45 protein-coding genes, 1 tRNA gene and 1 pseudogene (1 of these 47 running past the window's edge) are annotated in these 57,671 nt (G+C 65.6%); 27 read left to right on the top strand and 20 right to left on the bottom strand.

Annotated elements, in window-relative coordinates:
* The 5 genes from AB0M74_RS31460 to AB0M74_RS31440 all read left to right on the top strand — a co-directional run.
* Nucleotides 1-692, top strand: partial view of a LuxR C-terminal-related transcriptional regulator gene (locus AB0M74_RS31460; protein ID WP_366529938.1) — the end only. 2,095 nt of this gene lie to the left of the window's left edge; 692 of the gene's 2,787 nt are visible here — the last part of the coding sequence; its start codon lies off the left edge, out of view; its stop codon occupies nucleotides 690-692.
* Nucleotides 693-713: 21 nt separating this feature from the next.
* Nucleotides 714-1,373 carry a class I SAM-dependent methyltransferase gene (locus tag AB0M74_RS31455; protein ID WP_366529937.1) on the top strand — a complete coding sequence of 220 codons (660 nt, stop codon included), beginning with the start codon at nucleotides 714-716 and terminating at the stop codon, nucleotides 1,371-1,373.
* Between the two features lie 125 nt (nucleotides 1,374-1,498).
* Nucleotides 1,499-1,780 (top strand): hypothetical protein, encoded by a 282-nt coding sequence (locus tag AB0M74_RS31450; RefSeq protein WP_366529936.1) that lies wholly within the window; start codon nucleotides 1,499-1,501, stop codon nucleotides 1,778-1,780.
* Between the two features lie 80 nt (nucleotides 1,781-1,860).
* Nucleotides 1,861-2,427 (top strand): hypothetical protein, encoded by a 567-nt coding sequence (locus AB0M74_RS31445; protein WP_366529935.1) that lies wholly within the window; start codon nucleotides 1,861-1,863, stop codon nucleotides 2,425-2,427.
* A 190-nt stretch (nucleotides 2,428-2,617) separates the two neighbouring features.
* Complete coding sequence (locus AB0M74_RS31440) at nucleotides 2,618-3,058, top strand: VOC family protein (protein ID WP_366529934.1); 441 nt, start codon at nucleotides 2,618-2,620, stop codon at nucleotides 3,056-3,058.
* Nucleotides 3,059-3,307: 249 nt separating this feature from the next.
* Here the strand turns inward: AB0M74_RS31440 and AB0M74_RS31435 are convergent, their stop codons facing one another.
* The 3 genes from AB0M74_RS31435 to sigJ all read right to left on the bottom strand — a co-directional run bounded on the left by AB0M74_RS31435 (nucleotide 3,308) and on the right by sigJ (nucleotide 6,085).
* Nucleotides 3,308-3,538: a DUF6400 family protein gene (locus tag AB0M74_RS31435; RefSeq protein WP_366529933.1), complete on the bottom strand. Its 231-nt coding sequence runs from the start codon at nucleotides 3,536-3,538 to the stop codon at nucleotides 3,308-3,310.
* Nucleotides 3,539-4,062: 524 nt separating this feature from the next.
* Nucleotides 4,063-4,794: an alpha/beta hydrolase gene (locus tag AB0M74_RS31430; protein ID WP_366529932.1), complete on the bottom strand. Its 732-nt coding sequence runs from the start codon at nucleotides 4,792-4,794 to the stop codon at nucleotides 4,063-4,065.
* Between the two features lie 400 nt (nucleotides 4,795-5,194).
* A complete protein-coding gene (gene sigJ, locus AB0M74_RS31425; protein ID WP_366529931.1) occupies nucleotides 5,195-6,085 on the bottom strand; it encodes an RNA polymerase sigma factor SigJ in 891 nt (296 codons plus the stop codon).
* Nucleotides 6,086-6,220: 135 nt separating this feature from the next.
* On the opposite strand from sigJ, the gene AB0M74_RS31420 reads away from it, so the two are divergent.
* Together AB0M74_RS31420 and AB0M74_RS31415 are read left to right on the top strand one after the other, a co-directional pair.
* Nucleotides 6,221-7,309 (top strand): NAD(P)H-dependent oxidoreductase, encoded by a 1,089-nt coding sequence (locus tag AB0M74_RS31420; protein ID WP_366529930.1) that lies wholly within the window; start codon nucleotides 6,221-6,223, stop codon nucleotides 7,307-7,309.
* A gap of 494 nt (nucleotides 7,310-7,803) precedes the next feature.
* Complete coding sequence (locus tag AB0M74_RS31415; protein ID WP_366529929.1) at nucleotides 7,804-8,289, top strand: hypothetical protein; 486 nt, start codon at nucleotides 7,804-7,806, stop codon at nucleotides 8,287-8,289.
* Between the two features lie 484 nt (nucleotides 8,290-8,773).
* Here AB0M74_RS31415 and AB0M74_RS31410 read toward each other — a convergent pair whose 3' ends face one another.
* Nucleotides 8,774-9,607: a 2,3,4,5-tetrahydropyridine-2,6-dicarboxylate N-succinyltransferase gene (locus tag AB0M74_RS31410; protein ID WP_366529928.1), complete on the bottom strand. Its 834-nt coding sequence runs from the start codon at nucleotides 9,605-9,607 to the stop codon at nucleotides 8,774-8,776.
* Between the two features lie 365 nt (nucleotides 9,608-9,972).
* Here AB0M74_RS31410 and AB0M74_RS31405 point away from each other — a divergent pair, with 365 nt between their 5' ends.
* Nucleotides 9,973-11,139 carry a 3-oxoacyl-[acyl-carrier-protein] synthase III C-terminal domain-containing protein gene (locus AB0M74_RS31405; protein WP_366529927.1) on the top strand — a complete coding sequence of 389 codons (1,167 nt, stop codon included), beginning with the start codon at nucleotides 9,973-9,975 and terminating at the stop codon, nucleotides 11,137-11,139.
* 175 nt (nucleotides 11,140-11,314) lie between these two features.
* On the opposite strand, the gene AB0M74_RS31400 is transcribed toward AB0M74_RS31405, so the two are convergent.
* Nucleotides 11,315-11,506: a RidA family protein gene (locus AB0M74_RS31400; protein ID WP_366529926.1), complete on the bottom strand. Its 192-nt coding sequence runs from the start codon at nucleotides 11,504-11,506 to the stop codon at nucleotides 11,315-11,317.
* Between the two features lie 185 nt (nucleotides 11,507-11,691).
* Nucleotides 11,692-12,621: a hypothetical protein gene (locus tag AB0M74_RS31395; RefSeq protein WP_366529925.1), complete on the bottom strand. Its 930-nt coding sequence runs from the start codon at nucleotides 12,619-12,621 to the stop codon at nucleotides 11,692-11,694.
* A 134-nt stretch (nucleotides 12,622-12,755) separates the two neighbouring features.
* Between AB0M74_RS31395 and AB0M74_RS31390 the strand changes: the two genes are divergently transcribed.
* Nucleotides 12,756-13,565 (top strand): N-acetylmuramoyl-L-alanine amidase, encoded by an 810-nt coding sequence (locus AB0M74_RS31390; protein WP_366529924.1) that lies wholly within the window; start codon nucleotides 12,756-12,758, stop codon nucleotides 13,563-13,565.
* A gap of 27 nt (nucleotides 13,566-13,592) precedes the next feature.
* Here the strand turns inward: AB0M74_RS31390 and AB0M74_RS31385 are convergent, their stop codons facing one another.
* Nucleotides 13,593-14,489 (bottom strand): LysR family transcriptional regulator ArgP, encoded by an 897-nt coding sequence (locus AB0M74_RS31385; protein ID WP_366529923.1) that lies wholly within the window; start codon nucleotides 14,487-14,489, stop codon nucleotides 13,593-13,595.
* Between the two features lie 71 nt (nucleotides 14,490-14,560).
* Here AB0M74_RS31385 and AB0M74_RS31380 point away from each other — a divergent pair, with 71 nt between their 5' ends.
* The 3 genes from AB0M74_RS31380 to AB0M74_RS31370 all read left to right on the top strand — a co-directional run bounded on the left by AB0M74_RS31380 (nucleotide 14,561) and on the right by AB0M74_RS31370 (nucleotide 18,291).
* On the top strand, nucleotides 14,561-15,184 hold the full coding sequence (locus AB0M74_RS31380) for a LysE/ArgO family amino acid transporter (RefSeq protein WP_366529922.1): 624 nt from the start codon (nucleotides 14,561-14,563) through the stop codon (nucleotides 15,182-15,184).
* A gap of 174 nt (nucleotides 15,185-15,358) precedes the next feature.
* Nucleotides 15,359-17,614, top strand: a complete 2,256-nt coding sequence (locus AB0M74_RS31375) for an MMPL family transporter (protein WP_366529921.1) — start codon at nucleotides 15,359-15,361, stop codon at nucleotides 17,612-17,614.
* On the top strand, nucleotides 17,611-18,291 hold the full coding sequence (locus tag AB0M74_RS31370) for a TetR/AcrR family transcriptional regulator (protein ID WP_366529920.1): 681 nt from the start codon (nucleotides 17,611-17,613) through the stop codon (nucleotides 18,289-18,291). The genes AB0M74_RS31375 and AB0M74_RS31370 overlap by 4 nt, the downstream gene beginning before the upstream one ends.
* On the opposite strand, the gene AB0M74_RS31365 is transcribed toward AB0M74_RS31370, so the two are convergent.
* A complete protein-coding gene (locus AB0M74_RS31365; RefSeq protein ID WP_366529919.1) occupies nucleotides 18,254-18,532 on the bottom strand; it encodes a hypothetical protein in 279 nt (92 codons plus the stop codon). The two genes, AB0M74_RS31370 and AB0M74_RS31365, sit on opposite strands and share 38 nt — an antisense overlap.
* Before the next feature lie 238 nt (nucleotides 18,533-18,770).
* Nucleotides 18,771-19,136, bottom strand: a complete 366-nt coding sequence (locus AB0M74_RS31360; protein WP_366529918.1) for a hypothetical protein — start codon at nucleotides 19,134-19,136, stop codon at nucleotides 18,771-18,773.
* Between the two features lie 90 nt (nucleotides 19,137-19,226).
* Between AB0M74_RS31360 and AB0M74_RS31355 the strand changes: the two genes are divergently transcribed.
* Nucleotides 19,227-19,568, top strand: a complete 342-nt coding sequence (locus AB0M74_RS31355; RefSeq protein ID WP_366529917.1) for a hypothetical protein — start codon at nucleotides 19,227-19,229, stop codon at nucleotides 19,566-19,568.
* A gap of 512 nt (nucleotides 19,569-20,080) precedes the next feature.
* On the opposite strand, the gene AB0M74_RS31350 is transcribed toward AB0M74_RS31355, so the two are convergent.
* On the bottom strand, nucleotides 20,081-20,716 hold the full coding sequence (locus AB0M74_RS31350; protein WP_366529916.1) for an MspA family porin: 636 nt from the start codon (nucleotides 20,714-20,716) through the stop codon (nucleotides 20,081-20,083).
* Nucleotides 20,717-21,520: 804 nt separating this feature from the next.
* Here AB0M74_RS31350 and AB0M74_RS31345 point away from each other — a divergent pair.
* Both AB0M74_RS31345 and AB0M74_RS31340 read left to right on the top strand, forming a co-directional pair.
* Nucleotides 21,521-22,708, top strand: coding sequence for an FAD-dependent oxidoreductase (locus AB0M74_RS31345; RefSeq protein ID WP_366529915.1), 1,188 nt, complete (start codon nucleotides 21,521-21,523; stop codon nucleotides 22,706-22,708).
* Nucleotides 22,709-22,735: 27 nt separating this feature from the next.
* Nucleotides 22,736-23,677: a sigma-70 family RNA polymerase sigma factor gene (locus tag AB0M74_RS31340; RefSeq protein ID WP_366529914.1), complete on the top strand. Its 942-nt coding sequence runs from the start codon at nucleotides 22,736-22,738 to the stop codon at nucleotides 23,675-23,677.
* Between the two features lie 121 nt (nucleotides 23,678-23,798).
* On the opposite strand, the gene AB0M74_RS31335 is transcribed toward AB0M74_RS31340, so the two are convergent.
* Nucleotides 23,799-24,539, bottom strand: coding sequence for a glucose 1-dehydrogenase (locus AB0M74_RS31335; RefSeq protein WP_366529913.1), 741 nt, complete (start codon nucleotides 24,537-24,539; stop codon nucleotides 23,799-23,801).
* Between the two features lie 155 nt (nucleotides 24,540-24,694).
* Between AB0M74_RS31335 and AB0M74_RS31330 the strand changes: the two genes are divergently transcribed.
* Nucleotides 24,695-25,153, top strand: coding sequence for a MaoC family dehydratase (locus tag AB0M74_RS31330; RefSeq protein ID WP_366529912.1), 459 nt, complete (start codon nucleotides 24,695-24,697; stop codon nucleotides 25,151-25,153).
* A 99-nt stretch (nucleotides 25,154-25,252) separates the two neighbouring features.
* Nucleotides 25,253-26,182 carry an alpha/beta hydrolase gene (locus tag AB0M74_RS31325; protein ID WP_366529911.1) on the top strand — a complete coding sequence of 310 codons (930 nt, stop codon included), beginning with the start codon at nucleotides 25,253-25,255 and terminating at the stop codon, nucleotides 26,180-26,182.
* A 187-nt stretch (nucleotides 26,183-26,369) separates the two neighbouring features.
* Here AB0M74_RS31325 and AB0M74_RS31320 read toward each other — a convergent pair whose 3' ends face one another.
* Complete coding sequence (locus tag AB0M74_RS31320; RefSeq protein ID WP_366529910.1) at nucleotides 26,370-27,767, bottom strand: wax ester/triacylglycerol synthase family O-acyltransferase; 1,398 nt, start codon at nucleotides 27,765-27,767, stop codon at nucleotides 26,370-26,372.
* 223 nt (nucleotides 27,768-27,990) lie between these two features.
* Here AB0M74_RS31320 and AB0M74_RS31315 point away from each other — a divergent pair, with 223 nt between their 5' ends.
* The 3 genes from AB0M74_RS31315 to AB0M74_RS31305 all read left to right on the top strand — a co-directional run bounded on the left by AB0M74_RS31315 (nucleotide 27,991) and on the right by AB0M74_RS31305 (nucleotide 31,902).
* Nucleotides 27,991-28,893, top strand: coding sequence for a metal-dependent hydrolase (locus AB0M74_RS31315; RefSeq protein ID WP_366529909.1), 903 nt, complete (start codon nucleotides 27,991-27,993; stop codon nucleotides 28,891-28,893).
* Entirely contained in the window at nucleotides 28,890-29,996 is a 1,107-nt protein-coding gene (locus tag AB0M74_RS31310) for a PDR/VanB family oxidoreductase (RefSeq protein ID WP_366529908.1), read from the top strand. The genes AB0M74_RS31315 and AB0M74_RS31310 overlap by 4 nt, the downstream gene beginning before the upstream one ends.
* Nucleotides 29,997-30,126: 130 nt before the next feature.
* Complete coding sequence (locus AB0M74_RS31305) at nucleotides 30,127-31,902, top strand: SDR family oxidoreductase (protein ID WP_366529907.1); 1,776 nt, start codon at nucleotides 30,127-30,129, stop codon at nucleotides 31,900-31,902.
* A 3-nt stretch (nucleotides 31,903-31,905) separates the two neighbouring features.
* On the opposite strand, the gene AB0M74_RS31300 is transcribed toward AB0M74_RS31305, so the two are convergent.
* Nucleotides 31,906-32,376 (bottom strand): hypothetical protein, encoded by a 471-nt coding sequence (locus tag AB0M74_RS31300; protein WP_366529906.1) that lies wholly within the window; start codon nucleotides 32,374-32,376, stop codon nucleotides 31,906-31,908.
* A 798-nt stretch (nucleotides 32,377-33,174) separates the two neighbouring features.
* Here AB0M74_RS31300 and AB0M74_RS31295 point away from each other — a divergent pair.
* Both AB0M74_RS31295 and AB0M74_RS31290 read left to right on the top strand, forming a co-directional pair.
* Nucleotides 33,175-34,170, top strand: coding sequence for a zinc-binding dehydrogenase (locus AB0M74_RS31295; RefSeq protein WP_366529905.1), 996 nt, complete (start codon nucleotides 33,175-33,177; stop codon nucleotides 34,168-34,170).
* A gap of 209 nt (nucleotides 34,171-34,379) precedes the next feature.
* The gene (locus AB0M74_RS31290; RefSeq protein ID WP_366529904.1) at nucleotides 34,380-34,529 is read left to right on the top strand and encodes a hypothetical protein; all 150 of its coding nucleotides are present in this window, start codon (nucleotides 34,380-34,382) and stop codon (nucleotides 34,527-34,529) included.
* 6 nt (nucleotides 34,530-34,535) lie between these two features.
* Here AB0M74_RS31290 and AB0M74_RS31285 read toward each other — a convergent pair whose 3' ends face one another.
* Entirely contained in the window at nucleotides 34,536-34,967 is a 432-nt protein-coding gene (locus AB0M74_RS31285; protein WP_366529903.1) for a nitroreductase family deazaflavin-dependent oxidoreductase, read from the bottom strand.
* A 119-nt stretch (nucleotides 34,968-35,086) separates the two neighbouring features.
* Between AB0M74_RS31285 and AB0M74_RS31280 the strand changes: the two genes are divergently transcribed.
* The 4 genes and pseudogenes from AB0M74_RS31280 (at nucleotide 35,087) to AB0M74_RS31265 (ending at nucleotide 38,878) form a co-directional block, all read left to right on the top strand.
* Nucleotides 35,087-35,160: transfer RNA gene (locus AB0M74_RS31280), tRNA-Ile, on the top strand.
* 237 nt (nucleotides 35,161-35,397) lie between these two features.
* Nucleotides 35,398-36,574, top strand: a pseudogene (locus tag AB0M74_RS31275) (IS3 family transposase).
* Nucleotides 36,575-37,146: 572 nt separating this feature from the next.
* Nucleotides 37,147-37,866, top strand: a complete 720-nt coding sequence (locus AB0M74_RS31270) for a hypothetical protein (RefSeq protein ID WP_366529902.1) — start codon at nucleotides 37,147-37,149, stop codon at nucleotides 37,864-37,866.
* Nucleotides 37,867-38,350: 484 nt separating this feature from the next.
* Entirely contained in the window at nucleotides 38,351-38,878 is a 528-nt protein-coding gene (locus AB0M74_RS31265; RefSeq protein ID WP_366529901.1) for a DUF6508 domain-containing protein, read from the top strand.
* A 780-nt stretch (nucleotides 38,879-39,658) separates the two neighbouring features.
* Here AB0M74_RS31265 and AB0M74_RS31260 read toward each other — a convergent pair.
* Together AB0M74_RS31260 and AB0M74_RS31255 are read right to left on the bottom strand one after the other, a co-directional pair.
* A complete protein-coding gene (locus tag AB0M74_RS31260; protein ID WP_366529900.1) occupies nucleotides 39,659-41,182 on the bottom strand; it encodes an FAD-binding oxidoreductase in 1,524 nt (507 codons plus the stop codon).
* Between the two features lie 695 nt (nucleotides 41,183-41,877).
* Entirely contained in the window at nucleotides 41,878-42,684 is an 807-nt protein-coding gene (locus AB0M74_RS31255) for a LysR substrate-binding domain-containing protein (protein WP_366529899.1), read from the bottom strand.
* Nucleotides 42,685-42,751: 67 nt separating this feature from the next.
* On the opposite strand from AB0M74_RS31255, the gene AB0M74_RS31250 reads away from it, so the two are divergent.
* Nucleotides 42,752-43,645, top strand: a complete 894-nt coding sequence (locus AB0M74_RS31250) for an NAD(P)H-binding protein (RefSeq protein WP_366529898.1) — start codon at nucleotides 42,752-42,754, stop codon at nucleotides 43,643-43,645.
* A 722-nt stretch (nucleotides 43,646-44,367) separates the two neighbouring features.
* Here the strand turns inward: AB0M74_RS31250 and AB0M74_RS31245 are convergent.
* The 4 genes from AB0M74_RS31245 to AB0M74_RS31230 all read right to left on the bottom strand — a co-directional run bounded on the left by AB0M74_RS31245 (nucleotide 44,368) and on the right by AB0M74_RS31230 (nucleotide 57,649).
* Nucleotides 44,368-44,877 (bottom strand): hypothetical protein, encoded by a 510-nt coding sequence (locus tag AB0M74_RS31245; RefSeq protein WP_366529897.1) that lies wholly within the window; start codon nucleotides 44,875-44,877, stop codon nucleotides 44,368-44,370.
* Nucleotides 44,878-44,921: 44 nt separating this feature from the next.
* A complete protein-coding gene (locus AB0M74_RS31240) occupies nucleotides 44,922-45,968 on the bottom strand; it encodes an alpha/beta hydrolase (protein WP_366529896.1) in 1,047 nt (348 codons plus the stop codon).
* A 549-nt stretch (nucleotides 45,969-46,517) separates the two neighbouring features.
* On the bottom strand, nucleotides 46,518-47,210 hold the full coding sequence (locus AB0M74_RS31235) for a DUF6875 domain-containing protein (protein ID WP_366529895.1): 693 nt from the start codon (nucleotides 47,208-47,210) through the stop codon (nucleotides 46,518-46,520).
* A complete protein-coding gene (locus AB0M74_RS31230) occupies nucleotides 47,207-57,649 on the bottom strand; it encodes an amino acid adenylation domain-containing protein (RefSeq protein WP_366529894.1) in 10,443 nt (3,480 codons plus the stop codon). Before AB0M74_RS31230 ends, AB0M74_RS31235 begins: the two co-directional genes overlap by 4 nt.
* Nucleotides 57,650-57,671 lie beyond the last annotated feature (22 nt).

The raw sequence follows: 57,671 nt of genomic DNA, 5'->3' as shown, positions 1-57,671 counted from the left end.
GCCGCTGGGGTGAGCAGCTCCGCGACCTGCCGTTGCTGGCTGAACGGGGTGACTTCGCCACATCCCGGCTGCTGGTGGCGGATGCGCTGGCGGGCAGAGTAGACAACGTGCTGGCCGGCAGCGGACGGTTCCTCGACGCGTGGGAGCTCTCCGGCCGCCTGCACGCGCCCAACCTCGCCACCGCAGCGGCCGCGGTGGCGTTGGTCCACGGCCTGCGCGACGACGACGCGGCGAGAGTCGAGTGGCTGGCCATCGTCGACGAACTCGGTGTGACACCCGAACACAAGTCCGCATACAGTGCCCTGTTCGACGCCATCGTCCTGCTCCACCAGGGACAAGCCGACCGGGCCTTGGCGAAACTATCGGCCGAGCCCGACGAGATGGACGAGCAGGCCATCTGGGTGTGGCGGCATTGGTACCTCGCGCTACGCGCCGAAGCCGCGGTGCTCGCCGGTCATCCGGATGCCCCTGACTATCTCGCCACGGCTCGCACTGTGGTGGCCGGTAACCCGATCGCCGACGCGATCGTCGACCGAGCCAGGGCCCTGCTCGACAACGACCCCGCAGGCATACTCGCCACCGCGGCCGTCTTCGAAACAGCCTGCTGCCCCTATCAACAAGCCCGTACGCTGACTCTCATCGGCGGCGACTCCGCTACAGCAGGCACCGCCGTCGGTATCGACCCTGCCTGATTCTCCAGGAAGGGGACCAAGTTGTCGGAGCGATCAGGAACCCCCACCGACGATCCGTTCGATGGTCGGCACCCAACCAGTCACGAGCGGCTGGCGGGACAGCCCTGGGATGCGTCCTATCACGACGGTCCCGCGCCGTGGGACATCGGTCGGCCGCAGCCGGCGATCGTGCGGGTGGCATCCGACGGCGGATTCGCCGGAGCGGTGCTCGATGCAGGCTGCGGGACCGGCGAGAACGCTCTGCACGTCGCCGCGCTGGGATTGCCGGTTCTGGGCGTCGACGTGGCCGAGACGGCCCTGACGCTCGCCCGAGACAAGGCCGATGACCGTGGGATCGAGGTCGAGTTCGCTGCGGCCGACGCGTTCCAGCTGGAGCGATTGGGTCGCAGGTTCGAGACGGTGCTGGATTGCGGACTGTTCCACACCTTCGCGGGCGACGAACGAGCCGGATACGCGGCGAGCCTGGCGTCGGTGACCGAGCACAATGGAACCCTGTACGTGTTGTGCTTCAGTGACGATGGTCCCGATACCGGCCCGCACCCTGTCAGCCGGGAAGAGCTGAGCGCGGCGTTCAACCCCGGCAGTGGATGGCATGTCGTCGCGATCGAACCCGACCGGATTCATACGAGATTCCACGACGGCGGCGCACCGGCTTGGTTCGCGACAATCAAACGGATCTAGACCGCGTCCATCCGCGAGGGGTGACCGACTCGACGGCAGTGGGCGGTTCGATGACACGCCGTATTCGGCGGGCTGAGTGCACGCTCGCCTCAGTTCGCCGCCATAGCGCTTGCGGGAGAACAGGTATGGCGAGCGGGGCTGTCCTACCGCGGGTAGTAGCGCGAGGGCCCGGCACTGCGGTCACCTTCTTCAACGGTGGCGACAATATCGGCATCTCCGTACCGGTCTTCGCCACCGCCGGCACGAGTGGGTACACGTCCTGGTCCTCGTCCTCGTCCTTGTCGGTGCCGGGTGCTTCGCGGGCAAGTACTTCGCCACGACGCCCGGTCATCGACGAGGCGCTCAGCCGCTGGGGCCACGTCCCGCTGCCGGTGGTGCTCATCGGGAAATCGGTTTGCTCATCCTGATCGAGGGCGGTGAGTTCGGGCTATAGCCCGATAAGAGCCATGGGCGGATGTTCGTCGTGAGGTACTTCTAGAATTCCCACGTGACGCTCACCCTGGCTGACGTAGTCGGCTACACCGATCGCGACCTCGACTCGGATCTGGCGCAATGGTTTCCCGATGCCGCGCCCATCCGAGTGCCGGAGCAAACCCGTTCAGTGGCACCTTTTCTCGCGGGCCTGGCGCCCACTGACGCGGCGGCCTTGGCCGCGTTCGATCGACGGGTGCGCTCGGGCCGACTGCTGCAGTTCTTGGATGTCTTCTCCTGGTCCTATGGTTTCGATTTCGCTGGAAATGATTGCGGCATAAAAGATTCGGACTACCTGACCGAGCTCACCGACGATGATGTCTATTCGATCGGTGCGGATGGTGGTGGCAATCTGTATGTCGTGCTCGCCAATGGCCAAGTGGCCGTGTGGTTTCACGAGGAGGAGGTGGTGGAAGGCGGTACCCGGTTCGACAATCTCGATGTGTTTCTCTGGTCGTTCGTGCGCTACCGAGCGGTGCGTGCAGGAAAACTCTCGCTCTCCACCGTGGAGGCGGACTTCCTGGCTCTCGGTCAGGACGGCGCGCTCGAACCCCACCTCGGCCTGCTGAGCCTCATGAAATAGGTCCCCCGGCCGGCGACGCCCCACGTATTCGGAGCAGCTGTTGGATTCGCTGCGGTGGCAACCCCATGTCGATCAGCGGGCCCGTCTCGCCGCACAATCGCCCGGCGATGAGTTTCCTTCTCGCCGTAGGTCACTACTGTCGTGCGCACCGAAGCCCGCGTTGGGGCCTACTGACAAAGGAGATAGGGCTATGGCGATTCAGCGGATGGACAACGTTCTCATCGTTGTCGAGGACCTCGACGCTGTCGTTGCGTTCTTCGTCGAACTCGGTATGGAGCTGGAGGGTAAGGGACCTGTCGAGGGACGTTGGGTGGAACGTGTGATCGGGGTCGACGACGTCCGGCAGGACGTCGCAATGCTGCGGACTCCGGACGGCCACGGTCGGGTCGAGTTGGCGATGTTCCACACTCCGAGGGCGATCAGCGCTGAGCCGAAAAACGCGCCGGCGAACACGCTGGGCATTCGTCGCATCATGTTCGCCGTCGATGACATCGAGGACGTCGTTGCCCGCCTACGCGCCCACGGCGCCGAACTCGTCGGCGAGCTCGAGCAGTACGAGCAGAGCTATCGGCTCTGCTACGTCCGTGGCCCCGAGGGCATCATCGTCGGGCTGGCCGAGCAGCTGAGCTGAAGGGCCTGGGTGCCGCTTCACCGCAGCTCTGTACGGGCCGGCACGCACGTCGGAATATTCGAATGTCTTGAACCGCAGCGGATCTCATTCGCCACCCGCGCTCCGCGGAGGTGACGGCTGGTGGCTGGTCGCGGGGGTCCTGTCCGGACCCCGCGAGTCGGCTATCGACGCTCGAACCCGGGTGCGGCCGCGTGGTCGTTGGGAACGGCTTCTCGGGAGTGGCAGCAGGGCCGGTGCTCGGCCGCGAGATCAGTCGGCAATATAGCGCGTCGCGCGATCCGGCAGGATCCCGGCCTGGACGAGTTCCTCGTAGATCCGCTGCTGCTCATCGTCGAGATTCGAGTACAGCATGTCGTAGGCCCGATCTTCCTCGGCGAGCACCGCGACCGGATCCCAGTCGTCACCGAGCGCCGCGACGACGGCGCTGCGCCGTCGTGCCTCATCCAGCGTGAGGTCGTAAGCAAAACTGTGGTCGGCCATCTGGGCATCTCCAACAAGGTTTTTTCCAAAATGAATTGACGACGATGCCCAACCACGCCTTCTCGGGCAATGACGTACATCACGTTCTGCGGTTGGAATTCGTCACATTTGATGCCTGTCGCCGACCGGACGGCGGAGTAAACACGTCCAAATAATCGCCACGACACTTCCGCCGCGGAAATCGGGCACGGCGACGCTATATCGCCACGCCGCCAACAGGGCGGAACTCGTCAATGGCCATCACCGGCACCTGAGTGTTGTCGCCGGTCACCTCGATCCTATTTACTCCGACGCGAACACCCTGCACCGATCGAACCCGAATTGGCTCGGAGGCCGGTGCCGGGCGCACGAAAATTGGCATTATGGTGCGTTCGTTGTATTCGGCAATACAGGATGTCTCGAGCCGCAACGGGTCTGGCCCTGCAGGCCGCCGCGCTGTGGCCGGTTCGCGCACCGCGGTAGGCGGCACTACAGTCATCCGGCCGACAGCTCCTATCGTCTGCTGCCGGCCTGACGGGCCGGCCTCACTTCAGGTGTCGGGCGAAGAACCGGTTCCCGGCATCCCCCTCGAACTGCGGGACGCCGGTGTGCCCGCCCATATTGGCGTGCAGCGTCTTCTCCGTGGAGCCGAAGGCGTCGAACAGGTCCAGGGCCAGTTGCCGATCGTTTCCTTCGTCGTCCCACTGCAGCAGGACCTGCAGCGGAATGGTGACCTGCCGGGCCTCCTCGAACATGGTGCGGGGTACGAAACTTCCGGCGAACAGAAGGGCGGCCGAGATGCGCGGCTCGACCACCGCCAGCCGGAGGCCGATGGCGATCACCCCTCCCGAGTACCCGACCGGGCCGCCGATCTCGGGCAGTGAAAGCAGAGCGTCCAGGGTGGCCCGCCATTCCGGGACTGCCCTTTCGGCCAGCGGGAGGACGAGTCGGTCGACGATCTCGTCGTTGACCGACTGACCGGCCTCCAGCGCCCGTCGCAGGTCGGCGCGGGCCTGCTCGGCGGCGGCGGAACGGGGCCGATCACCGCTCCAGGGGAGCTCGATGGTGGCCGCGGCGTATCCCTCTGCTGCGGCGTGCCGGGCCCGGGCCGCCAGTCGCGGGTACATCATGCGCAGTCCGCCGGGGTGGCCGACCAGGATCAGCGGCGCCGGTGCGGATGCCGATGCGGGTGTCCACAGGATGCCGGGGATCTCGCCGAGGGTGAATTCGCGCTCGAGGATGCCGTCGTCGAGGCGTTGTTCAGAAGTGAATTGCATGGTCGTGCCTTTCGGGAGTGCTCTTGAACGGCGCTCCCGGACGACCTATCGCCCGACCGTGACCTGAGAGGGGAGCACCCATGTCGATACTGCGTTCACGGGTACCACCTCCTCTTTCTCGCACGGCCTCCGGAAACTAGCAGTGGTCACCGTGGTCCGGCAACGGGTTTTTGGTGGCTCTGTGGCCGGATGTCACGGACATCGCTGCACCTCGTAGTGGAGATGGGTGACGCCCGGCGGCTTCGAGCGAACGCAGATCAGTGCCGACTCCCACATCGGCGTGCGGGTCGAGTTGTCATGTGCCCGAGGCCATGTAGGCGGCGAGGATGACGTTGGGTGGTGGGCTGGTGGCATCGGGGCGAAGTTCGCGCCCGTGCTCTCGGCGAGTGGTTACCGCAGTTCAGCCAGCTGTCCAGGGCCGCAGTTTCTCCGGATTCCGCATCGCCCAGATCCGGGTGATCCGGCCGTCGGCGATATCGAAGGCGTAGACCGAGACGGTGGCGTCGGCGAGCTGTGCCACCAGGCCGGGTTGGCCGTTCACCGTGCGCTCGAGCAGCGTCACCTCGGGGGCTCGGGCGGCGATTTCGATCCAGGTGCGGGCGATCTGCTCGCCGCCGGTGATCGGCCGGAGGAAGGCCGGAGCCAGGCCGCCGCTGTCGGCGGTCGCGGTGGCCTGCGGATCGAGCAGGCCGATCAGAGCCTCGATATCTCTTGTCTCCCAGGCTCGTTTGAAGTCCCTGACCACCTCGGCGCGCTCGGTTCTCGACGGCCCCTGCGATGTGCGGATGCGGCGGCGGGCGGAAGAGGCGAGCTGGCGGCAGGCCGCGGGGGTGCGCCCGACGATATCGGCGACCTCGGCGAAGGAGTAGCGGAAGACGTCGTGCAGGACGAACGCCACCCGCTCGGCCGGCGTCATGGAATCCAGCACAACGAGGAAAGCCATACCGATCGACTCGTCGAGGGTGACCCGGTCGGCGGGATCGGCGGGGGTGGGACCACCGAGCCATTCGGAACGGTCGGGTACCGGTTCCGGAATCCATTCGCCCACATAGCGTTCCCGTCTGGCTCGCGCCGAGCCGAGCAGATCGAGGCAGATGCGGCTGGCGACCGTCGTCAACCACGCACCGGGCGCCGCCACCTCCCGCCGCTGCCGCTCCGACAGCGCGTACCAGCGTGCGTAAGTCTCCTGTACCACGTCCTCGGCCTCGGCCAGGGAGCCGAGCAACCGGTAGGCGAGATTGACCAGCTGACGGCGTTCACTGATCACCGTCGGCAGGTGCGGGTCGGTCATGGTCGGCTCCTTCGGTCTGTGCTTCCCTCACCGAAATCGACGAATCAGCGACCCGATTTGTGAGGCGGCCTGACATTCCGCACGGCTGTGTCGTCGGAAGGTCGTGACACTTTCAGCCAAGCAGGAGTTCCGGAAATGATCAGACTCGGCATCATCCTCGGCAGTACCCGGCCCAACCGCAACGGCCCGCAGGTCGCCCAGTGGGTTCTGGACGCGGCATCACAGCGCGACGACGCCGAGTTCGAACTGATCGACCTACGCGACCACCCGCTGCCGCATCTGGACGAGCCCGTGGCGCCGATGTTCGGCCCGTCGGTGCATGCGCACACCCGCGCCTGGGCCGAGCGGATCGCCCCGTTCGACGGCTTCGTGGTGGTGACCCCGGAGTACAACGGCGGCGCCCCCGGGGTGCTGAAGAACGCCATCGACCACCTGTGCGCGGAATGGTCCGACAAGGCGGTCGGATTCGTCTCCTACGGCGTGAGCGGCGGCGCCCGCGCGGTGGCGCAGCTGCGGGTGGTCTGCAGCACTCTGGGCATGGCCGATGTGAGCCGTCCGGTGGAGTTCTCGGTGCTCACCGATTTCGAGAACTACACCACCTTCACGCCACGCGACCACCATGCCGCAGCCCTGAGCACGCTGCTGGATCAGGTCGTCGCATGGAGCGCCGCGCTCGCGCCGTTGCGGCGGGCCGGTGCCGAAACCACTCTCATCAATCCTGAGGAGTCGATCATGTTGACACCAAACGACTTTCGGTCGCTCGCCGACCGTATCGAGATCGAAGCGCTCAGCGCCTATTACGCGGATGCGGTGATGATGCGCGACAACGACCGCCTGCTATCGGTGTTCACCGACGACGCGGTACTACGTATCCCCGACGCGGGTATCGAACTCCGCGGCCGCGCCGAATTCCAGACCGGATTGCGGCGAATGCAAGACGCCTGGGAGTACTTCATTCAGAACACCCATCCCGGCATGATCGAGATCGACGGCGACACCGCATCCGGCCGCGCCCACATCCTTGAATTCGGCCGGTTGAAAAGTGGCAGTTCGCATATGAACTACGCGATCTACCACGATCGTTACCGGCGAACGACCGACGGCTGGAAGTTCACCGAACGGGTATACGAGATCCGATACCTCGACAACTCGCAGTTGGCGGGCTCGCCGCTGGGCGAGAACGGACTGGGCGTGGACGTATCCGCTGTGCAGCTACCCGGGTGATCGTGCGCTGTCCAGCGGGTTCTGGCACGCCGGCCGCATCGCGGCGGATGGAATTCCTACACCCGGGTGTTCGGCTCATACGACGCCGGTGGCCACGGTGTGGCTCTCTCATGGCTTGCGCCTCGCCGGGCACCCTGCCGGGAGTGCCTGGAAGGGGTTTGCGCACGAAGTAGCCCCATCCGGTGGCACCTCCAGGTCGAATACCAGGCGATCGTTCAGCGGGATTTCCGCTCCAGAGCCGTTGTCGCCGTCGCGCTGTGCGTGGGGCTGCCGGTGCTGATAGCGATCGTCCTCCTCGCGATGGGAATTCGCCCGGGCCGGAACAGTTGCGGTTTGCCGCCTGGTCGGCGGTGGAGATGAGATCTTCAGCGCTGTAACCGCTTTCGGTCCTGGTAGGCAAGATCATCAACAGCGCGTCTACGCCAGATGTTACAGTGATTTCACTAACGCCATGTTGTCGTAACGACGACTGTTGGTCACCCGGTAAACCAGGCATGACTCTCAATCGCAAGCAGCTGCAACAGTTTTTGGCCCGCGCTGGTGTCATCGCAGCAGTGACCGCCGCTGGGGTGGTCGGGCTCGCGGCGCCCGCTACCGCCATTCCGCACGAGCCAGGCTTTCCGTTCTCGCCGACCCTGACGCGCCTGGTCCCGACCAGCTGCTCCGCGATCATCGACGCGGTCACCGTGCGGCAGGAGAAGCCTGGCACGTTCGGCGTGCGGGTGAACCTTACCCAGACCGGGGACGGCTGCGCGGACTGGAAGGTCGCTGTGCGCTTCAAGAACCTGGATACCGGGTACGCGGACGGGCAGCAGCACCGCGTTGTGAACGGTGTCGTCCAAAACACGGTGGACGGCGTGATCGTCGGTTTCGGCACGGCGCCGGGCGTCGGCCGGGTGGAGGCTCGGATCGTCGCACTGGACTCGAACGACAGGGAGATGGAGCAGATCTCGGGTACGGCAACGTTCACACTGAGCTGAGCGTTGGTGCCGTGTCCAGTGATCGCTGGACACGACACACTCGGCGGTCGGTCACCGTGCAGGATCAGCATGGTGTGCACACCATGGTGAACTCGTCCTCCGTTCCCGGAGCAGCGAGTGGATTCCCCTGTCGCGTAGTTCTTTCCGGAGATGCTCGACCGATACATCGTGATGCCGGCCGATAGGGTCGATCAGGGCGGATACAGCCGAACCTCCCCGGCGCTCACCCGGGATAACTCCCGCAATGCCGTGAGCTGGAAATCCCGGCGGCAGAAGTTCGGTGACTACGAGATCCCCTCGCTGCACCTGAAGGAGGGACTGGAGCCCGGGGCCACACAGGTTCTGGGCTGCACGTGCGCGGCTGACCGCCGGCGATGGACGCCGACGAACTGGTGCGCGAACCCAGGGGCCGTGGCGCCGGTGGGGTGAGCGCCGTCAACGCGCTCATCTGGACCTCCGATCCAGGCCCGTGGGCGACCTGTGATCAGCTAGCCAAGCCGTGGTCGCGCAGGATTTCATTGAGCGCGAGCTTGTCGTGGCCGCTCCCCTCGGGCAGACGCTTCAGAACAAGCATGCAGGGCATCCCGAATTCCCCTCCAGGAAATTTCTTGATCCTGGTCGAGCCGACGCACACCGACCAGGCGGGGGCCTCGCCGCGCGGGAGCTCATCGCCGGTCTCGGCGTCGAAGACTCGCGTCGATCTGGTGAGGATCACTCCCGCACCGAGTTTGGCGCCCTTGCGAACACGGGCGCTTTCCACGACCATCGACCGCGAGCCGATGAACGCATCGTCCTCGATGATCACCGGGGCGGCATTGGGTGGTTCCAGCACTCCGCCGATGCCCGCACCGCCGGCTAGATGGACATTGCGCCCGATCTGCGCGCCGGACCCGACGGTGGCCCATGTATCCACCATCGAACCGGCCGCCACGTACCCGCCGACATTGACAAAAGACGGCATCAGCACCACCCCCGGAGCCAGATAGCTGCCCCATCGAGCGATCGCGCCGGGTACAACCCGCACACCGTCGAATCGCTCCTTCAACGGCATCCGATCCTGATATCTGAACTCGCCGACACCTGTTTCAGTTACCTCGAACACCTTGAACGACAACAGGATCGCCCGCTTCGCGCGCACATCGACCAGCACCGCATCGGTATCGGGGTCAACCTCCGCGACCCGGGCATTCCCTCGATCCAGCTGGTCGAGGGCCGCAACGACAGTGGCGTGGGCGTCTCGATCGACCGGGCCGAGTTGGTCGCGGCGCTCCCACAAGCGGTCGATGTCGGTTGGCAGGGGGCTGTTCACCAAGGTCATAGACCGCAGCCTATCGATCGAAACCACTGGACAATCGCCGGCGCCGCAGCCGGTGACAGTCCACTCGTCGCCGGCCACGACCACGACCACCGGTGGCGGGCCAGCTCCTCCCGCCCTGCTTTGTACGCCTCGCGTGGGTATCTCGCCGACGAGCTCGGGCTCCGGGAGTGGATGCGGCGCGGATGCGCAGCATCGAGCGGGGCTCGACTTGCGAGTGCCTGACGGCGGGCGTAGGCATCGCACTCCGAGCAGCACCCAACACCAGGGTGGGGGATCCACACCCCTGGGGTATCTATTTGCGGAACATTTGCTGCTCGACGATTAAGGAACGCATTCCAATCGCTCGAGCGAGGAAGAACGACTCCATGTCAATTGCTCTTGACCAGGCACTTGTCACCCGCCCGACTGCGCAAGCCTATGAGCACCCAACTCCGTCGGGGCCGCCGACCGTACCCGTCATCGAAGCGATCGCGACCGGTGCACCTGGCCGGGTCCTCGACCAATCCGTCGCAGCGGACTGGATGGCTGGGCAATTCACCGATCCGGAGCAGCAAACCCGGATCCGACGGATCTTCGGTAAGACCATGATCGACACCCGACGATTCGCGGTCGACCCGCTGGATCCTCGACGTCATGCGCCCGGCGGGACCGCGATGACGATCCGGGATCGCATGCACCTGTTCTACCGCCACGCCGTTCCACTGGCGGTCGATGTGGCGCGACGCGCGCTCGAAGGTATCGAGCCGGCCGACGTCGGACTTCTGGTATTCGCCACGAGTACCGGCATCATCGCGCCCGGCGTTGACGTCGCGGTTGTCGAAGACCTCGGGCTGCCCCGGTCGGTCGCTCGCCTGGTGGTCAACTTCATGGGCTGCGCGGCAGCCATGAACGGAATTCGCACCGCCTCGGACTTCGTCCGGGCCAACCCGGACAAGAAGGCAATGGTCCTGTGCATCGAGCTCAACTCAGTGCATGTCGTCCCCGTAGAAGACGTCAACGACGCGGTGAGCTACAGCCTGTTCGGAGACGGCTGCGGTGCGGTCGTCATCGGGGCCAACCAGGGGGCGGAGCAGGCCGAAGCCGGGACGATCGTCATCCGGGACAACTTCACTCATCTGTTCGAGGGCACCGCCGACGGCATCGCGGTCGGTGTCAACCAGGACGCCATCATGTGCGAGCTGTCCGAGAATGTACCCCAGTACATCTACAACGGTGTTGCTCCCGTCATCGGAGAAATCCTGCGACGCAACGAATTGCGGCAGCCGGACATCGATGTATGGGCAATCCACCCGGGCGGGCCGAAGATACTGCTCCAATCCGCTCGATCGCTCGGCCTCCCGCCGGAAGCCGCGTCGACGAGCTGGGATGTTCTCAGTGAGTACGGAAACATGTCGAGCGTCTCGCTGATCTTCGTGCTCGAACGGATCGCCGGTCGGACAGGGACGAACAAGCCGATCTCGACGGGCGTCGCGTTCTCGTTCGCGCCCGGAATCACGATCGAGGGAATCGTCTTCGACGTCGTTCGCAGGTGATCGTGCCCCCCGAGAACGGCGGGTTCTGCCGCGCATAGCGCGCAGAGACTGGAACGGCCCAGCAACCGCCAGGGATGCTGGGGCCGTTCGCGTCAGTCGCGTGTCGACCCGAATCCTGGATCTGGCCCGGCTTCCGTGCTGGACCGAGTTGAAATACACACGGGTGCTCGATGATCTACGGCTTGCGCGCGATCGCCTCTACCTCCACCTTGAACCCCAGGAGGTTGGAGACGAGGGTGGCGCGAGCGGGATACGGCTCGGTGAAGTACTTCTGATAGATCTCGTTGAACGCGGCGAAGTCTGCGGGGTCGACGATATAGGCCGTGACCTCGAGGACATCGGAGAATCCGCAGCCGGCCGCTTCCAAGCAGTTCGACTCATATCGAAGTGGCCGATGCGGGTCTCAGCGGAGATCGGATCACCGACCGCATCGTCAATGATCCAGCACCCGAGCGCATTTCGAGCGGTTGATCACACAAGCGAGGTCAGATCTGGTGTCCCACCGCAACAGTCGGGCTGCCCGCAAGTCCAAGGTATGCCGGACAGTGCGCCCTAGGTCTGCCGAAGTTCGCGGTTGCTCACGAACGAGCCCGGTGGCCGGTACACGTAGTAGAGCGATGATATGCGGTGGTCGGGATGCGCGTTGTCACACGATTGTGCGGTGTATCGACGCAATGCCTTTGTGCCGAAGTGCCTTTCCTCTGCGTCGATACACGGCAGGCCAACGAGAAGCAGGTGGCGGTGTGGAACGGCGAGGAGACCGGCGGGCACGAGAGGCGCGGGCGTGACTTCGTCGATGATCAGTGCCCAGGCGGATACGGGAAGGTCGACTCCGTCGGGTGCCGAGCCGAAGTACACCTCACCGCTGCCCACCAGCTTCTGCTGGTCGTCCACGAATGTGGTGGTGTGCTTCTCCCATACCGGAGGCGGCAGTCGACGCAGGCAGCGCCGGACGGAGTCCAGCAGTTCGTCGGCGGTGAGATTCCAGGCGCTGACTGCGGAGTTCGGTACGAAGGAATGCATTGTCGGCGCATCCGCGATGTCGGGCACCACTGCCACGAAGCAGGCGTAAAGGCCATCGGCCACTTGGGTACAGAACGGCTGGTCGGGGTGGTCTGGTTCCGCTTCGAACATCAGCTCGCGCCGACTGTAGAGCCACACCTCCAGCAGAGCTTCGACCTCGTTGAAAGGCGTTTCGGTAAGCCATTCCCGCTGTAGTCGGCCCTCGGCCCAGGCCATGATTCGAGAAGAGCAGAGGTCACTCCACTGCGCTGTGTCACTTTCTCGGCAACGGGCGGCGAGCGCACTCAGCGCGAATGGATAGATTTCGATCGATGGCTCGCCCGCCGCCATCTCGACGTAGCCGCCGTCGATATCTTGGCCGTCCGCGCCGTACAGGCTGAGCCCGTCGTCGACTGCCGTACAGAATATGTCGTACTCGTCGGCGCTGAAGAACTCGCACCATTGCGGCATCGCGTCCATTATTTGCTCTTCCTCGCTCGGTCGAGCCTCTCACGGTAGTGAATCGCTCTGGGCGCTACCTCCCTCTTCGGAGAAGAGTCGTCGTGGCCGCTGGTGATCGGTCGCCGCGCCGGGTTTTGTGGCACTGTGGCGTCGTGGGATATCGATACTGGAAGGTAGCTGCGGTGGTCAGCGCATGGTGCGTGCTGCTCGTCGGATGCGCGCACGACTCGACGAGTTCGCGCCCGAGCAAGCGGACCTCCAGCGCAGCGCCGGAGTCGGCCGAAACCTCGCCCGATGCCTCGACAATCCCTATCGCCGACGACCGTGTCGTGGTGCTGGATCCTGGTCACAACGGCGGCAATGCCACGCATCCGGGCGTGATCAACCAACAGGTCCCGGATGGCCGGGGCAGGACCAAACCGTGTAATACGACGGGGACGTCGGCGAACGACGGGTACACCGAGCACGAGTTCAACTGGGATGTAGCGACGTTGGTGCGCGCCGCGCTTGTCGCTCGCGGTATCCGCGTCGTGATGACGCGGCCCGATGATGCCGGCGTCGGTCCGTGTATCGGTGAACGTGCCGCCATCGGAAACAGCAGTGGGGCCGTGGCGGTGGTGTCGATTCACGCGGATGGCGCGGCCGCCGGCGCGCACGGCTTCCATGTCGCGTATTCCTCGCCGCCGTTGAATCCTGCCCAGGGCGAGCCATCGGTTCGGCTGGCGACGATGTTGCGCGACACCATGGTCGGGTTCGGATTCGCCACCTCGACCTATGTCGGTTCCGACGGGCTGAACCCCCGCGCGGACCTGGCGGGACTCAACTTCTCCGAACGTCCGGTGGCGCTGGTGGAGTGTGGGAACATGCGCGATCCCGGCGATGCGGCATTGCTCGAATCACCCGACGGGCGTGCGAAATTCGCCGATGCCATCGCGGCCGCGATTGTCAGCTATCTCGGGTAGACGACGAAACATGCTGGAGCGCAAGCCTTATCGCAGTAGTGCGTTGGCGGCGGCCGCGGCGATAGCGGTGGCGGTGCTGCTCAGCGCGGGGGACTCGAGCCGCCACTGCTGCCAATAGAGGGGGACGTCGATGTAGGAGTCGCCGTCGATGGGCACCAGTCGGCCCGCGGCCTGATCCGCACGGGTTTGCAAGTCGGGAAGCATGCCCCAGCCCAGCCCAATGCGAACGGCGTCGCCGAAGCCGGTCGAGGAGGGGATGTAGTGGCGCGGCGGGTCGATGGGCTGTCTGCTGCGTCGTCGCATGTGCCGGTCCTGGAGGTCGTCCTTGCGGTCGAACAGGACGACCGGCGCCACCGCGTAGGTCTTGGCGGTGGCCCCGTCACCGAACCAGGTTCGCGCGAACTCGGGGTTGGCCATCGGCCGGTAGCGCATCGCGCCGAGCCGTTCGACCTTGCAGCCCTGCACCGCCGCCGCGGTGGCGGTGATCGCCGCCATGACCGTCCCGTCGCGCAGCAGTCGCGTGGTGTGCTCCTCGTCCTCGCGGTGGATCTCGAAACACACCCCCGCCGACGCCCGGCTCAGCGCGGGCATTACCCAGGTTTCCAGCGAATCGGCGTTGACCGCGATCGGAAGCCGAATCGGCCGATCGATACTGGGCTCCTGGCCGGTGTCGCCCAATTCACGGGCGGTGTCACCGGCGAGCAGTTCGATCTGCCTGGCCAGCCGCAGGACCGCCAGTCCGGATTCGGTGGGGCGCACGGGCTTGGTGCGCTGCAACAGGATGCGACCTGCCGCATCCTCCAGCGCCTTGATCCGTTGGCTGATCGCCGAGGGCGTGACCCGCAGGCTGCGCGCGGCGGCGTCGAAGGTGCCCTCGGTGACGGCCGCATGGAGAGCGCGCAGCTGGTCGAGTTGGAGGTCCATTAAGAAATCGTAAAGGTACGTGAAAATCTTTAGCTGGTCTTGCCTCGATTACCCGCCTAACGTCGGCGGACGTGACGCTTTCCTCGGCAGCCCTGGCTGCTATCTCAGGTCTTGGTTTCGGGCTCTCGCTCATCGTGGCGATCGGCGCGCAGAACGCTTTCGTGTTGCGACAGGGGCTGCGCGGCCAGCATGTGCTGGCTGTCGTCACGGTGTGTGCGGTGTCGGATGTGGTGCTGATCGCCGCGGGCATCGGTGGCTTCGGGATAGTCGTGACCTCGGTGCCCGCGGTTGTCGAGATCGCGCGCTACGGCGGAGCGGCCTTCCTGGCCGGATACGGTGTGCTCGCGGCGCGGCGGGCGCTGTCGAACGACGCGCTCGCCGCAGCATCCACCGGCGCCTCGGTCGCCCTCGGCGCCACCGTCGCCACTTGCCTGGCGCTGACCTGGCTCAACCCGCACGTCTACCTCGACACCGTGGTGCTGCTCGGTTCCTTCGCCAGCACCTACGCCACCCCGGACCGCTGGTTCCTCGGAGTCGGCGCGATGCTCGGCAGCATTATCTGGTTCACCGGACTCGGCTACGGCGCTAGGCTGCTCGGTCCGTTGTTCGCCCGTCCCGCCGCTTGGCGGGTTCTGGATTCGGTCATCGCTTTGGTGATGTTCAGCCTGGCCATGGGGCTGGTGCTCACCGGCTGATCGGTGCTCGGCTCACCGGCCGGGTCGGTCGTCGGGCTCCCGTATGGGGACTTCGGCCTAGCGATCCCGGTGCGTAGCGGTGCCGTGGAAACCCCACGGGCCCTGTTCGTTCTGAGTTAACGGCGTTACGCTAACCCTGTTCAACCACGGGCAATCGAAGAGGGGGAGTTGCTTATGCTCGTTCGCATCGCGCACGCGGCCACCAGGCACCCGCGCACGATATTGCTGGCCGCCGCACTGCTCGCGGTGCTCTGCGGGATATTCGGCGCCTCAGTGACCTCACACATGAAGACAGGCGGCTTCACCTCCAACGACGCCGAATCGACACGGGTAGCGCAACTGATCGCCGACAACTTCGGCGGCGCGCAACCCAACATCATCCTGCTGGTCAGTGCCGAAGCGGGCGTCGAAAGCCCGGCCGCCCGCGCCACGGGCGCCAGGCTGGTCGATTCCCTGCGGGCCCGCGGTGACGTGATCGGCGTCCAGTCCTATTGGAGTGCGCCGCAACCGCTCGCCGCCGCGCTGCGCAGCAAGGACAGCAAGAGCGCACTGGTATTCGGCTACATCACCGGCGACGAGACCGCGGCCCAGCAGGTGGCGGGAGAGATCGCCGAGCAGCTCACCGGGACCGCCGACGGCGTCACCGTCGGTCAAGGCGGACTCAGCTCCGTCTACCACGATGTGAACGCACAGATCACCCACGATCTCGCAGTCGCCGAGGGTGTCGCGATCCCGCTGTCGTTCATCGTGCTGGTGCTCGTGTTCGGCAGCCTGGTCGCCGCGTTGCTGCCGCTGGCCGTCGGCATCTTCGCGATCCTCACCACGCTGGCGATCCTGCGCACGCTGACGGTATTCACCGATGTGTCGATCTTCGCGCTGAACTTGACGACCGCACTCGGACTCGCCCTCGCCATCGATTACAGCCTGTTCATCGTGAGCCGATACCGGGAGGAACTGGCCAATGGCCTCTCGGTGGAAGCGGCCGTGGTCCGCGCGGTGCAGACCGCGGGGCGCACGGTGCTCTACTCGGCGTTGACCGTCGCGCTGTCGGTGGCGGCGCTCGGTGTGTTCAACCTGTACTTCCTGAAATCCTTTGCCTACGCCGGCGTTGCGGTCGTCGCCGCGGCCGCGGCTGCCTCGATCCTGATCCTGCCCGCCGTCCTGATGCTGCTCGGAGAGCGGGTGAACGCGGCCGATGTCCGAAAGCCGTTGGGACGCCTATTCGGTCGAGCCCCGCGCGCCGATGTCCCGCTGGAGGAGACCTTCTGGTATCGGACGGTGAGCCGGGTGATGCGCCATGCCGCGCCGGTCGCCATCGCGATTATCGTGCTGCTGCTGGCGGTCGGGTCTCCATTCCTTTCGGTGAAATTCGGCTACCCGGATGATCGGGTACTCAATGCCAACGCCGCAGCGACCAGTCGCGAGGTCGGTGACGCGCTGCGCGATGACTTCGCCGCCGATGTGGCCGCGAACACCACCGTCGTGCTGGACGGCTACCAGGGCGGCCCCGTCGCGCTCGGTGACTACGCCGCCGCACTGTCGAAAGTGCAAGGCGTGGCCGGTGTGCTCTCCGGTGCCGGCGCGTTCTCGGGCGGCATGAAGGTGTCGGCGGGCCCGCCGACCATGGTGAACAACACCGGCGCATTCCTCACTGTCGCGACGACGGTCGATCCGTTCACCGCGGCGGGCAAGACCCAACTGGCGCAGCTGCGCGCGGTGCCGAGTCCGGCGCCCGCGCTCTTCGGCGGTGCCGCGGCGACCAATGTCGACGCGCTGGACGCACTGGGCGCTCGGATCCCGCTGGCCGGCGCGTTGATCGTGCTCACCACCTTCGTCGTCCTGTTCCTGTTCACCGGCAGTGTGCTGCTGCCGCTGAAAGCGCTTGCCCTCAATACACTCTCGCTGACGGCGGCCTTCGGCGCGATGGTCTGGATCTTCCAGGACGGGCACCTGTCGAGCCTGCTCGGCAGCTCCGCGACGGGATATCTGGTTCCGACGATGCCGATCCTGATGTTCTGCCTCGCCTTCGGCATGTCCATGGACTACGAGGTATTCCTGCTCTCACGCATCCGTGAGGAATGGCTGGCTTCGGGACGCGCCGCCGCCGACAACGTGCGCGCGGTCGCGATCGGCGTCGCGCGCACCGGGCGAATCTTCACCGCCGCCGCGTTGTTGATGGCGATCATCATGGCCGCCATGGTCACCTCGAAGGTATCGTTCATCCAAATGATGGGCCTGGGGCTGACTTTGACGGTGCTCGCGGACGCGACACTGATCCGTGGTCTGCTCGCGCCCGCACTGATGCGGCTGATGGGCACCGCGAACTGGTGGGCGCCTGCGCCATTGGCCCGGCTGCACGCCAAGATCGGGTTGAGCGAAGAGGCCGTCGTCCCCGTGTCCGACGAGCAGACACTGGCCGGTCGCCGATGACCTTTGCGCGCAGACAACGGTCCGCCCGCGGCTCTGGGCAGCAGCTGCGTACCGAAATACTTTGCGCTGCAAAGGAATTGCTGGCTCGCACCGGCAGCGTCGAGGCCGTGTCGATTCGCGAAATCAGCAAGATGGTCGGTGTCAGCGCGCCCTCGATCTACCGGCATTTCGCGGACAAGGATCAGCTCATCGAGGCGGTCGTCGCGCAGGTCTTCGAGGACCTGGAGGCGGTGATGCGCGCCGTGGGTGACCCGGCGGCCTCACCGATGGAACGCCTGCGTCAACAGGGCCTGGTCTACGTCCGGTTCGCCATCGAACACCCTGAGCAGTACCGGCTGGCCACCAGCCCCGGACAGACCGCGGGTGCGGTCGATCAGGTGCTCGGCAGCGGCGCCTTCACGCATTTCGCCGCCGCGGTGAGCGAGTGCATGGCCGCCGGATTGTTCGAACCGGCCGACCCCATCCCCGTGGTAATGGAACTGTGGGCGAGCGCGCACGGCATCGCCTCGCTGCTCATCGCCAAACCGTATCTGCCATGGGGTGATCTGGAAGCCGTCGCGGATCGAGTGATGCGCGCGGCCTGCGTCGGTCGCGTCGTGATCGACAACGTGCTCGGCGACGACGCGACACCGCAGGACCTCACCCAGTGGGTGATCGAACAGCGCCAGCACCGCTGAGCACGCGGTCAGTCGAGGGTCGTACCCGCCCCGACGCGATCGCCGCAACGAGGGCTCGATGGTCGGCGATCGTCCGGTCGGCGTAGGCGAGAGCGAACTCGCCCATGGCACGGTCGAAGGCGTTTCCGGTGCCGAGACAGGCGGCGATGGCGATGCGCTCACCGGAGAGCGGCGTGGGCGCGGGCCAGGGCGAACCCACCCACGCACCGCCGAATGCCGGCGCAAGGGCTGTGTGGGACATGTCCTCGATCACCGCGGAGCAGCGGCCGGGGGCTCCATCGCGAGGGTGTGCTCCGCCATCCGCTCAGTCCTGCCCGCCGGTCCGGCTACGACAATCATTCGGCAATCAGGCTGCGGAAACTTGTTGCCTTCGCGGTTGTCTCGCGAACGGTCGTTACCTTGACGCGCCCGGACGGCTCGATTTGCGGTCGAGCCCGCCTCTGCCCCAAGGTGAACTGGCCCAAGAGGGGTGGCCTGGTTCAGGCGATACCCACGCAGCCGCTCTTGGATACGGCAAGGATCGTCACCACGACTGCGAGGCCGACCAGGACCAGCGTCAGCCGAGTGCGGCGTAGCACGGCGGCGACGATGAAGGGGGCAACCCAGATAAGTCCGATGCCGATGCTCCCGGTGGCATGGTCGGCCATTTGGGGGCTGGTCCATGTCGCCCTAACGTCGCAGCCGGCGGAAAACACGTTGATCGTGACGAGGACCAGGCCGGCAAAGCCCCACACGATGGTAATCGCGACAGCGGCGATCGCTTTCAGAGCCCGTTTCCAGCCGAGCCGCCACCGAGGTGGTTGAGTAGCTGCCATACGCCGATCATCGCCGAGTGCCGCGGCCATCTCGTCATCGGCGCCAGCTGACCGCGCGAGAACACCGCCACTTCCCACCGCGAGTCACAGCCGTCTTGGCGATTCCGGCTCCAGGGGCGAGTGTCCGCTGTGCTCGGCGAGGATGGACGGTACGCGCCCGAAAACCGTTATCTCGCCGACCAATTCATCACCTACATCGGCGAGTGGATGGTGCGCCGCGCCGAGGGTGTTTGGTTCAACTCACCACAGAACGGTGCGCCGATCTTTGACCAGTACGGTCCGGCGGTTGGTTACCGATGGTCGCAGGAGTCGACGAACGACTTTCTGATATTGCTGTTCATGATGGCCGTCGATCGTGACGATAGCCCGTATGGGTACTTCGTGGACCTGTTGTACAGGCGCGCACTGACATTCGCGGAGGAGCGAGGTCGGCCGGATCTGGAAGCGGAGATCTTGGCGTGATCGTGCGCGGGCATGGATCCGGAGGAGCAGCCCGACGCAGCAGTGGGTGGCTTCGGAGGGATTACAGGACCTCGAATCCGCCCGAAATTCGGTGAGTTCTACGAGAACCCCGATCAGCTGGCGCGTCGCCGTCCTGTGCGCGCCCGGACCACCGGATACGCACAGGACGGCGTGACCTATGTCAGAGCCTGCTCACTGCTGGGCAGGGACGATCGGTGTGCTGCCACCAGGACCCGGAGCGGGGGGAACCAGGGCACCGGCAGGCGTATTCGCGCTCGGTGCGGACTTCGCGGGCGGGGGCGCGAGCATGTGGAGTGGCAACGGCGGTGCCTGCGGCGCCGGGCCGCGCGCGGGCGGCGGACCGGTGTTTTCGCATGCGGTGGACTGGCTTTCGCCGCACGCCGCCGGACCGATCGGAACGATCGGTTCGGCACTGGCGGTTGCCCCGGCGAAGACGAGTGTGACCGATGCTCCCGCGGGCACGATCCACGAACGCCACCCGCTCGTTCGAATCACAGCCATATCGGGTCACCATAGACCGCGACCGAATTGTCGGCCGTTGCCGTGGATATCGAGACGATCGCGAACGAGCGCAGACTGACCGCACCGGCGCACGCATCGATCTTGATCTGCACCTGATCGACCGAGATCGAACCATGCGCTCCGGCAAGCGTTTTCGTGCCGAGGGTGATGCTGCTGATGGTGCCCGGCTTGATCGTCGCCGAGATGTTCGGCAGCACGAGCGCGCTGCCGCCGACCGCGAGGCCGGGTTGCGGGACGATGGTCACCATCGCGTTCGGGCCGATCGCGGCCGAGAGCCCCATAGACAGGCCGTTGGTCACATCGGCCTGGCACCCGATCTGGTATCCCAGCTGTACTGTCCCCGAATTCACCGCGGCCCGGCCTTCGCCGCTGATGTCGGCGGCTGCCGACAAGCTGACGAAACCCTCACGGGTAAACGGCGTCCCGGCCAGATTGGGGACGTGCTGAACGTCTTCCGCGGTCTTGCTGACCTGCAGATCCCAGCCGTCTTCGGTGCTGATGGAGCGGGATTTGTCCGCTAGTTGATCGGCGGTGGCGGTGGCGGCGGTCATGCCGAATGTCGCCACCGCGGCGACGCTCAGCATCGCTATGGTCGAGCCCTTCAATGGAATCCTTAACGCTAGTCACAGTCCGGCGCTATAGTACGGGCTCGACCCGACGTCGCGGCATCGGACGGATGCCCCCAATTGCTGGGTAGTGGCTGGTTCGTCAGTCGGTCGGCAACACGGTTGTACCGCGTCCGCCAGCACTCGCGGTGGCGACAGATTATGTAGCGCCCCGGTGCAATTGCGCTCGCCACCATGCTCGGGCTGGATGAGGTAGGTGTACTCCGAAGCCTCGCGCATGCCGATTGCCGAGCGGGGGTGTCCCGAATGGCGGTGGTCCACCAGCGCGTCCGCTGTTCGGCGACCAATGAAAGGGGATTGCCGCCTGCCGCGCAAACCTCCGCTTCCACAGCACCGGACTTGGAATGCCTGCGCTTCTCTCGTTTGCCGGGACTGGCGCACCACGACGGCACGGATGACCGATGAAGGGAGTCCGGGCGGGCGTCGATCTGCGTCAGCAAGACCGCGGTCTTCCTGACACAGCAGTATCTGGCACTTCGGTATGTCGCTGACCAGCCAGATGTCAGATCTATTGAGTCAGCCCGACTGGTTTTCGGCTCAATAGATCTGGCCGTCGTTCATCACGCTCGGGTTTCCCGTGCCGGGGTGATGTGCGTCAAACGCTGTGCGCGGTTCGTCGAGGCAACTCGTCGATGAGTTCGAGAGCTGCTCGGGCTGACGTGGTTCGGAATGGAGTTCGTCCGCTGAGCGAGCCTCGAGCGTGGTCCACGTCACTGGTTGAGGCTGTCAGGGATTCGCGGGCTGTCTCGTTCAGGTAGCACGCGAACCAGACAGGAGCGAACCATGAAGCACCGCATCGTCGTCCTCGGAGCCGGATACGCCGGAGCCTATTCCGCCGGATACCTGGCCCGCCAACTCCACTCCGACGACTTCGAGGTCACCGTCGTCAATGCCGAACCCGATTTCGTCGAGCGGTTGCGCCTGCACCAGCTCGCCGCCGGGCATGTTCTCCGCCACCGGCCGCTGGCAGAGATGTTCGCGGGCACCGGCATCCGGCTGCGACTGGCACGGGTAACCGAGCTCGACGTCGAGCACCGGACTGTCACCATTGCCGACGGCGAGGGCGTCGACCGGCTCGAATACGACACCCTCTTCTACGCGCTCGGCAGCACCGCCGCCGACCACGGCGTTCCGGGCGTCGGCGAGCACGCCTTCCATGTGGCCGCGCGGCCGTCCGCGCTGCGCCTGCGCGCGCGCTTGGATGAGCTCGGCGAGGCCGGGACGGTGCTGGTAGTCGGCGGCAACCTGACCGCGATAGAGGCCGCTACCGAGATCGCCGAAGCCCATCCAGGACTTCGGGTCAGCCTCGCCACCAGCGGCGAACTCGGCGGCTGGCTGGGCACGAAGGCTCGCCGTCACCTGCTGCGGGCCTTCGACCGGTTCGGTATCACGGTCCACGAGCACACCACCATCGAGCGCGTCGAGGCGGCGGGAGCCGTCGCCGCTGACGGAACCGTGTTCGCCGCCGAGGCGACCGTGTGGACCGCCGGTTTCGCCGTCCACCCGATCGCCGCCGCCAGCGGTCTCACGGTGGAAACCAACGGCCAGATCACGGTCGACCGTCAGATGCGGTCGGTCTCGCACCCGGATGTCTACGCCGCCGGTGACTGCGTCTTCGTCATCGGCGAGAACGGTCGGCCGTTGCCGATGTCCTGTGCTTCGGCGGGATTCACCGGCATGCAGGCGGCGGCCGCGCTCGTCGGGGATCTGAGCGGGCGCAAGATCAAGGCGACCGCGCTGATCTATTTCGGGAACCACATCAGCCTCGGACGCAAGGACGGGATCTTCCAGCTTGTCGACGGGGACGCGCGGTCGAAGTCCGGGGCCCTGTGCGGCCGGTCGGCGGCGCGAATCAAGTCGGCGATCGTGGCAACCAGCGGCTGGGCCGTCAGCCGCCCGACCTTCGGAAAACCGGATCACCAGTACCGCTTGGCCACTCGAGAGCGCTCGCTCGACAAGGTCACCGTTTAGATTGGTGCTGATGGACGATAAGTGCTGATGGACACTGCCACCGTGGCGCGTTTCGAGGCCAGCCGGAATCGGCTGGCCTCGCTCGCCTACCGTCTGCTCGGCTCGGCCGCAGACGCCGAGGACACGGTGCAGGACGCGTTCCTGCGGTGGCAGGCCGCCGACCGGGAGTACATCGAGGTGCCCGAGGCATGGCTGACCAAGATCGTCACCAACCTGGCGCTCGACCGGCTCCGATCGGCGAAGGTGCGGCGCGAACGCGCGGTCGGCGCCTGGATGCCCGAACCGCTCCTCGACGGCGACCCGATGCTGGGCCCCGCTGACACCGTCGAACAGCGCGAATCGGTGACCTTGGCGGTGCTGACGCTCATGGAGCGTCTGTCGCCGGTCGAGCGGGCCGTTTACGTGCTGCGCGAGGCCTTTGCCTACAGCCACGCCGAGACGGCCGAGATTCTCGGCATCACCGAGTCCGGTAGTCAGCAACACGCTCACCGGGCCCGGCGTCGAATCGCCGCCGCTGGCAACGGCGCTGACGTCGACCATGCCTCCGCGCGTCGAATCGTCGAGGCGTTCGTCGATGCCGCCTCCTCGGGCCGGACCGAACGGCTGGTTGCGCTGCTGACCGACGACGCGACCGGCGTCTCCGACGGTGCCGGGCTGGGGCGGGCCGAGAAACTGATCCGTTACTCGACCCCGGAGCGGCTCGCCAGCGCGGTGCGGGCCGGCTTCACACCGTCACCGGCCAAGCGGAGACTAGCCGGTGGCTCGCCCGCGATCCATGCTGTCGTAGTCAACGGCTGCCCGGCCATGCTGGTCACACTCGACGACCGGGTCGTGGGCGTCGTGATCCTGGAGATCCGTGACAACAAGATCGCAGGCGTGCGCGGCATCGCCACCCCGGACCGACTCGGCCGCCTCACCGAGGAATGGCAGCGGCAGGAGCATGATGTCCCGCTGATCGAATCGTGGTAACCGGCCGCCCGGGCCGAGGACGTGACGAACTCCGTCAGGATGCCGAAGCCATGACAAAGCCTGCCGTCCCTGCTCGCGGGGCAGACTCCCAGCAGCTGTCACTCGGTAGCGCCGCAGGTGTTCAGAAAGTCTTGTGCGGGACGCCGACGGTGAGACCGCCGTCGATCACGAATTCGGCGCCGGTCGAATACGAGGATTCGTCGCTGGCCAGGAAGGTCACCAGCGCGGAGACCTCGGCGGGTTCGGCGGCCCGCCCCATCGGGATCTGCAGGAAGTCGGCGGGAATGCCCTCGGTCATCGGGGTGCGGATCAGGCCGGGATGCACCGAGTTGACTCGAATTCCGTACTGCGCCAATTCGAGTGCGGTGGACTTGGTCAGGCCTCGGACAGCGAATTTGGTCGCGGTGTAGCCGTGCAGGCCGGGGCTGCCGCGCATGCCCTCCACGGAGGAGATATTGATCATCGAGCCGCCGCCTGCCTCGATCATGGCGGTAGTGGCGGCCTGCATGCCGAGGAAGGTGCCGGTGAGATTGATGTCGATGATCCGCTGCCATTCGGACAGTTCGAAGTCGACCAGCAGGTTGCCGTTGACGATGCCGGCATTGTTCACCAGCACGTTCAGCGAGCCGAACCGGTCGACCGCGGTGGCGACCGCGTCGCGCCACTGCTGGGGTTCGCGGACGTCGAGGTGTACGTAGACGGCGTTGTCGCCGAGTTCCTCGGCCAGCGCGGCGCCTTCGTCGTCGAGGAGATCGCCCAGCACCACGTGCGCATCCTCGGCCAGCATGGCCCTGGCGTGCGCGGCGCCCATGCCGCGCGCCCCGCCGCTGATCAATGCCACCTTGCCGGTCAACCGCGCCATCGCGGCACCTCCGTTTCTCGTCTGTTGTCGAACACTGTCAACCTACTGGAACGCGTTGCAGAAATGTGGCGATCGCGCGGCGTCGACGAGCCTGCAGGCGGCAGCTCGCGCGGAGTCCCGGGCCGATGTTCGGGGTGGAACGTAGGGTTCGGCGTATGAGCGAGCCCACTTCTTTCACCATGGAATCGCTGCGGCAGGCTGCGGGTACCGAGCTCGGCGTGAGCCGCTGGATCGAGATCGGCCAGGGCCGCATCGACGCGTTCGCCGAGGCGACCGAGGACCGGCAATGGATCCACGTCGACTCCGAGCGTGCCGCGACCGGCCCGTTCGGCACCACGGTTGCCCACGGCTATCTCACGCTGTCGCTGCTCCCGCCGATCATGGCCGACCTGATGGTCATCACCGACGCCGCCGCACGACTCAACTATGGCCTGAACACCGTGCGGTTCCCTGCGCCGGTGCCCGCGGGGTCGCGCATCCGCGGTCGCGCCCGGATCGTGAGTGTCGAGGAGGTCCGCGGCGGTGTGCAGGCCGTCGTGCAGGTGACGATCGAACGTGAGGGCGGCGACAAGCCCGCGTGCGTCGCCGAATACATCGTCCGCGCCCTGGACTGAAGCCGGGATTCCGTCGGGGGTGTGGCGTGGTCCTGTGGCATCATCGATGTGTAACGCGTTCTAATTCTGTTCGGTGAATCGTGCCGAAGGAGGCTCCCGATGACGAATCCGAACCGCGGTGCGGCGATAGCGATGCGACGGTTCGGGCGGCGCACCCGGGTGCCCGATATCGCCGAGGTGCCGGGCGGCCGATTGATGGACCTGCCGGGACGCGGGCGGACGTACGTGGTCGATATACCGGGGCCTGTCGGTGCGCCGACGCTGGTGCTGCTGCACGCGACGGCCTGCACCGGGTATCTCACCTGGTTCCCCGCCCTCGCCGCACTTGCCGAGCGGTTCCGGGTCATCGTGTTCGACCAGCGCTGGCACGGCCGCGGCATTCGCTCACCGCGCTTCTCGGTCGAGGACTGTGCCGACGATGTCGTCGCGGTGCTCGACGCGGTGGGTGTGCAACGCGCCGTCTGTGCGGGATATTCCCTCGGTGGTGTCGTCGGATTGCTTGCCGCGCACCGTCATTCGGATCGAGTCGGCGGCTTGGTGCTGTGTGCGACGCCGTATCGGTTCCAGGAGAAGTTGCGCGAGCGGGCCTTTCATCAGACGTTCGGTGTATTGGCGGATGCGTTCGGCCCCTATGCCTTTCAGCGGGCCGAGCTGTACCACGAACAGCTGCCGGAACTACCGGATCACACCTGGCCGCCCGGCAAACTCGAACGGTGGGCGCTGGCGGAATTTCGAAGCACGAGCGGATGGGCGCTCGCACAGGTCATCGCGGCGGTCGGTCGATTCGACTCGACCCCGTGGCTCGCCACCCTGAAAATGCCGACGGCTGTGGTTATCACGACCCGGGACCGGGCGATTCCCGTCTATCGCCAGCTGGAGATGGCGACCTCGATTCCCGGTGCGACCATTCACTTGGTCAAGGGTGGCCACGCCTCGTGCGTGCTGGCGGCCGACCGCTTCGTGCCGGTACTGCTCGACGCGTGCGCCGCGGTTGCCGCCCGAGTGGGCAAGTCGGCGACCGGGGAGTGATCGCGCACCGGCCGCGCTCGGCCATCGGCCTCGTGCGGGCTTCGGGAAGACGATGTCGCACCGGGCGGCGGGCTACAACCTGCCGGGCGCGGGGAAGGGGTGTCGCCGAACGGCTCGGGCAACGATGCTCGGTGAGCCTGGTTGGCAGACCCTGTTCGGCGGCGATGGCGAACAGGGCGGCGGTGGATCAGTGCACGGAGCGCGCCGCGGCGAGTAATTCGTCGACTACGCCGGGTACGGCGTCGGCCAGTGTCGTAACGTCGGGCACCAGCTCCTTGCAGGCGATGAAGCCGAAATCCAGGTCATCGTTGTTGGACAGCACGGTGACCGTGAGTCCGGCGCCGTGGAAGACCGGACCGAACGGATACATGCCATCCACGCGAATGCCGAGAAAATACAGCGGCATCGGCGGGCCCGGCACATTGGAGACCACCAGGTTGTGCACCACCGGATGTCGTTCGGCCAACTTCAGCGACGAGTAGACGCGGGCGGCGAGCCGGAAAGTGTTCGGCGGGGCGTACTTCGACCAGTCCTGCAGGAAATCGGCGCCGATGAGCTGGTACTCCTCCTTGGCGCCGCGATTGAATTCGGCCACCTGCTGCAGGCGCTCCACCGGATCGGCGATATCGGTGCCGAGGCGCGAGAACAGCGTCGAGACCTTGTTGATGCCTTCGTCGTGGCGGGAGTCCTCGTGCGTCGAGACCGGCACCGAGGCGATCAGCGAACGGTCGGGCAGCTCGTCGTGCTTCTCCAGATAGGTGCGCAGCACACCGGCGACGATGGTCAACACCACATCGTTGACCTTGACTCCGAAGGCAGTCTTGATCTCCTTGATGGCATCGAGCTTCGTCTCGGTGAACGCGACCGCTCGATGTGGTGTGATCGCCAGATTGAACGGTGTCCGCGGTGCGGTCAGCGGTAAAGCCATGCCCGCCTTGTTCTCTCGGCGGCGCTGCACGAATCCGGCCACCATGCCCAGGGTCTTCGGCACCATGCCGACCAGGCCCGCCTTGTTCGGAAAATTGATCAGCCCCTCGGCGGCCAGCTTCCAATCATTCGGCTTCCGTTCCGGGTGCCATTGCTCGGTCGGTTCGGGTCGCGTCGCGCCGGGTTCCAGGTCGCACAGGTGCATCATCATGTTGGCTCCGGTGATGCCGTCCACGGCCGCGTGGTGGTACTTGCAGATCACCGCGATCTTGTCGCCCGCGAAACCCTCGACCACGTTCATCTGCCACAGCGGACGGTCTCGATCCATCGGCCTGCTCGCGATGTCGCCGATCAGTTCGGTCAGCTGTTCGCGCCCGCCCGGGCTCGGAATGCCGATCCGTCGAATGTGGTAGTCCAGGTCGAAATCCGGGTCCTCGACCCAGACCGGATGGTCGAGATTGAACGGCACCTCGTGCACGCGCCGTCGCATCTGTGGGACCAGCGGTAATCGCCTGCCGAGTTCTGCTTTGAATGTGTCGAACGAGTAAGGCGTGCCTCCTGCGGTGGGATCGAGGATCAGCAGTGCACACACGTGCAGGTGCTGGGTCCCGGTCTCGAGGTACAGGAAGCTGGCATCCAATCCGGTTAGTCGCTCCATAGCAAAACCCTACTAGAACGCGTTCTAGCATTCCGGGTAACGGGAGGGAAGTGGATCACAATGCGGGCCTCTGCTGCCATGTCGGTCGACGCGGGCGGCGGACGCGATATCTCCGGCGCGCATTGTGTGTTACCTGCGGTTCCATATATGTGTATGATCGTTGCTACAGCCACGCAGGAAGGTGTGCAACGAAGCGGTGTGGCTCGTGCGAAAAGGAGTACCGATGAAGCTACTTCGCCGGGCCGGGCGCCGGCCGGACATCGATCCGGGTGAGGTCGCGCTGCATGCCCGCAATGTGCAATTCGACTGGGCCGACACGCCGCTGCACTGGATGCCTGCCGAGCCGATCGCGTCGCATCTGATCAACGCGCTGAACCTGCTGCTGCCCGAGGGTGAGCGCATGTTCTGTGCGGCCTACAGCGAGGCGCTGCCGTTCGTGAAGGACGAAAAACTCCGCGAGGCCATGCTCGGCTTCATCGGCCAGGAGTCGATGCACGCGGAAACGCACGACAAGGTGCTGCACGAGGTGCTCGCCGCCAATGGCATCGACCCGGGTCCCTACGTACGCCAGGCCGAGTTCCTGTTCCGCAAGACGCTCGGACCGAAAGAAGTCGAGGGTGTGGCGCAGCGCCAGGTGATGGTGGAGCGCCTCGCGGTGATTGCCTGTCTCGAGCACTTCTTCGCTTACCTCGGTGATTGGGTGCTCAACGCGGATCTGGAGAAGTTCGGCGCCGACCCTCGGGTGGCGGACCTGTTCCGCTGGCACGGCGCCGAGGAGGTCGAGCACCGGCATGTCGCCCACGACGTGGCGGTCTACTTCGATGCCGGCTACCTTCGGCGGGCCGCGGTCATGATGATGGTGTTCCCGATCTTCATCACCCTGGTGGTGCGTGGGACCAAATTCATGGTGCATCAGGATTCCGCGTTGCCCGATCTCGGCTACCCGCGGTTGATCACGCGCGTTTTCGGATCGATGTGGCGTGGTGCGCTCCCCGGTGTGCCGTCGCTGCTGTGGAGCGCGGTGACGACCTTCAAGCCCGGCTACAACCCGGAGTCGGTCGGCTCCACCGCCCAAGCGGTCGCCTATCTCGCCAAGTCGCCCGCTGCGCGCGCGGTCGCGTCGTGAGCTATCTGCCCGCTCCGGAACAACTGCCCGCCGATCTGTTCGGCAAGCGCGATCAGGACAGGGCAGTCCGGGTGCTCGACGCGGTCGCTTCGGCGCGGCTGCGCTGGACCACACTGATCAATCGCAAGGAATTGGCGCCGCGGATCGACGACCGCCGGTTGGCGATGGTGGTGACCGGCCGACGGATCGAGGCACATGATCAGGATGTGATCAGCCTGCGGCTGGAAGCCCCCGACGGCGGTGAGCTTCCGGTGTGGCGTCCCGGCGCGCACTTGGATCTGGAACTGCCCTCGGGCCGGTTGCGGCAGTATTCGCTGTGCGGCGATCCCGCCGACACCCGTGCCTACCGGGTCGCGGTGCGCCGCATTCCAGACGGCGGCGGCGGGTCGCTCGAGGTCCACGACGCGTTGCCGGTCGGCTCCCGGCTCATGGTGCGCGGGCCGCGCAACGCTTTTCCTTTCGCGGTGCCCGGCCACGGATCTTCCGCCGTCCGTCTGCATTTCATCGCGGGTGGCATCGGGATAACGCCGATCCTGCCGATGGCGCGACTGGCGATGCGGCTCGGTATCGACTGGTCCATGGTCTACACCGGCCGCAACCGGGACGCCATTCCGTTTCTCCACGAGATCGAGACCTTCGGTGACCGGGTCACCGTGCGCACCGACGACGAACACGGGCTGCCCGACGCCGCAACGCTGCTGACGGGCGTCGACACCGACACCGCGGTGTACTGCTGTGGCCCGGTACCGATGACGACCACGGTCACCGCGGCGGTGCGCGAAATGCGCGGCGTCGAGTTGCACTCCGAACGCTTCTCGCCGCCGCCGATCGTCAACGGGCAGCCCTTCGAAATCGAATTCGCTTCCACCGGTGAGGTTGTCGAAGTGGCTGCGGATCGGTCCGCGCTCGACACCATCCTCGACAGTCGCCCGGACCGGCCGTACTCGTGCCGCCAAGGCTTCTGCCGCACCTGCAAGGTTCGGGTGCTCTCGGGTGCGCCCGATCATCGCGAAACCGTACTGACCGCCGCCGACCACGAGGCAGGCGACATGCTCGTCTGCGTCTCGCGGTCGCAGGGCGGGCGATTGGTGCTCGACCTATGAGGGCACACCCACCGCACAGCGGCCGCAAGCGACCGGTCGACCACCGACCGCGCGCCGCTGGAGGCGACAGATCCGAGCGCCCGTACGACGCGGTCACCAGCACGAACCCGGGGAACAAGGAGACACGGCAATGACGACGTCCGACATCGACTCGGCAGTCACCGAGCGCATCGTCCGCAACGGCGAATTCGACATAGCGGTTTACGAATACGGCGATCCGAGCGCGGAAACCATTGTCCTCGTACATGGTTGGCCGGACACCCATCATCTCTGGGACGCCGTCGTGCCATTGCTCGCCGCGCGGTTCCATGTCGTCACCTACGACACCCGCGGTCACGGTCGATCCACCCGTACCCAGCGCACCGAGGACTACCGGTTGGACGCGCTGGCGACCGACTTCTTCGCCGTCGCCGACGCGGTCAGCCCCGACCGGCCGGTTCACGTGCTCGCGCACGACTGGGGTTCGGTGCAGGTGTGGGAGGCGGTCTGCGAGCCGCAGGCGGCCGAGCGGGTCGCATCCTTCACCTCGGTGTCGGGTCCCAACCTCGATCACATCGGAAAGTGGATGCGCAACAGGCTTTCCCGGCCGACGCCGCGCAATGTCTGGCAGCCGTTCACTCAGCTGCTCTCCTCGGCGTATACGTTCTTCTTCATGACACCGGGGCTGCCGCGGGCGACCTTCGGGCTGTTCGGTACCGAGCAGCGGTGGCAGCGGGTGGTCTCGATCATGAACGAGACCCCAACCTCGAACATCACGCTCGGACCGACCTTCCGCCAGGACATCGTCGACGGTCTACTCATCTACCGGGCCAATATCGTGCGGCGCATGCTTGCCCCGCGCGAGCGGCATACCGAGGTCCCGGTGCAGCTGATCGTCGCAGGTCGTGATGTTGCCGTGCGCCCGGCGGGCCTCGACGACGAGCGCAAATGGACCTCCCGGCTGTGGCGGCGCGATGTCCCGGCCGGGCACTGGATGCCGTTCTCGCATCCCGAGTTGCTCGCCACCGCGACCACCGAGCTCATCGAAACCCTCAACGGTGGATCGGTGCCACGCGCGCTGCGGCGCGCCGAGGTCGGCCGCAGCAAGCGGCCCTTCGAGGACCAGCTGGTCGTCATCACCGGCGGCGGCAGCGGCATCGGCCGCGAGACCGCGCTCGCCTTCGCCCGGCTCGGTGCCGAGATTGTGCTGTCGGATATCAATCCGGTGGCCGCCAAGGAAACCGCGGAGCTGATCGGCGCCGAAAACGGCGTCGCGCACGCGTATGAGCTGGATGTGTCGAACGAGTCGGACGTGACAGCGCATGCGGTGGCCGTGCTCGCGACGCACGGTGTGCCGGACATCCTGATCAACAATGCCGGAATCGGCCAGGCGGGCGACTTCTTCGACACCCCGTCGGCGGAATTCGATCGCGTGCTGCGGATCAACCTGGGCGGTGTGGTCAACGGCTGCCGCGCCTTCGGCTCCGCGATGGCCGAGCAGGGGCTCGGCGGGCACATCGTCAACCTGTCCAGCATGGCGGCCTACAGTCCGCAGCAGGGCTTCAGCGCGTACTCCACGAGCAAGTCGGCGGTGTTCATGTTCTCCGACTGCCTGCGCGCGGAACTGGCCGCGAAGAATATCTCCGTGCACACCATCTGCCCGGGCGTCGTGCACACCAATATCGTTGCCACCACGACCTTCTCGGGTGTCAGCGCAGAGGAGGAGAAGCGCAGGCAAGAGCAGTACGACAAGCTCTACCGGATGCGGCGCTACGGGCCGGAGAAGGTCGCCCAGCAGATCGTGCGGGCCGTGGTACGCGACCGCAGCATCGTCCCGGTCACCCCGGAGGCGCGGTTGCAGTACCAGTTCAACAAGTTCGCTCCGGCCATCGTCAGGTTCGTGGCCGCGCGCGTGAAGCTCACCTGAGCCTCATTCGGATGGCTCCGACGCTCGGCCGAGTTCGGCTTCGATAGCCGCGACTCGTCGGGCGTCGATACCCCACGGATGGTCGACACCGACCTTGGCGTCGAGATCCCAGAGCACGCAGGTTTCGCCCGGCGCGGCGACCATGGACCAGGCGACCACGGTGCGGCCGAGTTGCTCGGCCATCGTGCCGTGCGAGGACTTGTTCGGTGAATTCTTCGGCGGCCCAACGCCATCCGGATAGTGATGCAGAAACTGCCCATAGGCGGCAGTACAGAACGTGGCGTAGCGCTCGGTGCAGAGAATGAATCCGTGCCATGCCTCGTCGACGGCATGCGACGGCATTCCGATCACCTGGCCGTCGCGCATCGCGGCACCACAGCAGCGCAACCACTGCCGCAGGCCTGTTTCCACCAGGTCGCGTGGCTGCCACGGGCTGGTCTTGAAGACGGCCTCGGGCAATTCGAGCGCGGTCACGGTGGCATCGACTTCGTGGAGATCGATTCGGCGCCGTAGTCGGTTTCGCAGGTGCAAGAGGACCACAATTCACTGTACGGCTATTTCGTATTGCGCCGCGATCCCGGTGGTGCGGAAAACCGTCGACCGGACAGCGCCGGACCGCTGCTCGCCGGTGAAACAAACAGGCTCCGATCCATGCGCGTGGACCATGCGGGCCGATACCATTTCTCTATGGTGTCGATCGGCCTCGCGCTCGTCGTTTTGTTCGTTTTGGTGGCGGGGGTCGGCGGCATAATCGCGGTCGTCATCCTGGTCATCGTCAAGGCGTCCAGTACGCCGCCACCGCGCCGTCGGCGTCCGGGGCATCGTTCGCCGTGGATGGCCGGGGACTCCGGCGGTGGCAGTGATTCCGGCGGGGGCTGCGGTGGGGGCAGTAGTTGTAGTGGCGGCAGTAGCTGTGGCGGGGGCAGCAGCTGTGGCGGCGGGGGCAGTAGTTGTAGTGGCGGCAGCAGTTGCGGGGGCGGGGGTAGTAGCTGTGGTGGCGGCGGCTCCTGACCGATCCCGACCGCCACCGCACCCGCGCGCGGTCCCGACAGTTCAGCGTCGGCGTGACGGCGCGTCCGCGCGACGTCGACTCCCCTGAATCGAGAAGCGTGGCGGCAGTGCCAGGCTCGGGTCCTGGCCGGTGTCGACCCCACTACCTCGGTCGAGTGATTCTGCCCGGAGCGTAACCGGCAGCCGCCGGCTTGACCTAAATAGGACTTCAGGTTTCATCCTCGGTCACGAACCGATCGAGCAAGAAACGTGGAGGATGTCATGCGGGCTGTGCAGGCAACAGAATTCGGTGGGCCGGAAGTACTCGCGGTACGTGAGGTGCCGGAACCGGTGGCCGGGCCGGGTGAGGTGGTCGTCGATGTCTTGGCCGCCGACGTGATGTTCCTCGACACACAGTTGTGTGGTGGTTGGGGCACCGAATTCTTCGAGCTGCAACCGCCCTATGTGCCGGGCGGCGCCATCGGCGGGGTGGTCTCGGCGATCGGTGCGGGCGTCGATGAATCCTGGCTCGGGAAGCTGGTTGCCACGGCGACCGCGGCCAGCGGCATCGGCGGCGGGCAGCCGATCGGGGGATACGCCGAGAAGGCGCTCGCCAAGGCGGACACCCTGGTCGCCGTCGCCGATGGCCTGAGCGTGCTGCAGGCGGTGGCGCTGGCCCACGATGGCAAGACGGCCCTCGCGGTATTCGACAAGGCAGAGATCGAGCCGGGGGAGTGGGTGTTGATCACCGCGGCGGGTGGCGGGTTGGGCACCTTACTGATCCAATTCGCCCGCGCCGCAGGCGCACACGTGATCGCCGCGGCGCGCGGTGCCGCGAAGCTGGAGCTGGCCGCCCGGCTCGGTGCGGAGGTTGTCCTCGACTACTCCGAGCCCGATTGGCAGGCGGCCGCGCGTGCCGTGACCGGCGGGGCCGGTGTGAACGTCGTACTGGACGGTGCGGGTGGCGCTTTCGGTGGGGCCGCCGTCCAAGCTGCTGCCGATGGTGGTCGATTCATCGGATACGGCGCTGCCGCAGGCGGATTCGCCGAGTTCGATCAGGCCGAGGTCGCGGCCCGCGGCATCAGCGCGCTCGGGCTGTTCGACATCACCGGTGATAGCACCGATTGGCACGCGCTGGCACGGCGCGCCCAATCCGCGGTGGTGGCGGGCAAAATGGAAGTGGTTATCGGCCAGACCTTTCCGTTGGAGGAGGCTGATCGTGCGCACGCCGCAATCGCCTCGCGCGCCACGGTGGGGCGCACCTTGCTGACGGTGTGAGCCGGGACCGCCCGTGGCCTGGGCCCCAGCTGGTCGTAGTCGGTTCTTCGCAAGGCGAGCCGATTCGCATCGTCGGCTGGTACATCACACGGCGGACGGCGGTATTTCATTGTGCAAGTTGATGAGCAGGCTCGCAAAATAGCTGCAGCAGTAGACATCTGGTCCTCGGACCGACTGCATGGGAGCCGACTGGGCGCTAATGTGCCTGCGTGCAAACTCTGATTGTCGTTGTCGTTGTCGTCGCGGTACTCGCCCTCGCCACCGTGGTCGTGCAGTTCGCCAGCAGGCTTCCGGAGGATGAAGGTCGTTGGTACAGCGACGATTACGAAGAAAACTGGGATGACGACGAGGACGACTGAGTCCCCTCAGCCGACCGGCGTCAGCACCACCACCGCGATCGGCCGCTTGGTCAACTTCTGATACGCGGTGTACCGCCCCTGATTCACCTTGTCCACGATCGCCCACCGCCGCGCATAATCCCGATCATCCGGCAACGTCGGCCGCGCAACAACCTTCATCTTCCGTCGCCCCACCTGAATCTCGCACTCCGGCTTCGCCTTCAGATTCGCCAACCACCCCGGTGGCCGCGGCGACCCACCATTCGACGCGGTCACCAGATAGTCATCCCCATCCCGTCCATACGTCAGCGCCGACGTCCGCTCCTGCTCGGTCTTGCGCCCCACTGTCCGCAACAACAACGTCGGATTCCCGAACAACACCCGATGCCCCACCACCCCGCCACTGTTCTCATAAACCCACTGATGCACCTTCAGCACATTCGCGAACATATTGGCCACGGCCGACCCTCCAAATGGTGGTGTTGACGCCCCACCCTAACCACTCCTGGGTATCCGACTGGTGCAAGCCACGCCGCACCCGGTAGCATCCTCCACGCCTGCGGGACACCCGCAGAAGAGGGGCGGTAGCTCAGTCGGTTAGAGCCGTGGACTCATAATCCATTGGTCGTGGGTTCGAGCCCCACCCGCCCCACAAACACCTGCTGACCAGCAGGTTTTTGTTTTTCTGGAGAGGTTTCGATCTAGAACAGCGCTCTTCCACGAATAGATTATGGGAGTACCATCGCGGGATGGGGAGCGCTTCGCTGGACGACATCCGTGAGTTTAAAGACGACTTTGCGACCGAACTGAGGCGGAAGAAGGGGCTGCTGCACGAGTAGGTGACATCTGATCTGTGGTGCCATCAGGCACTGCTGGAAGGATGTAAACCGTGCCCAAGCCCTACCCCAAAGAGTTCCGCGACGACGTCGTCTGGGTCGCCCGTAACCGGGAACCGGGCCACCAGCTCAAGCAGATCGCCGCCGATTTCGGAATCAGCGAGTCCTGCCTGGCGGGCTGGCTCAAACAAGCCGACGTCGAAGACGGCATCAAACCTGGCGCCACGAGCGAGCAGTCCGCCGACAACGCCGAACTGCGCAAACGCATCCGGTTACTAGAGCAGGAGAACGAAGTACTGCGCCGTGCCGCGGCTTATCTGTCGCAGGCGAACCTGCCGGGAAAATGATCTACCCGCTCGTCCGCGAGCTGGCCGCCGACGGGATTCCCGTCGCGGTGACGTGCCGGGTCCTCAAAATCGCGCGCCAACCGTATTACCGGTGGCTCGCTGATCCGGTCACCGCGACCGATCTCGAGGAGGCGTATCGGGCCAACGCCTTGTTCGATGCTCACCACGACGACCCCGAATTCGGGTACCGATTCCTCGCTGACGAGGCCGCCGACGCGGGCCAGCCGATGGCATCGCGGACCGCGTGGCGGATCTGCTCGACCAACAGATGGTGGAGCAGCTTCGGCAAAAAGCGCGGTACAAAGAACCGCCGGTCGGGCCCGCCGGTCCACAATGATCTCGTCGATCGGAAGTTCATCGCCGATTCACCAAATATGTTGTGGCTCAACGATATTACCGAACATCACACCAGTGAAGGGAAGCTATATCTTTGCGCGGTCAAGGACGTCTTCTCGAACCGGATCGTGGGCTACTCGATCGACTCGAGGATGAAAGCTCGCCTCGCTGTTGACGCGCTGGGCTCGGCTGCGGCCCGACGCCGCACCGCCGGTGACCAGGTCACTGGTTGCGTCGTCCACAGCGACCGCGGGTCGCGGTTTCGGTATCGAAAGTTCATTCACGCCTTGGGAAATCACGCGATGGTCGGATCTATGGGCAGGGTCGGTGCTTGCGGAGACAATGCTGCGATGGAGTCGTTTTTCGCGTTGCTGCAAAAGAACGTTCTCGACCGGCGGGCTGGGCGACCCGTGACGAGCTCAGGATCGCGATCGTCACCTGGGTCGAACGGACCTACCACCGCCGCCGACGCCAGAGCAGGCTCGGCAAATTGACCCCGGTCGAATACGAGACCATCATGACCACGCCAGCCCTTCAGGCTGCCTAACCGCTGTCACCCGATCGTGCAGCAGTCCCCTCGGGTTTGCTCAAGTGAGTGAGTGCGGTCGAACTGCTGTTGGTCTTGTCGTTTCTTGCCCTCAAAGTGGCTCTCGGCTTGCCTTCGGGTCAGCAGGACGCCGGTCAATGCGACCAACGCGACGACGATAGCGAGGCAGCCTGTGGTAACTGTTGCCCACGGCTGCGTCAGCTGGAAGGCGAGGGAAGTCGGTTCGGCAATTGAACGCATGTGCTCAATCATGCACCTGCCCAGTGCCTTTCAGCGTGAACGAGCTGGCTCGAACGGTGCGCGGTACCGTCCGTCAACCAGGAGAAATAGTCAAGACCTCTGGGTAGGCGCATCACGTGGCTTGCTGTTCATCTCCTGATTCACCTGGGCCACCGGTCGAGCGCTCAGTGAGCTTCGGTACACGCCAGACGGGGAACCGGGACCCGATACCGACGCGGTTGACGAAACAGCACGGCGAGTTGCCATTTACGAGCAATCGTCAAGTACGGCGGTTACCGCCTAAGAGACGTAGAAGGACGACGGATACAAGAGCGGACGCCTACCCTGCACCCATGAAGATCGGCAACTTTGGCCGCGGGGTCGCTGGCAAGTTCAGGTCATACGCTACCGGTCATCCGATCCGAAGCGCGGTGTACGTCCTCGTTCTGATCGGCGTCCTTCTTGGCACCATCGGGGTTCTCGGGCACTTCCTGTGCTGGGGTCTGGACTGGGGAAATATCGCAACATGGTTCAGTGCGGTGGCGTCGGCGATGGTCGCAATCACCCTCGCGCTCCTCACATACTCCCGCGGGGAACGAGAGAAGCAGCTGGCTGCTGAACTCGATGCCAACCGGGTCCAACTGTGGATCTATCCGAGCCGAGGCGGTTCTATCGGAACTGATGGGAGCGCATGGACATTCGACATCCACAACGGATCATCGAAGCCGATTCACCGTTTGACCTTCGAATCGGTGACCGCTGTCCCAGCGGGTGACGGGGCGATCGTATATGCGCTGGAGAAGACCGGGATTTGGCTCGACGCTCGCAGAGGTCATGCCGTCAGCTACACCCTCGCCGCCGGGGAGCAACATAGGTTCGACTTCAAACCCGGAGACACCGCGCTCGTTCAAACCCACCATGCGGCAGCGAGGGCACACTTCGTAGATGCCGATGGTCGAAAGTTCCGGCTGGCCTACTACAGGGACCAGAGTCCAGGCACGCCGCTCGCATCTAGATGGATCTACGACGGGCAAGCAACCCGAGTAGGCACTGACGATCTGATAGTCCCGTAATTGGCTTGCCCATCACGCCCCGACGACGAGTTGTGCGAGAGTGCTTAGGCGGTGGTGAACGACGTTGAGTCGGACATGAACCCTCACGTCATCGGATTTCTGCGCTGGCTCGTCGGCAACAACGACACCCTGCCAGCGCGGCCAAATACACCAGTCCCGCAACCGGATCAGCACCGCCATCGCCCCTGGCGGCCGGCGGCAGCAATCTCCTGAGATACGCACCTATCGGACTGGCTGGTTGTCCGGGACAAGTCCCGGACAGCCTGCCCGAAAACCCATCTGAGCCCATGATGCTGACGTGCAGCGGATCTGTCCCGTCAGCCCGCGCCAAAGCAGTTGTCGCGCAGTTCGACTCGAGCCTCAACGCGCATGTGGTGGCGATCCTGCGCTGGCCGGTTCAGATGCCGATGACCTCCTACAATGGCTTGGTCAGTCGCCCGTCAACGGCCGCGGTGCGACCAGAATAGAGAGGTATCGTGCCGACGTGGAGCCGAGCGAATCCAATATCAAGGCACAGCTGCTCATCTCACCACCCAAGTGTTGGCAGCAGCTGTGGTCCGCGGTAGACGAGCTGCTCGCTGAGCAGCCCAGCCCGTGGGAGATCCGCACCCAGAACGCCGACGGTTCTCTGTGCATGCCCTACGCCGTCTACAGCGACGCCGTGGGTCACGTCCAGCGAGCGTTGTACGAAGTGGACGCGATCGTGGGGTTCGATTGGACGAATTGGGACGGTATCCGGCTGCATCGAGGCGGCCAGGGTCTGGCCGATGCCCCGGTCGCCGAGGCCTGCCGAATACTGACCGCGATAATCCGGGCCGAACGATTCAGCGACGGAACGATCGGGCACGCACTCGACGACGGCACGTTCCAGGCAGCCCTGCTGCGCCTTCGCAGGTGGTACGACGGCATAGCGGCGATCCACGCCGAGCACATTCACGCACCACCAGGCCAGCCGTGGATCTCGCGACGCATCAGCGCGTTCCGCCGGTTTCAGGCGGTGCTACGAGAGTGAGTTGACGGTTCACTTCGATGCCTATACATGCTGCGACCTGCGCGGCTCGAAGCGACCAGACGCCGCATCCCGAAGATCAACGGCCCGAGGTCTCTAGGCACGGCAACCTGCTGGAACCGCGAAGTTGCTGACCAATAGATTATGGCGGAATGCTCCCTGACATGCAGGTTTGTTGCAGGTCTGCACAGCGCTGACAGTATTTGATCTCATAGTCCATTGGTCGTGGGTTCGAGCCTCACCCGCCCCACAAACACCCGCTGACCAGCGGGTTTTCGTTTTTTTCGGCGGCAACTACCCGGCCGCTGACTGCGGACATCACCTCACCGCGTGGCGTGACGGGTGCTCGAGATGGTTCGACAGGTCCAGGTGGCCGCGTGACGAAGTCGTCGATCGGCACTGGCGACCTGCGTCGGCAAGATTCCGCGACCGCCGGGATGTGCCGCGCTGCCGTGCAATCGAGGAGTCGAACTCATGCAATCCGGAGTGATGGCGAGTGTTCGAGCCGACTCACGACTGACTCCCACCGGAGCACGGATGAGTCCTCGGGAAGTATCCGTGGACAGCAAGTAGCTCACGACAGGAGATCAATTCGATGCCCAGACGCACCAAGACAATTACGAGACTGTGGGCTCACCCCGCGGCGATCGGCAGTCGATTGTCACTTTTTCTGGACTGCCACGCGGACGGACGGCGTGCCGAAGGTCTCCACGAACAGACCTGCATGCCGCCATGGCGAGTCGGAGTGGTGGAGTGGGTGGGGGAGCGGCGGCGAACTGTCGATCAGTGTGACGCGGGCGGGATGCTCTGCTCGAACTGGAAGACGTTGTGGGGGTCGTACTTCGCCTTGATCTTGCGCAGCCGCTCGAAGTGCTGGCTGCCCCAGTAGGCGGTCTCCCACTCTTGCATTCCGACGTTCGGCACGTTGACGTAGGCGCCGTCGGTGTAGGGCCGCAGCGCCTGGCTGAACTCAGCGGTCCAGGCCTGGGCCTGCGAGGTCAGCGGGTCGCCGACGCCTGGTTGTGTTGAACGAGTCCCCCAGGCTGCGCCGATCTCGCCGTAGAAAAGCGCGTCGCGATGCGCGAACGCCGTGCCGCCAGGGGGCTCCCTCTTGATCGCCCCGCCGAAGGCATCGACGAAGTAGTTGCTCTCCTCTGTGGGAGCGTTTCGCATGAAGTCGCCGATGATGTCGATCGCCTTCTTCGGGAACTGCTCTTTGACGAACTCCGAGAAGAACTTTGAGTTCGCGGGCTCTTGCGCGAGCGGGAGCTGGGCTCCCGCAAAGATGTCGCCCCAGTTACCGACCTGCACCGTGACATCGGGCGTGCCGACCGACAGGATCGGAGCCAGCATCTGTCTGGCCTGCGCCGCTGTCCCGTCTACAAGCCACGCGGACAGCAGGATCTGGGACTTGTGGATCTCGAGCTCGGAGCCCAAGCGGCTGTCGGCGGACGGAACCGTACGCTGCCATGCCTCGAAGATCCCGTACAGGTCCCCAAGTCCATCCCAGGTCGCCTGCACATAGGCGAGCTGCTCGAGCGGATACACCTTATAGGTGAGTTGTGTGACGATCCCGAAGTTGCCGTTTCCTGCCCCGCGGAGCGCCCAGAGCAGGTCCGAGTGGTTTTGCAAGTCCGCGTTGACCACCTTGGCGCAGTCGTGACCCGACGGGACGACGACCTCGGCCGCCATCAGGCTGTCGCAGGCCATGCCGAGCCAGCGGTTGAGGGGCCCGAGGCCACCGCCGAGCGTCGCACCGCACAGACTTACGCTGCCCTCGCTTCCGGTTGTGACCGCAAAGTTCTGCTTTGCGAGCGTCGTCACCCCTTCCAGTTGGGTCACCCCGGCGCCGACCGTCGCGATACGAGCGTCAGGGTCGATCTGGACCGATTTCAGCTGGCTGACGTCGATCACGATGCCGTTGTCGACGTTCGACCAGCCTTCGAGAGCGTGGCGGCCGCTGCGCACCCGCAGCGCGATGTTGTGCTGCCGCGCCCACGTGAGGGCGTTCACCACGTCCTGGGTTTCCTGCGTGAAGGCGATGACCAGCGGATAGTGGGAAAAGAGCTGATCCCAGCCGAGTCGAGCATCCGTGTACGACGCGTCATCGGGGCGGACGATGTGGCCGGTCAACGTCGCGGGAGGGCATCCCGGGCTTTTACTCGGGTCGCCCGCGGCCTCCATTCCCGGGGCGCTTGCGTCCGCAATATCCGGCGTGTCTGCGGCCGCAAGGCCCGAGACAACGACTGCTCCGACGCCGGCGGCCGCCGACGTCTTGAGCAGGTCACGGCGAGAAAGATCGCTCAAGGTCCAGATCCTCTCAATCGGGCTACGCCAGTACCCGGCTGCCAAGGAAACTCTTACCCGCCAGCCGCCAGGCAGTCCTTTGTGGTCGACCTCCGCACGGTAGCCGGGTGACGTGGCGGTGTGCTCCGACACGCCAATCGAGGACGATGACGACACCCAAACGACGTTCGCGGCGATGTCGGCCAGCTCCGCAAAGCTGGACTCGTCGATTCCGAACGCGCCGGAGCGAACTGGTCCAGCACGCCAAACGCGAGGCCCTGTCGGCGCTGCGCGTCGTGCTGCGCCCGGTGAACTATCGCGGAGCCGCGGCTAGCTCATTTTCGAGCCCGGCCCGCCCCCCAAGTACCCCGTTGAGCAGGGTGGACGGGTGCTGGGGACCTGGCTGGGAATGGCCAGATACCCATTGACATCCGAGAGCCCCAACGCGTCGAACCGATCCTGAGCGGCGGGGCCTTGGCGGGTTCGTTCGACGCAGTGCCGCCGGGCGTTGCCTCGGTGGTTGCCGGCTCCGCTGTCGCGATGGCGACATCCGATTGCCCGCCGTCCTCGTCCTCCGATAACCACGTTCCCGCAGCGTGCCACGCCTGGAGGGGAGTCCGCGGTCTTCTGGCCGATGGGGCAGACGATGCGTCGGGCTCGCAGCCGTGCCGCCGCCCGGCCGGGCAGCATGAGAGGCCGCTTTTCCCGTCGCCGATTCAGTGCCGCAGTGTCGTGGCGGCGATGTCGAGGAATTCGCGCAGGAGCTTGTCGGGGTGGTCCGAGGCGACGACCAGGCATGTCTCAGCCCCGGGGGCGTCGGTGACAGGGCGGTGGACGAGGTCGGGGCGGACGTAGGCACGCGCCACACTCAGGGGGGCGAGTACCAGGCCGTGCCCGGAGGCGATGAGCTCGAACTTTTCTTCCAGTGACGACGTCCGCCTGTTCCGGAAGTCGAGCATCCGCTCGCCGTCGAGATCGGCCAGGGTGAGTTCCCGGCGCGACGCCAGGGGATGGGTCGCGGGCATGCAGGCCACTCGGGGTTCATGGCCGACGGGGATGGTGCGCAATCCGGATTCGTCGAAAGGTCTTCGCAGGTAACCGATCTGAGCTCGGCCGTCCCGCAGCGGCGCGTCCGGCTCCCACCAGCGCGCCGGGACGACATCGGTTTCGATCTCCGGGTGACGCATCGCGAATTCCCGGATCGCCTCCGATACACGCAATCCGGGTGCGAAGGCGACCACCAGCCGTCGCACGCCGCGGTCGACATCGTGTACGCGCCGCACCGCAGCGTCGACGGCCGCGAGAATCCCCTGCGCCTCCTCGTAGAGCTGCTTCCCGGCGGCAGTCAGCTCCACGTTGCGCGTGGTCCGCACGAGCAGTGCGCAATCCAATTCCCGCTCGAAAGCCTTGATCTGACGACTCAGCACGGGCTGGGCGATGTAGAGCTTTTCCGCCGCCCGGCCGAAGTGCCGGTGCTCTGCCACCGTGGCGAAGTACCGGAGCTTGCGCAGATCCAGATCCATACCTTCACGGTATCAATCTACGGAAAGGGTCTTGGACGCCGCGGCGAACCGTCACCAGACTCGAAGGATGATCGTTATCACCTCACCCACCGGTCACATCGGTAGCCGATTGCTGGACATCCTGCTCGAAACGCCCACTTGCAGTGAAGAATTGCGCGTCATTGTGCGCGACCCCGGTAAACTCCCGGAGGCGATCCGCCCCCGTGTCGATATCGTCACCGGATCGCACGGCGAGGCCGATATCGTGGACCGGGCCTTCGCCGGCGCGGATGCGGTCTTCTGGCTGATCCCGCCCGACCACTACGCGCCGAGCCTGGACGCCGCGTTCTCCGGATTCACGCGCGCCGCCGCGAAGGCGTTCACCACCCACGACGTCGGGCACGTCGTGGGCGTTTCGGCGCTCGGGCGCGGTGCTCCCGTCGCGGCTCGCGCTGGGCATGTGACGGCATCGCTGGCGATGGACGATCTCATCGCGAGTACAGGGGTGGCCTATCGGGCACTGGCGAATCCGACTTTCATGGACAACCTGCTGTGGCAGGCGGTTTCGATCCGAGACGACGGCGTGTTCACCGGCACCGTGGCCGCCGACCGGAAGGCGCCGACGGTCGCCACTCACGATATCGCCGCGGCGGCCGCTCGCCTGTTGCTCGACCGCTCCTGGACGGGAACGGGCGAGGTGGCGGTGCTGGGGCCGGAGGACCTGTCGCCGAACGACATGGCGCACACCATGTCCGAGGTGCTCGGTCGCCGCATCCGTTACCAGTGGCAGTCTCTCGACGACTTCCGCGCCGCACTGACCGCGCGAGGCGTCGGGGACGCGATCGCGGCCGCCTACATCGACATGATGCGCGCCAAGAACGACGGCCTCGACGACGGCGTGCCGCGCACCGATACGACGGCGAGCTCGACGAGTTTCCGCGAATGGTGCGAGCAGATTCTCGCGCCGGCGGTCCGGGACTGAGCGCCGAGACCGTCCTCATCGTCCGGGCGTTGCTCTCACCGTCGCCGCCGAGTACGCGCGACCGGCTGAGACGTCATCGCAAGTGCCCGGAGACGAACACATCGTGCCGGCATGCTTGCGACGGCAACGAGGCCGCCGCTATCGCCTACGCCTATCCCGAAGCTGATTCTTCTGTGGGTGGTGCCCCCGGTTGCGACCGACGTAGAGCGGGGCCGTGTCGGATCGTTCTGTCCGACACGGCTCGTGGGGTTTGGTGTCACGCGCACGCGGGTCGACTCGGCTGCGGTGATGTGGCGGCGGCGCGAGGGGGAGCATCGATGTCGAGTGCGAGATGCGGGCCGCTCTCTTGCAGATGAACTCTTTGAACTGAGTCTCTGGTGGTCGGCTGGTCTGCCGGTGGGGTTCGTCGGCGTCCTGGAGGTGGGGTTCGTGGCGACGCAGGTGTTCGCGGACGGGAGTTGGCGCGTCTGCGGGAGTTATCGGAGATCAGTCGCGAGGAGTTGTTCGGTATTTCACCTCGACACCGGGGGATGTGGCATTCGTTGCGCCGCAGGGCCGCAATGGCGCTCGCGACAGATGTTCCACCTCTACGACAAGTTGTGGCGGATGGGCGAGCGCAATCCGTCCACGCGAAGTAGGGGCGAATCAGTAAGCCGCTCACAGCTTGTCTCCGAGCTGTGCGTGGGTAGTACATGGTCGATCACCCGTCGCGTCCGCGATACCTAACCAACTCCGAGGTCGGAGCCGCCAGTGATCTGACGTTCGTTCCGGCTGTTCTCTATCGTTGCCGGAAGCGGATTCGCGCCTGCGGTGTCGGAAGGAAAGGGTGGTGTGGAACCGGACAGGCTGAGATATCCGTTGACGCTTTGTTGGATCGTAAGTCCGTAGCTGTCGGGAGTGCGGGTGTATGCCGACCTGGGGCGGGCGTCACGATCCGGTTTCGTCGTCCATCCCCGCTGTCGCCATCCCCGCACCAGAAGCTCGAAATTCAGGTCGGAGGTTTCTGGTGTGCTTCCGAGTATCCAATAGGAGATGTCGAAATATTTCGGCCCGATCCCGTCCTCGTCGTCGTTGTCGTCACAAGGCAACGTGATGCCGGGGTGAAAGCGCGCCAGCGGAGCGGCGGGGTTGTGCAGCGATAGAGTGAAATTCGGCGGCAACATGTGCAGAGTTTCGATGAAGTATTGGTGCAGGCGGCGACGTGCCGTGGCTTCCGTGGTTTCCGGTGGCATAGCGGGTCCTGTTCGGTGCGAAGGTTGCCGTCGTAGATATCTATTCACGTCACAAGGTTTCCATGGCCGGTGACGATCAGCCCCATATTCTTCATCACTTGGTTGCTGGTATCCCAGTAGGAGTGGTGATCATGTGGATTCCAACCGAGCGAATTCCAGGGGCCACGGGCCGAATCGGTGCTGAAGACGGTGCCGCCGAAACTGGGGCTGGTCGGCGGAGTGCCATGAGTTTTAGGCATCAGTTGGATCCAGTCGTGTTCGGCCATCGTGGAGAAGACGTGCCGGTCGATGTCGGCGGGGTCGACCCCCGCCAGCCTCAAGTCACTCGCGCGCTCGACTCCCGTCCCGAAACTACCCGCGAAGATGATGTTGTCCGCAGCAAGTGGCACCTCGTACGCTGCCGCGTGCCCAGCGGTGACAGAGCCGTAGGAGTAGCCGAGAACGGTGTTGTGCGACGGTGGTCCCTCGTGTGTCACCCGCAATCCCTCCTGATAGCTGCGTAACACCGGTGCACTGTTACGTGCGTGAACGGACTCGATTGCTCTACTGACGCTCGGCGCCCCTTCATATCCAGACCACGAGATCACTGATGTTCTGGCGTGTGGATCCACTGCCAGCGCGGCCTGACGTAGCTTGTCCAGCCTCGCCCCACCGGTTATGGGATTCACTCCTGCCGGCGCGAGATAGGTCAAGACGTGGGTGGCCTCGTCTGGGTTGTCGGCAGCGATCGCCACGCGGAACTTGTCATCGACCAGGGACAGGTAGCGCCGCGGCATGCCTTCCCGGGGTTGCAGAGCCCTCGCTATCTTTCCGTAGCGCTTGACGGCTTCGGTATCGGATGCCGAGACGGCTCTTTCCTGAAGCATGGCGAGGGTTTGCCGGTTGTAGTGGTCACGGTCGACTTGCGGGATACCGTCACGGTTACCGATGAACGGATCGGCCCGATGCAGTGTGTCTCTGTCCTCGCGTGAGAGCCCCGTCCACAGGTCGTGGAGCTCCCGGTGACTCCGGGGTGGCTCCAAGCCTTCGGGGAGGGCGAGCCGGGCCGCGGGCGACAAAGTGAAAGAAGCCGATTCCTCGATGTTTCGCATTCCGGCTCGATCGGCGTGGAGCGTCTCGGAAGCGGCACGCTGCATCTGCCCGCTGGTCCCTCTGTAGAAACCCTCACCCGCGTGTTCGGCCGCATCGCGGAATCCAACTGCGAGGACGTCCTTGATGCGGTTCCAATGGGCTTGAAGGAGCCACTTGCGGTAGGACGCCACCACAACGAGAGGTGCCCGATGTGGTTGTGATTCGTTGTGCGATATGGCGTTCCTCCCCGAAAGCGAACCAGGTCAGCCTGTTCAGGGATATCGTCCGCTCACAGTCGGTGCATCACCGTATCTCGATTGCCGACCGACGTCGCCCGCGGTTGTCGAAACCACCCTAATTGTCAACTGTAGCAACGAGTTCCACGATTCTGATTCAGCAGGGGGTGGAAGAGGGCTACCTGGACCGAGGGGGAACGGCCCCGCGCCTTCGCTCGGAGACAACGTCGGTCATCTCGGGCTGCACGAGTTCTGGTGGCGCCGCCGTGACCATCGCTGGCGGCGAAGTGCGCCGAACCCGACGCCCCGGTTGACAGGGCGACGCGGCCGCGATCATCCAGCGCGGCTGCCGAACTCGGCTGACGGAGTCGAAGTAGAGCTCCTATGCGGTGTCGAGAATTGTGGAGGCGATGAAGCAGGGACGTGGGGGCCGAAAAATCTGTGGTAGGCGTCGATCCATTCGTCGCGAGCGGTCAGGAATGCGAAGTCGGTGGGAGCCATATGGCGTACGGCGAGCATCGGCAGGGGCGCGTCGAGTGCCGGGAATGCCGGATTGTGCAGTCCAGGGAGAGTGCAGCCCGGATAGAATTGGCCGAGCATCAGGCCTTGCTGGACGAATCGGGTTTTCTGGTCCCGTTGAACAGTTTCGATATCGGCATATTCGGTGAGGTCAGGGAATACCGCAAGGACGGCTTTGAGTTTGGAATCGTGTTCGTCCCGGGGTGGCAGGGCGGGAAACAGCTCGTATAGGTCGTCGACAATGGCGGTTATGTACTGGATCTCGATGGAGCGACCATTGATGAAAACAACCCACAGGTATTGGCGTTCGATGGCGCGGCTGGTGTAGGGGCAGACGGGGCCGGATCGGCCGAGGGCAGGGTGGGGTCGGCACAAGTATTCGCGAGTCCACCGGCGGAGTTCGACAATGTGCGGGTGCTCGGTCGCACCAGTTGCCGGGTCTAGGGCGAACAGGTTGGTCGGCTCGACGCCGGTGCGTGTCCCGATGATTCGGTCGGTGTTCCTCATCGGCTTGTCCTTGCGTGGGTGGAGGCCTCCGGGGACGGAGTATTGGTGGACCGGAGATGCTCGGCGAGGGCAAGTCCGATTGCCCGGAGTGCGTCCGGGTCGGTCATCCGTTCGTGTCGGGCGGAAATGCGGTGTTCGGTGATGTGGCCGGTGATGTGGTCGGCCCAGGCGAGCGCCGGAGCGGGGCCGTCGTCTGTGTGGTCCGCGGCGGAGCTGAAGTAGATCAGGTCACCATCGAAGATCGCAGGCCGGTGGGTTCGGGTGAGGTCGATCAGCCGGATGTAGTCGCGGTGCAGGATCACGAGATGCTCGGGGGCCAAGGCGGTGAAGAGTCCGCCTTGCCGGTGCAACAATTCGGCCGCGGCCTCGATGGTGAGGTCGGCGGGGAGCTGGGAAACACTGAGTCCGCCGAACTCGGTAAGCAGGTCCTCGATGGTGGGTGCGGGAGTGCGCATACTGCCCGCGGTGACGACGCGGGTGTCCATCATGGCCAGGGTCGCCACGGGGTCGCCGTCGCGGTGGAGCTGGACGGCGATCGCGTGGGCGATGGTGCCGCCGAGCGAGTAGCCGAGCAAGTGATAAGGGCCGTGCGGCTGGACGGACCGGATCTCCCGTACGTAGCGGGCGGCGAGTTGGTCGAGTGTGTCGAACCGTGCCGTGGGGTCGGTCAGCGTCGGGGATTGCAGGCCGTGGACGGGACGGTCGGGATCGAGGTGCTGCACGAGTCCGCTGAAGCCCCAGGCCAATCCGACGGCAGGGTGGACGCAGAACAGTGGTGGGTCGGTGCCGGCGGCCCGCAGCGGGAGCAGGACCGAGAGTGCGTCGCCGGGATCCTGTTCGTCGAGGCCGCGGAGACGTGTATCGATGCGGCGGGCGAGCGTTTGCGGGGTGGGGTCGGTGAAGACCCACTGAACCGGCACGGTGGCACCGGTCGACTCCTCCAGCCGCGCCACCAGTTGGGTAGCGGCCAGTGAGTTCCCGCCGAGGGTGAAGAAGCCGTCGTCGACGCCGACTCGTTCGATGTCGAGGGTTTGGGTGAAGGCGTCGCAGACGGTGGCCTCGAGTGGGGTGGACGGCGACCGGAACCGGGATTGCCGCCGGTCGGGTGCGGGTAGGGCTTTGTAGTCGAGTTTGCCGGTGGGGGTCACGGGGATTCGGTCGAGGGTGAGGATGCTGGTGGGGATCATATGGGTGGGCAGCCGGGTGGCGAGGTAGGTGGTCAGTGCGATGGCGTCGATTGTGGTGTGGGGGGCGGGTACGACGTAGCCGACGAGTTGGTCGGTGCTGTTGGGTCGGGTGTGGACTGTGACGGCGGCGTGGGTGATGTCGGGGTGGCCGCGTAGCGCGGTTTCGATGTCGCCGCGTTCGATGCGGTGGCCGTGGATTTTGATCTGTAGGTCGCTGCGGCCTTTGTATTGCAGTGTTCGTTCAGCGGTCCAGACGACAAGGTCACCGGTGCGATACATCCGTGTCCCGGGCGGCCCGTATGGGTCGGGGACGAATCGGGCTGCCGTGGTTGTGAACTGCTTGTGGTAGCCGCGGGCGAGGCCTGGTCCGGACACGTACAGTTCGCCGACTACTCCGGGGGGAACGGGGCGCAGTCGGTGGTCGAGTACGACGACGGCGAATCCGCGGGTCGGTCCGCCGATTGTCATCGGGCTGTCCGTGGTTGTGCTCGAGGGAGCTTCGGCGCAGCTCGTGATAGTGGTTTCGGTAGCCCCGTAGCAGTTGATTACCGTGTGGTCGGTTGTCCATTGTTTTGCCAGGTCTGGTGGGCATATCTCGCCGCCGAGCAGCACCGTGCCGAGGGTGTCGAGTTCGTCGGCGGGCAGCGATGCGAGCACTGTTGGGGTGAAGGCGGCGTGGGTGACGTGTTCGGCCTTGATCGACTCGGCCAGTTCGGTGCCGGCGACTACTGATGCGGGAGCGACGACGAGTGTGGCGCCGGCAGCTGCGGCACTGAGCCATTCGAGGATCGAGACGTCGAAGCTCACCGAGGCGGCGGCCAGCATTCGAGAGGTCGAGGTGAGGCCGAACCGTTCCCGTGTGTCGGCGGCCAGGTTCGCTATACCGCTGTGGGTAACCACGACCCCTTTGGGGGTTCCGGTGGAGCCCGAGGTGTACATCAGGTAGGCCGGGTGCTGTGGCCGCAGCGTGGTTGTGCGGTCGGCGTCGGTGATCGCGGTGGGGGACACCGACGCTGTCGTCGCGGCGAAGGCCGGGTCGTCGAGGGCAAGCCATCCAGTGGTGTCGGGTAGCTGGTTTCGGTGGGTCCCGAGTGTCAGCCCGATGGCGGCACCGGAATCGGTGACGATGGTTGCGATCCGGTCGTGGGGATGGGCGGGGTCGATCTGGACGAACGCGCCGCCGGATTTGGCGACCGCCCATACGGCGATCACGGCGTCGATGGAGCGCGGTAACACTATGGCTACCAACGATTCCGGTCCTATCCCGGCGTCGATCAGTACCCGCGCCCACCGGTTCGAGGTTTCGTCGAGTTCGCGGTAGGACAGCCTCACGCCGTCGCAGACCACCGCTTCCGTGTCCGGCGTCATCGCGGCCGTCAACACCTGTGGCAACACCGACATCACCACAGCGGGCCGACCGGTGACCGGTACCAGCGTGGCTCGCTCGACCGGCGATAGCAGCTGCAGTTCGGTCAGGGGGAGGTCGATGTGTTCGGCGATGGTGTCGAGCACCCGCAGCATTCGGTCGGCGAGCGCGTCGATCTGGTGTTGTGCGAACAGCTCTGGCAGATATTTGAAGGTCAGGTGCACTCGGGTGTCGTGGTGGATGACCAGGCCGAGCGGATAGTGCGCGGCGTCGCGTCCATGCACGTCGAGGACATGCATTCCCGCGATGTCGGTGTCTTCGGACAGCCCGGCCCGGTCGACCGGGTAGGACTCGAGGACTGTCACGGTGTCGAACATCGCCCCCGGACCGGCCACGCGTTGGATCTGAGCGAGCCCTAGGTGGTGATGATCGAGCAGCGAGGCTTGTTCGGATTGGATTCGCCGGAGTAGCTGGGCCAGGGTCTCGCGATGGTCGAGCCGGACCCGGACGGGCACGGTGTTGACGAACAGCCCGATCATCGATTCGATGCCGGGGATCTGTGGAGAGCGCCCGGAGACGGTGGTGCCGAAGACCACGTCCTCGCGGGCGGTCGAGCTGGCGAGCACGATCGCCCAGGCGGCTTCGATGAGGGTGTTGAGGGTGGCCTCTTGCTGGTGGGCCACCGTGACCAGGGTCGTGGTGCGGTGTCGGCTCAGCTGCACCTGTACTTCGCGCGCGGCGATGGTGGGCCGGCGGCCGCGGTCTGCGGGCGCCAGCAGAGTCGGCTCGGCGATGCCCTCGAGTGCCCGTGCCCACGCGGCTTCCGCCGCGTCCTGGTCTTGGGTGTTCAGCCACATCAGGTAGTCGTGGTAGGAACGCACGGGGGGCAGCACCGTGGGGTCGCTGTCGCTGGCGTAGAGGGTCAGCAGCTCCCGCAGCAGCAGCGGCGTGGACCAGCCGTCTATCAGGATGTGATGCATGCTCACCAGTAGCCGGTACCGCTGGGGTCCGGTGCTGATCAGTGTGAGTCGAAGCAGCGGCGCGGCGGTCACGTCGAAGGATGCGCGGCGGTCGGTGTCCATGAGCTGTTCGAGCGCAGCCTCGGTGTCGTCGCGCTCGGCCACGTCGATCTGAGTGAACGGCACGTCGACGTGCTGGTGTACCACCTGGACCGCTTCGCCGGTGACAACGCGTACGAACGCGGTCCGCAGGTTGGGGTGCCGTCCGATGAGAGTCCGCGCGGCGCGCCGCAGCCGTTCGGTGTCGACGTGCCCGCCGAGTTCCACACAGAGTTGCACGATGTAGGCGTCGAGAGTGCCGTCGGCGAGCTGGGCGTGGAACAGCAACCCCGCCTGTAGCGGCGTCAGCGGCCATATGTCGTCCAAGGCCGAACTTTCGGTCTCGAGCTGGTCGATCGCATGTTGGTCGAGGTCGACGAGGTCGAGATCGGAGGGGGTCAGCCCGCCGACACCGGGCCGGGACGCGTGGGTGGCCAGGGCGGTCACCGCGTCGCGCCACAGTCCCGCGAGGTCGGTGACCTCGGCGGAGGTGAGCAGACCGGTCGGATATTCCCAGGCGGCGGTAAGAGTAGGCCCGTCCGATGTGTCGATGACGACCGCGTTGATGCCGAGCACGGCCGCGACGGGTGCGTCGGGGTTCTGGACGCCGCCGCCATCGGCATCGTCGCCGGCGGGCATCCATCCGACATCGCGCAACGCCGCGGGAGTGGTATCGAACCGACCGAGATAGTTGAAGCTCACCTGAGGGGTGGGCAGCGCACGCAGGATGCGGGCGGTATCGGCGTTGAGGTAGCGCAGCAGCCCATAGCCGATGCCGTGGTTGGGGACCCTTCGGAGTTGCTCCTTCACCGACTTGATGACCGCCGCGGCGGCTGTCCCGGCGCCGAACGCGTCGTCGATGTCGATATCGGACATGTCGAGCCGCACCGGGTAGGTGGTCGTGAACCATCCGACGGTGCGGGTCAGGTCGGCACCGGGGAGCACGGTGTCGTGACGGCCGTGGCTTTCGAGGGTGAGCAGCGTCTCGGTGACGGTGCTGCCGTGGCGGCACTGCCATCGAGTCAGCGCCAGCGCGAGCCCGGCGACGAGGGCGTCGTCTACGTTGCCGTGGAACGCCTGGGGCAGGCTGGTGAGTACGGCGCGGGTCACCGCGGTAGGTAGCGCCACCTCGACTGTGGCCACGGTAGCTTGCACGTCCACGAACGGATCGATCGGGCGGGCACCGATCGGTCGGTCGGCAGCATCGAGGGTGGACCGCCACCAGTCGAGTTCATCGATGCTTCCGGCGGCGGTGTCCAGAGCATGCGCCCAGCGGCGCATCGAGGTGCCGACAGGCGCGAGCCGTGGCTGTTGCCCGACACTCAGCTGGGCCCATGCGGTAGCAAAATCGGGAACGAGGATCCGCCACGACACGCCGTCGACTACCAGGTGGTGTGCGACGACGAGCAGCCGTCCCGGCCGTCCGGCCCAGTCGAACCAGACCAGCTGCAGGATGACCCCCGCTGCGGGGTCGAGGCGCTCGGCCGCCGCCTTCGCCTCAGCGTCGACGAGCGTGGCGAAGGTGTTGCTGTCCGGTGTCGCATCCACCGGGACGCGCCGGATCAGTCCGGCGGCGGGCATCGAGGTCGGCTGCACCCGCAGCGCCCAGCCCGACGGGTGCGCGGGATCCGGGTGTAGTCGAGCCCGCAGCATGTCGTGGTGATCGATCACCGCTTGGACCGTGGCACCGATTCCGGTGGCGTCGATGCCGGTCGGCAGTGTGAGCATCACCCACTGGCAGAAACGGTCGAAGCCGCCGCGTTCGAACATCCAACACATGATCGGCGTCACCGGTATCGGTCCCACGCCTCCGCCGGGCAGTTCCGTCGGAAGGGCGGTCGCCGCGGTGCTGCCGCCGACGGCGATCTGGGCCAGCCCGGCAACTGTCTTGCACTCGAAAACCTCGCGCGCGGAGAACACCACACCCGCCGCCCTGGCCCGAGTGACCAGCTGGATCGACATGATGCTGTCACCGCCGAGGGCGAAGAACGAATCGTCGAGACCGACTGTGTCGATACCCAATACCTCGGCGAACAGTTCGGCCAGCGTTGTCTCCATCTCGGTGGCCGGTGCCCGGAATTCGGCTCGGCCCCTGGTGAAGTCCGGCTCGGGCAGCCCGGCGCGGTCGAGCTTGCCGTTGTCCGTCACCGGTAGCGCGTCGAGCACCACGACGGTCGAAGGCACCATGTGCGAGGCCAACCGCTCCCCGGCGAACGCGAGGACCGCGGCAGCATCGAGATCGGCGCCGGTCTCGGGCTCCACGTACCCGACCAAGCGGTCGCCGATGGCGGGGTCCCGGTGCACAGTCGCCACCGCACCGGCCACACCCGGGCAGGCCGCCAGAGCCGATTCGACCTCGCCGAGCTCGACGCGAAATCCACGAACCTTGACCTGGAAATCCGACCGGCCCACATAATCGAGCGCCAGACTCCCGTCTGGTAGCCGCAGCCACCGCACCAGGTCGCCGGTCCGATACATGCGCTGTCCCGGGCTTGCGAACGGATCGGCGACGAATCGCGACGCCGTCAGACTCATCCGGTTGCGGTAACCGCGAGCCAGACCCGGGCCCGCCAAATACAACTCACCAATGACCCCGACCGGCACCGGCCGCAACCACGCGTCGAGCACAACCTCCCCGACCCCGCGAATCGGTCCGCCGATCGTCACCGTCTCGCCTGCCACCATCGGCGCGCCGGCATCGGTCTGGATCGTGGCCTCGGCCGGACCATAGGTGTTGAAGAATCTCCGGCCCGGGGCCCAACGCGACACCAGTTTGGGTGGGGGCGCCTCGCCACCGACGACGACGGTCCCCAGGTCCTCGAGCCCGTCCGGATCGACCGTCCCCAAGGCCGCAGGCGTCAGCGCGGCATGGGTCACCTTCTTGCGCAACAGAATCTGCGCCAGCTCGTCCCCGCCGTAGACGGTCCGGGGCGCGATCACCAGTCGCCCACCTGTCGCGAACGCCCATAGTTGTTCCAGGACTGCCGCATCGAAACTCGGAGACGCGAAATGCAGCACCCGCGCGCTCGGCCCGATGTCGAACCGTGAACACTGGTCGGCCACCAGATTCGCCAACCCGCGATGCGCCACCACCACGCCCTTGGGCACACCGGTCGAGCCGGACGTGTAGATCAGGTATGCCGCATTGTCGACCTGCACCGGCGATGTTCGCTCCGCATCGGTCACCGCCACCGCAGACAACCCCGCGGCCTCCGCTTCGACCTCCGACGTGTCGAGAGCCAACCACCGCACCGGCCCGGGCAGCCGATCACGCCACTCCGACAGGGTGATTCCCACCGCCACACCCGAATCGGTGAGCATGTGCTCGAGCCGGCCGGCCGGGTAGAGCGGATCCACCGGTACGAACGCTGCCCCCGACTTAGCCACCGCCCATACCGCCAGCACCGCTTCAACCGACCGCGGCAATCCCACCGCGACACTCGTCTCCGGCCCAACACCCCGACCGATCAGCAATCGTGCCAATCGATTCGACTCCGCATCGAGCTCGCCATAGGTCCACCAGCGATCCCCACACACCACCGCGACCGCCCATGGATCGCGCTGCGCTGCCGCAGCCAACAACTCCGGCAACACCTGCTCCCGTACAGCCGGATCACCCGACACCGGCGTCAATTCCCGGTGTTCGGCAGGGGAGAGGAGATCCAGCCGGGCCAGCGGCAGATCCGGGTCGTCGGCCACGCTGCCGATCACGCGCAGGACTCTCTGCAAGGTCGCATCCATCGTGTCCTGGTCGAAGAGTTCGGGCAGGTACTTGATTTCGAGATGCAGTCGCGTGTCGACCCGCGCAATCACTCCGAGTGGATAATGCGCGGCGTCGTAGCCGGTCACGTCGAGCAGCCGCATGCCGGCGATATCGGTGTCCGCGGTAAGCCCACCACGATCAATGGGAAAGGATTCGAACACCGTGATCGTGTCGAACACCGCCGCCGGCCCGGCCACCCGCTCGATGTCGGTGAGACCCACGTAGTCGTGATCGAGCAGCGCGGCCTGGTCCGCTTGGATCCGGTCGAGCAGCTGCCCCAAGCTCTCGGCTGGGTCGAGACGGACACGCACCGGCACTGTATTGATGAACAGCCCGATCATCGATTCGATGCCCGCGATCTGCGGGGGCCGTCCGGACACCGTGGCGCCGAAGGTCACATCCGCCCGGGACGTGAACGCGCCCAACACGATCGCCCAAGCCATCTGGATCACGGTGTTGACGGTGATTCCACGGGCCCGCGCGAGGTCGGTCAGTGAGGCGGTCTGTTGCTCGGTCAGTTCGCCGAGCACCTCACGGGATTCGGTGTAAGGGCGGCCGGGATCGGCCGGAGCCACCAGGGTCGGTCCGTCGGCGCCGTTGAACACGCGGGCCCAGGCGTCGAGCGACGCAGCCGGGTCGCGCCTCGCGATCCAAGCCAGGAAGTCCCGGTAGGGATGTAAACGAGGCAGAATCGCGGGGTCGCCGTCGGTGGCATAGATGATCAGAAACTCCTTCAGCAGCAGCGGCGTCGACCACCCGTCGAGCAGCAGGTGATGATTGGTCAGCACCAGCCGGTAGTGCTCCGGCCCCGTGGTGACCAACATCCAGCGGAGCAGCGGAGCACGAGCCGGGTCGAACCGGGTCGCCCGATCCGCGGCCATCAGTCGATCCCACTCGCGATTCCGCGCACTGTCATCGAGCCCGGACAGGTCGAGCTCCGACCATGGAGCCTCGATATCTTCATCGACCACCTGCACCGGCCCGGCGGCGGTGTCGGTGACGAATGCACTGCGCAGATTCGCATGCCGGTCGAGCAGCACCTGCCCGGCTCGGCGCAGCCGCTCCGGATCGACCTGCCCACGCAACTCGAGGACCAACTGCACCAAGTAGGGGTCCATCGACTCCTCGGACACCAGCGCATGGAACAGCAATCCCTCCTGCAACGGAGTCAATGGCCAGACGTCGCTCAACGCCGGATAGCTGACTTCGAGTCGCTCGATCTCGGACTGCCCGAGCCTGACCAGATCCAGATCCGACGGTGTCCGTCCCCCAGCCCCGGCACGGTGGATATGGGTCGCCAACGCGGTCAATACCCGGCACCACGACTCTGCCACCTCGCGCACCTCGTCGACGGTGAGCACTCCGGGCGGATACGACCAGATCGCCCGCAAACGCGGCCGGCCCGCATCATCGAGGATGAAGGCGTTGATGTCGAGCACCGCCGACACCGGCATATCCGGATTCTGCGCACCGGAGACCTCGATATCCGCAAGGTCGCCGTCGGGCATCCATCCGGCCGACTGTATTCCTTCGGAAAACCTCGTGGAGATGTAGTTGAACCCGATCTGCGGCGTCGGCTGGGTTTCGAGTGTCGGTCCGGTGTCTGTGTTGAGATACCGCAACAAGCCGTAGCCGATTCCGTGGTCCGGGATCGCGAGGAGCTGTTCCTTGACGGACTTGACCGCTGCCCCCAAAGCCGGCCCGCCGGTGTACGCGTCGTCGAGATCTATGCCCGACATATCCAGCCGCAACGGAAATCTCGTGGCGAACCAGCCGACCGTCCGAGTCAGATCCGAGCCCGGGACGGCGCCTTCCGCACGGCCGTGCCCGTCGAGACCGATCACCACGTCCGCGAGCCGTCCACCGGAGGCCTCCGTCCCACGCGCGCGCCGCCACTTCGTCACCGCTACCGCCAGCGCGGCCAACAGCCCATCGTCGACACTGCCGTGGAAGGCCGCGGGTAGGTCGGTCAACAGTGCCTCGGTCACCTCGGGGGAGACCTCGACCTCGACCGTGCGTGCGGCGGCAGCCACATCGATCGCGGGGTCGAGGGGCCGGGCGCCGATCACCGGATCGTCCCCGATGGCCATCGCTTGCCACCATTCGAGTTCGGCGGCCCGCTCCGGACGTTGGGCTGCCTCGACGAGCCCGTGCGCCCACCTGCGCATCGATGTCGCGACCGGGGCCAGAACGGGTGGCTCGCCGGATTCGATCCGCTCCCACGCGACCGCGAGGTCCGCCACCAGCACCCGCCAGGAAGCTCTGTCGATCGACGAATGATGTACCAGCACAAGCACTTTGCCCGGCTCCGTCGTGTCGACTGGATCGAACCAGACCACCTGCATCACGATTCCGGCGCCCGGATCGAGCCGGTCCGCGGCGGCATCCAACTCTGCCGCCGCTGACGAACGGAACCCGACGCTTCCCGGCTTTCCCTGCATCGCCGCCCGGTAGACGACGTCGTCGGCTCGAATCATCCCGACCGGCAGCACCTCCCACGTCCAGCTCCCATCGGCGCCCGGGCGCAGCCGCGCGCGCAGCATGTCGTGTCGATCGAGTACCGCCTGCACCGCGCCCGCCAGCCTCCGCTGGTCGATCCCGGCAGGCAGACCCAGCACCACGGCCTGCGAGAAGCGGTCGAACCCCGACTCCGCGCGTTCGATCAGCGCGCGGATGTTCGGCGTGACCGGTATCGGCCCGATACCTCCGCCGGGCAGCTCCGTCGGAAGGGCGGCCGCCGCGACGCTGTCGTCGAGAAAGGCGATCTCGGCCAGCCCGGAGACTGTTTTGCGCTCGAACACCTCGCGCGCGGAGATCACCACACCCGCTGCTCGGGCCCGAGTGACCAGCTGGATCGACCTGATGCTGTCGCCGCCGAGGGCGAAGAACGAATCATCGAGGCCGATCGTGTCGATACCCAATACGTTGGCGAACGACTCGGCGATGATGTGTTCGATGGGTGTCCGGGGTGCTCGGAATTGCTCGTGGGCGATGAATACGGGGTCCGGTAATGCTGTGCGGTCCAGCTTGCCCACCGGTGTCAGCGGGATGTGGTCGAGCACCATGATCGAGGACGGGACCATGTAG

It is taken from the genome of Nocardia sp. NPDC051463, assembly GCF_040681975.1.
In the GTDB taxonomy this organism is placed as follows: domain Bacteria; phylum Actinomycetota; class Actinomycetes; order Mycobacteriales; family Mycobacteriaceae; genus Nocardia.
Note: the sequence above shows the minus strand (reverse complement) of the source record. Positions and strands in the feature narration are given on the sequence as shown.

Excerpts from the sequence above, each read along its gene's own strand:
- sigJ (WP_366529931.1), bottom strand. The coding sequence starts at position 6,085 with ATGACCGACCCGCACCTGCCGACGGTGATCAGTGAACGCCGTCAGCTG.
- AB0M74_RS31235 (WP_366529895.1), bottom strand. The coding sequence starts at position 47,210 with ATGAGGAACACCGACCGAATCATCGGGACACGCACCGGCGTCGAGCCG.
- AB0M74_RS31270 (WP_366529902.1), top strand. The coding sequence starts at position 37,147 with ATGAAGATCGGCAACTTTGGCCGCGGGGTCGCTGGCAAGTTCAGGTCA.
- AB0M74_RS31255 (WP_366529899.1), bottom strand. The coding sequence starts at position 42,684 with ATGGATCTGGATCTGCGCAAGCTCCGGTACTTCGCCACGGTGGCAGAG.
- AB0M74_RS31295 (WP_366529905.1), top strand. The coding sequence starts at position 33,175 with ATGCGGGCTGTGCAGGCAACAGAATTCGGTGGGCCGGAAGTACTCGCG.
- AB0M74_RS31335 (WP_366529913.1), bottom strand. The coding sequence starts at position 24,539 with ATGGCGCGGTTGACCGGCAAGGTGGCATTGATCAGCGGCGGGGCGCGC.
- AB0M74_RS31405 (WP_366529927.1), top strand. The coding sequence starts at position 9,973 with ATGTCAATTGCTCTTGACCAGGCACTTGTCACCCGCCCGACTGCGCAA.
- AB0M74_RS31315 (WP_366529909.1), top strand. The coding sequence starts at position 27,991 with ATGAAGCTACTTCGCCGGGCCGGGCGCCGGCCGGACATCGATCCGGGT.
- AB0M74_RS31365 (WP_366529919.1), bottom strand. The coding sequence starts at position 18,532 with ATGTCCCACACAGCCCTTGCGCCGGCATTCGGCGGTGCGTGGGTGGGT.
- AB0M74_RS31360 (WP_366529918.1), bottom strand. The coding sequence starts at position 19,136 with ATGGCCGCGGCACTCGGCGATGATCGGCGTATGGCAGCTACTCAACCA.
- AB0M74_RS31450 (WP_366529936.1), top strand. The coding sequence starts at position 1,499 with ATGGCGAGCGGGGCTGTCCTACCGCGGGTAGTAGCGCGAGGGCCCGGC.
- AB0M74_RS31375 (WP_366529921.1), top strand. The coding sequence starts at position 15,359 with ATGCTCGTTCGCATCGCGCACGCGGCCACCAGGCACCCGCGCACGATA.
- AB0M74_RS31330 (WP_366529912.1), top strand. The coding sequence starts at position 24,695 with ATGAGCGAGCCCACTTCTTTCACCATGGAATCGCTGCGGCAGGCTGCG.
- AB0M74_RS31440 (WP_366529934.1), top strand. The coding sequence starts at position 2,618 with ATGGCGATTCAGCGGATGGACAACGTTCTCATCGTTGTCGAGGACCTC.
- AB0M74_RS31435 (WP_366529933.1), bottom strand. The coding sequence starts at position 3,538 with ATGGCCGACCACAGTTTTGCTTACGACCTCACGCTGGATGAGGCACGA.
- AB0M74_RS31305 (WP_366529907.1), top strand. The coding sequence starts at position 30,127 with ATGACGACGTCCGACATCGACTCGGCAGTCACCGAGCGCATCGTCCGC.
- AB0M74_RS31415 (WP_366529929.1), top strand. The coding sequence starts at position 7,804 with ATGACTCTCAATCGCAAGCAGCTGCAACAGTTTTTGGCCCGCGCTGGT.
- AB0M74_RS31410 (WP_366529928.1), bottom strand. The coding sequence starts at position 9,607 with ATGACCTTGGTGAACAGCCCCCTGCCAACCGACATCGACCGCTTGTGG.
- AB0M74_RS31345 (WP_366529915.1), top strand. The coding sequence starts at position 21,521 with ATGAAGCACCGCATCGTCGTCCTCGGAGCCGGATACGCCGGAGCCTAT.
- AB0M74_RS31325 (WP_366529911.1), top strand. The coding sequence starts at position 25,253 with ATGACGAATCCGAACCGCGGTGCGGCGATAGCGATGCGACGGTTCGGG.
- AB0M74_RS31430 (WP_366529932.1), bottom strand. The coding sequence starts at position 4,794 with ATGCAATTCACTTCTGAACAACGCCTCGACGACGGCATCCTCGAGCGC.
- AB0M74_RS31320 (WP_366529910.1), bottom strand. The coding sequence starts at position 27,767 with ATGGAGCGACTAACCGGATTGGATGCCAGCTTCCTGTACCTCGAGACC.
- AB0M74_RS31245 (WP_366529897.1), bottom strand. The coding sequence starts at position 44,877 with ATGCCACCGGAAACCACGGAAGCCACGGCACGTCGCCGCCTGCACCAA.
- AB0M74_RS31370 (WP_366529920.1), top strand. The coding sequence starts at position 17,611 with ATGACCTTTGCGCGCAGACAACGGTCCGCCCGCGGCTCTGGGCAGCAG.
- AB0M74_RS31420 (WP_366529930.1), top strand. The coding sequence starts at position 6,221 with ATGATCAGACTCGGCATCATCCTCGGCAGTACCCGGCCCAACCGCAAC.
- AB0M74_RS31385 (WP_366529923.1), bottom strand. The coding sequence starts at position 14,489 with ATGGACCTCCAACTCGACCAGCTGCGCGCTCTCCATGCGGCCGTCACC.
- AB0M74_RS31395 (WP_366529925.1), bottom strand. The coding sequence starts at position 12,621 with ATGGACGCGATGCCGCAATGGTGCGAGTTCTTCAGCGCCGACGAGTAC.
- AB0M74_RS31230 (WP_366529894.1), bottom strand. The coding sequence starts at position 57,649 with ATGGTGCTCGACCACATCCCGCTGACACCGGTGGGCAAGCTGGACCGC.
- AB0M74_RS31250 (WP_366529898.1), top strand. The coding sequence starts at position 42,752 with ATGATCGTTATCACCTCACCCACCGGTCACATCGGTAGCCGATTGCTG.
- AB0M74_RS31240 (WP_366529896.1), bottom strand. The coding sequence starts at position 45,968 with ATGCGAAACATCGAGGAATCGGCTTCTTTCACTTTGTCGCCCGCGGCC.
- AB0M74_RS31340 (WP_366529914.1), top strand. The coding sequence starts at position 22,736 with ATGGACACTGCCACCGTGGCGCGTTTCGAGGCCAGCCGGAATCGGCTG.